Origin of the sequence: Nocardioides sp., from assembly GCF_035503875.1 — a bacterium.
GTDB lineage: Bacteria > Actinomycetota > Actinomycetes > Propionibacteriales > Nocardioidaceae > Nocardioides.
Genome location: NZ_DATJTA010000050.1, coordinates 54,556 through 109,709 on the forward strand (window position 1 = coordinate 54,556; position 55,154 = coordinate 109,709).

Here is a 55,154-nt window from a genome sequence, read left to right on the forward strand (position 1 = left end):
GCGCGTCGGAGTCGAGGCTGCGGCGCAGGTGCTCGGAGTCGGCCTGCTCCGAGAACAGCTTGCGCACCGCCGACCGGAGATCCTCGTGCTCGCGGCTGTAGGCGAGGGTCATGCTTCGTCTCCTCCGTGCTGAGGGTGTGGGTTCAGAAGGTCCGGGTCGCGCCAGACGACGAGGCAGTCGAGGGCCTCGGCGCCGTCGGCGTGCGACCGCAACGGGTTGATCTCGAGGGACTGGAGGGAGTCGCCCAGCGCATGCGCGACGTCCGCGAGGGCGAGCACGGCGTCGACGAGGGCCTCGACGTCGACCGGCCCGGTGCCGCGGGCGCCGCGCAGCAGCGGGGCGGCCCGCAGCTCCGCGAGCATGTCGAGCACGTCGGCGCGGCCGAGCGGCAGCGGCCGCAGGGCCACGTCGCCGAACACCTCGACGAAGACGCCGCCGAGGCCGAGCACCAGGACCGGTCCCCAGACCGCGTCGCGGTTCACGCCGACGACGAGCTCGACGCCGCCCGAGCGCATCGGGGCCAGCAGCACGCCGTCGAGCCGGGCGTCCGGCTGCGCGGCGGCCACCCCGCCGGTGATCTCCTCGTACGCCGCCGCCACGACCTCGTCGCCGGAGACGCCGAGGCGCACTCCCCCGACGTCCGACTTGTGCTGGACGTCGACGGACGAGATCTTCATGGCGACCGGACCGCCGAGGCCTGCGGCCGCGGCGACGGCCTCGTCGGCCGTCCGGGCGACCACGTGCGGCACGACCGGCACCCCGGCCCGGGCGACCAGGTCGAGGGCTTCGGCCTCGGTCAGCGCCCGGCCGACCAGGCTCTCGTCGAGCGTCACGGCCCGGGGTGCGGGCGGCTTGCGATGCATGAGCTCCGCGCTGCGTGCCACCCAGGTGGCGGCGTGGGCGACGGCCGCGAGACCGTGCTCGGTGCCGGGCACGCGGATCAGACCCTCAGTGGCCAGGATCTCCCTCGCCAGGCGGGACAGTGGCGCGGACACCGGGTCCTGCAGGACGACCGGAACGGGTACGTCGCGGACCGCGGCGGCGATCTCCGCGAACCGCTCCCGCTGCTGGGCCGCGAAGGCCGGGTCGGTCACGTCGCCCGGCAGCACGAAGGCCTGGAAGACCAGGGCGTCGAAGACGCGCTCCGCGCCGGAGGCGAGCCGGGCCAGCGCCTTCAGCGGCAGGGACGGGTCGGAGGTGGCGATGCCGGTGACGTCGAGCGGGTTCTGGGCCGACGAGATGTCGGGCAGCACCTCGGTGAGCGCGCTCCGCGCGGCCTCGTCGAGAGGTGGCAGCGTGAGCCCGACGTCGGTGGCCCGCTCGGCGAGCAGCTCGCCGGCTCCGCCGGAGGCACCGACGACGCCGAGGCGGCGCCCGGCGGGGCGGAAGCCGCGGGAGAGCAGGGCGGTGGTCGCCACCAGCTCCTCGAGCGAGCGGACCTCGATGATGCCGAGAGCGGCGAGCGCGGCGCTGGTCGCCGCCGCGTCCCCGGCCAGGGCGCCGGTGTGGGCGACGGCCGCCCGCTGGGCGACCTCGCTGCGCCCGACGGTCAGCGCCACGATCGGCTTGTCGAGGGCGACGGCGCGCGCGGCCAGCGCGCGGAACTCGTCGGGGTCGCGCACGGTCTCGAGGAACAGGCCGACGGCACCAACGCGGTCGTCCTCCAGCTGGTGGGCCGCCAGCTGGGCGGCGGTGAGGGCCGCCTCGTTCCCGGACGAGATGACGCCGGCGACCCCGACGCCCCACGCGATGCACAGGCTCAGCACGGGCTTGATCAGGCCGCCGCTGTGCAGCACGAACGCGGCCGGTCCCGCGGCGGGGAGCTCGGGGACGTGCAGGCCGAAGGCCACGACGCCGTCGTTCAGGTTGAGCAGGCCGCCGCCGTTCGGCCCGAGCAGGACGACGCCCGACTCGTGGGCCGCGTCGACCAGGGCCTGCTGGTGCGAGCCGCCGTCGGCCAGCTCGCCGAAGCCGGCGGTGAGGACGACGACCGCCTTCGCTCCGGCGGCCGCGGCGCCGCGGATCATGTCCGGCACGGTCTCGCGCGGCGTCATGACGTAGGCGAGGTCGATCGCCTCGGGCAGGTCCGCGAGCGAGACGTGGGCCTGTTGGCCGTGCACGACTCCGCCGCGCGGCGCCACGCAATGGACCCGGACGTGCGGCGAGAAGCGCCGCAGGTTGGCGTGGGCGTTGACCGACCAGGCGGACCGCTCGGTGGCGCCGACCAGGGCGACGGACCGAGGGTCGAGGAGCGCGTCGAGCCCGCCGGCACGCGGACCGGCACCGGCGAGGCGGTCGCCGGTCACGGCGGTCACGTCGCCGCCCGCTCGCGCGGAAGGCCCAGCACCCTCTCCGCGATGATGCGGCGCTGGACCTCGCTGCTGCCGGCGAAGATGGTCTCGGCGCGGCTGGAGAGGAACGCCTTCTGCCAGCGGTCGATCGGGTAGCCGTCGCCCTCCGGGCGGATGAGTCCGGCCGCACCCTGCAGGTCCATGGCGATCTCGCCGAGCCGGCGGTGGTACTCGCTCCAGACCAGCTTGGTCAGCGACGCCTCGGGGCCGAGCTCCTCGCCGTCGGCGAGCCGGGCCAGCACGCGCCGGCCGGTCGCCTCCATGACATGCACCTGGCACTGGGCCCAGGCCAGCTCCTGGCGGACGATCGGGTCGTCGATGCGTCCGACCTCGCGCGCCCGCTCGACGAGCTCGTCCAGCTCGCGCTGGTACTGCAGGTGCTGGACGGCGGCCACCGCCCCCCGCTCCGAGCCGAGCGTGGTCATCGCGGCCTTCCACCCCCCGCCGAGGCCGCCGATGACGTTGTCCAGGGGCGCCCGGGCGCCGTCGATGTACTCCTGACAGAAGGCGTTGTCGCCCGCCATGGTGATGAGCTCGCGGATCTCGATGCCGTTGTCGGCCATCGGCACGATCACGAAGGAGATGCCCTGGTGCTTGGGGGCGTCGGGGTCGGTGCGGCAGAGCAGGAAGATCACGTTGGCGAGGTGTGCCCGCGACGTCCAGATCTTCTGGCCGGTGATCACGATCTCGTCGCCCTCGACGACGCCGCGGGTGGTCAGCGAGGCCAGGTCGGACCCCGCGCCCGGCTCGGAGAAGCCCTGGCAGTAGCGGTCCTCACCGCTGATGATCCGGGGAAGGAAGCGGGCCTTCTGCTCGGGCGTCCCGTAGCGGACGATCGACGGCCCGCAGAGCCGCTCACCCATCCCCCGGGTCAGCCGGGGCATCCCGACCGCGGCCAGCTCCTCGGCGAGGACGGCCATCTCCAGCTCACCGAACCCGCGGCCGCCGTACTCGGGCGACCAGTGCGGGCAGACCAGCCGGGCCTCCAGGGACGCCTGCTCGTAGGCGACGAACTCGTCGTGCGCCGGGTGGTGCGGGCTGCGCCAGATGTCGCGCTCCACGTCCAGATCGTCCATGCCGACCAGCCGGGGGTGGATGTTCGCCTGCGCGAACGCCCTCAGTTCCTCGCGAAGCTGGTCCAGGTCCGTTGCTGTGGCCACCCACTACTCCTGTGCTCTCACTGGTCCGGTCGACGTCCTGTGTCGCATCGCTAACATACCATCCAGTCGGTATGTTGGCTAGGACGAACTTCAGGAGGCTCCCCATGGACATCGCTCGGGTCTATCTCGTCGACGGCGTGCGCACACCCATCGGACGGTACGCCGGGTCGCTGGCGCCGGTCCGGCCGGACGACCTCGCGGCGCACGCGATCGCGCAGCTGCTGGCGCGTCACCCGGGCGTCGCGCCCGCGGAGATCGACGAGGTGCTGCTGGGCTGCGCGAACCAGGCCGGCGAGGACAACCGGAACGTGGCCCGGATGGCCACCCTGCTCGCCGGCCTGCCGGTCGGCGTGCCGGCGACGACGGTGAACCGGCTCTGCGGCTCGGGGTTGGACGCCGTCGCGATGGGCGCGCGCCAGATCGCCGTCGGCGAGGCCGACCTGGTCATCGCCGGCGGCACGGAGTCGATGAGCCGGGCGCCGTTCGTGATGCCCAAGGCCGCCTCGCCGTACGCCCGGGCCGCGGAGGTGCACGACACCACGATCGGCTGGCGCTTCGTCAACGACCGCCTCGCTACGGCGTACGGCACCGAGGGCATGCCCGAGACCGCGGAGAACGTCGCGACCCTCGACGGCATCTCCCGGGAGGACCAGGACGCCTTCGCGCTGCGCTCCCAGGCCCGCGCGGCAGCGGCCGCGGCGCGCGGTCGGCTCGCGCGCGAGATCGTGCCGGTCGAGGTGGCGGGCCGCCGGGAGGTCGTCGTGGTCGACCGGGACGAGCATCCCCGCGAGACCACGATGGAACGGCTCTCCTCGCTGCCCACCCCGTTCCGGAGCGGCGGCAGCGTCACGGCGGGGAACGCCAGCGGCGTCAACGACGGCGCGGCCGCCGTACTCCTGGCCGGGGAGGCCGCCGTCGAGCGCCTGGGCCTCACGCCGCTGGCGCGCGTCGTCGGCACCGCGACGGCCGGGGTGGAGCCCGGGACGATGGGTCTGGGCCCCGTCCCGGCGACCGAGAGGCTGCTCGGCAGACACGGCCTCGCCGTCGGCGACCTCGACCTGGTCGAGCTCAACGAGGCCTTCGCGGCGCAGGCGCTGGCCTGCTTGCGGCGGCTCGGGCTGCCCGACGACGCGGAGCACGTGAACCCGAACGGCGGCGCCATCGCGCTCGGTCACCCCTTGGGCATGAGCGGCGCCCGGCTGGCGCTGACCGCGGGGGTCGAGCTCGCCGACCGCAGCGCCGGGCGCGCCCTGGTGACGATGTGCGTGGGCGTCGGCCAGGGCATCTCGATGCTCCTCGAGCGGCCCTGACCCGCGGCGCGGGCCGGCCGATCAGCTCGGCCGGCCCCGCCACTCCACCAGGAGGTCGAGCGCCTCCACCCGGTCGCCGATGCCGGAGAACGGGTTCACCTCGATGGCCACCGCCTCGTCCGCGACGAGCTCCCAGAGCCGGACGACGGAGAGTACGGCCTCCACGCAGGCGGTCCGCTCGACGCCGGGCATCCCGCGGTAGCCGTCGAGCAGCGGCGCCGTCCGGAGTCCCGCCAACATCTCCCCGACATCGCGCGCGTCCACCGGGAGCGACCGGGTCGCCACGTCGGCGTGCAGCTCGGACAGCACTCCCCCGGCGCCGACGGTGAGCATCGGACCCCAGACCGGGTCGGCCACCACGGCCGCCAGCAGCTCGACACCGGGCTCGCGCATCGCGACGACCTCGTAGCCCGTCACCGCCGCGTCCGGGCGCCGCTGCGCCACGGTCGACGCCATCGTCCGCGCGGCGTCCGCGGCCATCTCGGGCGTGGGCAGGCCGAGGGCCACCCCGCCCGCCTCGGTCTTGTGCGCGATCTCCTCGCTCACCACCTTGACCACGACCGGGCAGCCGACCCGGGACGCCGCACCGGCCACCTCGTCCGGGGTCGCGACCACCTCGCGCGGCGGCGCCGGTACGCCGGCCTGCCGCATCAGGTCGGGAAGTGCCGTGGGCCCCGGGGCGAGCCGGGTGACCTGGTCGACCGACTCCGCGTGCCGCTGCGCCCGGGCGCGCAGCTCGCGCGAGCGCACGGACGCCGACACCGCTCGGAGCCCGATGTTGACGCCGGGCAGCAGGACGATCCCGACCTCCGCGACGAGAGCAGCCTGGGCGGGGGTCAGGGCGTACGTGGCCGCGGTCTGCAGCAGGACCGGCGCCCGCCCGTCGGCCTGGAGCCGGGCCAGGGCGCGGAAGCGCTCGACGACCTCGGGGAGGCGGGCCGCCTCGTCGGTCGGCAGCGTGACGGACTGGAAGATCAGCGCGTCGAGCGCCTCGGGCACCGCGTCCAGGAACGCGTCGGCCGCGGTGAACACCAGGCTCCCGTCCTTGACGACGAACCCGGTCACGTCGAGCGGGTTGGTCGCCGCACCGCCGGCCGGGAGCTGCGCGGACAGGGCCTGTACGACGGCCGCGGGCAGCTCGGGGAGCTCGAGTCCGAGGTCCGCCGAGAGGTCGGCGATGAGCTCGCAGGCCCCGCCCGACGCGGCGACCACGCCGAGCCGGCGGCCCGGAAGCCCCTCGGGGAAGCGCGCCAGCAGGCCGGCCGACGCGATCAGCTCCTCGAGCGTGTCGACGCAGACGACGCCCAGCCCCTCGAGTCCCGCGACGCTCGCCGCGTGGTCCCCGACGAGGGCACCCGTGTGCGCCAGCGCGGAGGAGCGACCGATCTCCGAGCGCCCGGCCTGCAGCGCGACCACCGGCTTGCCGAGCTGCCGTGCACGGGTGGCCGCGTCCGCGAACAGCGCGGGGTCGCGGACCGACTCCAGGAAGATCGCGATCGCGGTGGTCGACGGGTCCTCGACGAGGTCGGCGAAGACGTCGGAGGCGGTGATGGCGGCCTCGTTGCCGGTGGTCACCATCCGGCTGATCCCGATGCCCCACTGGGCCGAGAGGCTCAGCGCATGGGTGGCGAGACCGCCGGACTGCATGACCAGGCCGACCCCGCCGGCCCGCAGCTGGGCCGGCAGCGGCAGGCCGAACAGGTTGATCCCCTCGGCGGGGTTCACGAACCCGCTCACGTTCGGGCCGAGGAGCCGGCCTCCCCGGTCGGCCATCAGCTCGGCGAGGCGGGCCTCGGCGAGCTTGCCCGCCTCACCGGTCTCCCCGAGGCCGGAGGAGAGGACGACGAAGTCCCGGACGCCGGCGTCCAGCGCCTCCTCGACCGAGGCGAGGACCCGGTCCGGCGCCACCTGGACGAACGCGACGTCGACCGGGCCGGGAGCGTCGGCGACGCGCGCCACGCACGGGTGGCCGTGGACGCTGTCGCGCCGCGGGTTCACCATGATGACCTCCACCGGCTTCGCGGCGGCCTCGATCCCGTCCAGCAGCATCCGCGTCCAGCCCGAGCTCTCGCTGGCTCCGACGATGGCGAGCCGGTCCGGGCTGAAGAACTCCTTGAGTGCGCTCATGACCTCTCCTTCACGATGTCCTTGATGTCAGTCGCCGGCGCCCGACCGGGGCGGCGGCACGTGCACGAGCGGGTGACCAGAACGCCAGCAGCAGTCCGCCGGCCACCGCGCAGACCAGCGCCGAGACGGCGAGCATCGGCCGCGGGCCGACCGCTCCCGCGGCGAGACCGAAGAACGGCGTACCGAGGCCGGCCCAGACGAAGTAGGCGACGACGTACAGGCCCATGACCCGGCCGTGCTGCCCGAGCGGGGACGCCTCCTGCAGGCCCGTGAGCGCGTTGGTGTTGTAGAGCTGCATGACCAGGCCGCAGACGAACAGGACGAGCCCCATCGAGGCGACCCCCGGCATCGCGGCGACGACCAGCGTGGCCAGCGCGAAGACGACCAGGAACAGGTTGAGCGAGCGCGGCCCCTGTCCCCCGCGTACGGCGGAGGCGGTCAGCGCGCCGCAGGCTCCCCCCAGCCCGATGGTCGCGATCAGCAGGCCGAACCCACCGGCGCCGGCGCTCGGTATCCGGTCCAGGATCAGCGGCAGGGCGACCTGGAGGTTCGACAGGCAGGCGCCCACCAGCACGGCGCCGACCAGCGGGCTCAGCAGCTCGGGATCCCGCCGGACCGCGCGCAGTGTGGTCCGCCACGGGACGACCGCGCCCTCCTCCGGCGTACCCGTGCGCCGGGGGGAGATCGTCGCGAGGAAGACCAGCGCGACGATCCCGCACCCGGCGGCGACGAGGAAGCCGACGCTCTCGCCCCCGTGGACGATCAGCAGGCCGGCCACCGCCGGACCGACGACGCGGGCCGACTGGAAGACGATGCCGTTGAGGCCGATCGCGCTCTTGAGCACCTGCTGCTCGACGATCTCGCGCGGGAAGGCCAGCCGCACCGGCGCGTCGATCGCGGCGGTCGATCCGAGCACGACCGCGAGCAGGCACAGGAGCGGGAGGGTCACGGTCCCGGTCAGCGACACCGTCGCCAGCACCAGGCATCCGGCGACGGCGACCACCTGGCTGGCCAGCAGCACGCGCCGCTTGCTCCACCGGTCGCCCAGTCCCCCGCCGGAGGCGCTGAGCATCATCGGCAGGAACTGCAGGGCGGTCACCAGACCCACGCCGAACGGGTCGCTGCCGGTGACCACGACCGTCAGCCAGACGTGGGCGGTGCGGTGCGTCCACAGGCACAGGTTGTTGAAGACCTGGGACAGCATGAACCGCCGGAACGCGGGCTCCCGGAGCACCGCGAGCGACGAGAGCCGCTCCGCGCGCTCACTCCGGTGGCGTCGAGCCCATCGTCTCGGCACGGAAGGCCTTCACCTCCTCGTACGTCGGCAACGCGATCACCTCGACGTCGTTGCCGTCGGGGTCGACGGCGAAGAAGAGCGTGACGGGTCCGTAGTTGGTGAGGATGTTCGTGGTCGGCTCGGTGTAGCACTCCACGCCCATGCCGATCAGCCGGTCGTACACCTCCTGGATCTCGGCGTGGGCGACACCGAAGGAGAGCGAGCAGATCCCGGGGTTGCCGGGCCGCTTGGGTCCGCTGTCGGCGGGGACCGGCAGGTTCCACTGGATCAGCTCGATCTGGCCGACCCGCGTCGGCCCCTGGAGGAAGACCGAGCGCCCCGTGGTGCCCTCGGGCAGCCTCAGCGTCTTCCACGTCGTGGGGTTGCCGACCGGCATGTCGAGCGTCTTGCGGAGCCCGAGACCGTCCCGGTAGAAGACGATCGACTTCTCCAGGTCCCGCACGGACAGTGCCACGTGGTGGATCTCGCCGACTGCAGCCATTCTCGTACTCCTCGTGTTGGTCGGAATCGGGGTCACAGGTTCCCGCCCATGGCGGGCAGCGGGGTCGCCTCGGCCAGCAGCCGGGTCGCGATCCTCCCGGCCTCCTCGACGCCGAGCGGCACCGGCGGCACCTCCTCGGGCGCCCGACGCCACGGGTCGACGACGGCGATGCGGCGGCCGGAGACCTCGAAGACCCGGCCGGTCACGTCGCCCGCGTCCGCGCCGGCCAGCCAGACGACCAGCGGCGAGACACGCTCGGGGGCCAGCTCCGTGGCGGCCTCCGGGTCGGTGACCAGGTCCTCGGTCATCCGGGTGAAGGCCACGGGCGCGACGGCGTTGACGCGGACGCCGTACTGCTCGAGCTCGGCGGCCGCGATCATCGTCAGCGTGGCGATGCCGGCCTTGGCCGCGCCGTAGTTGGCCTGCCCCGGCTTGCCGTAGAGGCCGGAGGGCGAGGTGGTGTTCACGATGCTGGCGGCGACCGGCGTACCGGCCTTGGCCAGGAGGCGCCAGTGGCGGGCCGCCGCCTGCAGGACGGCGAAGGTCCCGCGCAGGTGCACCCGGATCACGTCGTCCCACTCCTGCGGGGTGGTGTTGACGATCATCCGGTCGCGCAGGATGCCTGCGTTGTTGACCACCACGTCGATCCGGCCGAAGGACTCGAGGGCGAGGTCGACGAGGGCCGTGGCCTGGTCGAAGTCGGCCACGTCGTGGCCGCTGGCCACGGCTCGACCACCCGTCGCGCAGATCACCGCAGCGGTCTCCTCGGCGACCGAGCGCTCCGCACCGGTGCCGTCCCGGGCCACCCCGAGGTCGTTGACGACGACCGCGTAGCCCGCGGCGACGAGGGCGTCGACATGGCACCGGCCGAGGCCCCGGCCGCCGCCGGTGACGATCGCGACGGGCTGGCTGCTGTTCACGGGTGGCTTCCTTCGGTCGGGGTGGAGGACCAGTCGAACCGGCCGTCGAGCAGGGCGCGGGCGATGATCGTGCGCTGGATCTCGGAGGTGCCCTCGACCACGGTCAGCTGGCGGGCGTCGCGCACCATCCGGTCGGCGGGATGGCCGGCGAGGCAGCCCTCGGCGCCGTGCAGCTGGGCCGCGAGCATCGCTGCCTCGACGGCGACCTGGCTGGCCGAGAGCTTGGTGACCGCGAGCTTCCCCATCAGGGCGGGCCCGCTCTCCCCCGCGTCGATCATCGCGGCGGCGCGGTGCGTGAGCTGGAAGGCGCCCTCGAGACGGGCGGCGACGTCGGCGAGCTGCCACTGGAGCCCCTGGAGCTCGGCCAGGGGACGGCCGCCGACCGTCCGGACCTGGAGCCGATCGACGGCCAGGCCCAGCGCCGCGGCGGCGAGGCCGGTGCCGCGGGCGGAGATGATCGGGCGCATCGAGGCCAGCGAGCCCAGCAGGGGTCCCGCGCTGCGGATCCCGGGGAGCCGGCGGCTGTCAGGGACCTCGACTCCGTCGAGCACGATGTCGACGAGGCTGACGCCGCGCCCACCCGGCCGCTCGTGGCGTACGGCGATGCTCAGCCCCGGTGTGCTTGCGTCGACGATGAACGCCCGGATTCCCGAGCCGCTCCGTTCGGGCGTCCCGCTCTCCCGGGCGACGACCACGAACCAGTCGGCCTCGGCGCCACCGGAGATCCAGGCCTTGGTGCCGGTGATCCGCCACGTGTCGCCGTCGCGCTCCGCCTCGGCGGCGATGCCCATCAGGTCGCTGCCCGCCTGGGGCTCGGACATCGCGAAGGCGCCACGCCGGCTGCCCGCCCCGAGCGGTCGGACGAACTCCTCGTGCTGCTCCGGCGTACCGCCGAGCAGGATCGGGGCGACGGGCAGGCGGGAGAGCAGCAGGAGCAGACCCCCGGCCGTCGAGTTCCGCGCCGCCTCCTCGGTGAGGACGGTGAGGGCGGCGACGCCGTGGGGTACGCCGCCGAGCTCGACCGGCAGGGACAGGCTGAGCCAGCCCCGCTCGGCGAACGCGGCGTGGACGTCGGCGGGACAGTCGCCGGTCCGGTCGATCTCCGCGGCGCGGTCGGCGAGCAGCTCGCGCAGCTGGGGCGCCACCTGACGACGGAACGCCTCGCGCTCGAATCCTCGGTCCTGCATCACACCTCCATTTAATACCGACCAGATGGTATGTTCGCCGTCGAGTCCCGTCAATGGATCGGAGCACCCCATGGCCGAGTCACGCCCCACCGAGTCCGCCCCCGCACCCGGGCTGCTGCGCAGCATCGCCGTCGCGTGCTCCCCCGACACGCGCCGTGCCGGTGAGGTCCTCGACCTCGCCGCCGCACCGGAGGTGACGGTGCGCGACGGCGACCGTTGGACGGCGTACGCGGCCCCCGACCTGACCGTGGCCCTGGCCTCCCCCGCCGAGATGCCCTCCCGGGCCACGGTCAGCCTCAACGTGAAGGTCCCGGACCTGCACGCCGCCCTCGCCGTACTCACGGGCGCGGGGGCCGAGCCGGCGGGCGGTGTCGTCGAGGGCGACCACGAGCTGCGGGCCGCGGTGTGGCTGAGCCCGGGGGTGGCGCTCTCGCTGTACCAGCCCCGATGACCACGCCTCCGGGGGCGGGCGGCCTCCAGATGATGGTGACCCTGGCGCCCACCGACCTGCCGCTCCTGCGTCGGCACGCCGCCCTGGCGGACGAGGCGGGGATCGACGCCCTCGGCCTGGGCGACTCGCCGCTGTACCACGACCCCTTCGTCTCCGCGGCCGTCGTCGCCGGCGTGACCCGCCGGATCCGGATCGGCCCGATGGTCACCAACCTGGTCAGCCGGGCGCCGTTCACCATCGCGCGAGCGCTGGCCTCCGTCGAGGACCTGGCCGGACCCCACCGGACGTTCGCGGGCGTGGGCGCCGGCGACAGCGCGTTGGCGGCGATCCGCCGACGGCCCCTGCGCGTCGACGAGTTCCGCGCGAGCCTGGTCGACCTGCACGACGCCACGGTCCGGCTCGGCTCCTCCACCGCGATCGTGGTCGCCGCGAACGGGCCGCGCACCCTGGCCATGGCCGACGAGGTCGCCGACGTCGTGGTGTCCGGCAACGGCACGGACCCGGCCGGTCTCGAGGCCCTCGTAGCACGCAGCACGCGGGCCGAGCCATGGGTGGTCAGCCGGACCAGCATCGGCCCCGATCCCGATCGCGCCCTCGACGAGCTGCTCCCCCTGCTGGCCTCCGGGGCGAACCACGTCTTCGCCGCCGCGCGCAACCGCGCCGCCCTCTCGCCCGCCGAGCTCGCCGGCGTCGAGCAGCTGCGGGCGCGCTACGACTACGGCGCGCACGGCCGCCCCGCCGCCGAGAACCCCAACGCCCGCCTGGTCGACCAGCTCGGCCTGCGCGAGCTGCTGGCGGGGCGCTTCGCCACCGTCGGGGACGCACGGACGGTCGCCGGGCGGTTCCGCGAGCTCGCCGCCGCCGGCGTGCGCGGCGTGGTGGTCCCCGCCGTCGGCGTGGACGTCGAGCCGCTGCTCACCGGCCTCGGCGAGGTCGTCGCGCTGCTCCGCGGGTAGGACACGCCCCAGCCGCTCAGGCGTGCTTGCGGAGCCCGCCGTCGACGTGGACGACCTCGCCGGAGACGTACGAGGCCAGCGGCGAGGCGAGGAACGCGATCACCGCGGCCACCTCCTCGGGCTCCCCGAACCGGCCCGCGGGGATCTCGCGCCGCGAGAACCTCTCCCGCGCCTCGTCGCTGTAGTGCCGGCGGATCTGGGCGCTGTCCACCCGACCGGGCGAGATGCAGTTGACCGTGATCCCGTCGGCACCCACGTCGCGCGAGAGTCCCTTCGACCACATCCGGGCCGCCGCCACCGCGGTGAAGGCGGGCGACGCGGCGCGCGGCTCGGCCGACCCGACCAGGTTGACGATGCGACCGGAGCCGGACTCCCGGAGCAGTGGGAGGAGCGCCTCGGCGAGGCGCCGCTTGGCGTGGAAGTTCACCGCCATCGAGGCGTCCCACGCCGCGTCGTCGAGCTCCTGACCGGGCGCGTCGGAGCCGCCGGCGTTGTTGACCAGGATCTCCAGGCCACCCCAGGCCCGCTCCACCTCCGCCCGGATCCGGGCGGGCGCGTCGGCGTCGGTGACGTCCAGCGGTACGACGACGCCCGCCGCTCCCCCGTCGGCCGCGATCTCCGCGGCCAGCGTCTCGAGCGGTCCGGGCCGCCGGCCGACGAGCAGGACCCGCGCCCCCTCGGCCGCGAGCAGGCGGGCCGTCGCCCGGCCGATGCCGTCGCCGGCGCCGGTCACGACCGCGCGGGCTCCGTCGATCCTCAGGTCCATCGGCTCGCCTTCCTCATCGGTGGTCCCCGGCGCGCTGGGGCGGCGGGACCGTCCCCTCCGGGATCGGGGTGCGGTAGGGGTCGGTCCGGGTGCGCTCGGCGAACTCCGCTCGCGCCGCCGCGAGCAGGTCCGGCTCCGTGGCCAGCCGCAGCCCGGTGCCCGCGAGGACGGCGGCGGCGAAGCCCATGCCCTTGTGAGCGGCGGGCAGCGTGCCCTGGGCGACGTGCTGCCACGAGTGCGCCGGGGTCCCGAGCGCCGACGTCGCGACCATGATCTGCACGGTCGGTGTCACCTGGCTGACGTCTCCGACGTCGGTCGACCCCGTCGTCTGGGTGCGCGGCTTGTCCCGGCAGAACGGCGCCAGGCCGTCGTGGAGCACGGCGTCGCCGTCTCCGTCGAGGCCGGCGCGCGCCCGGTCCAAGCGCAGCGCACGCGGCTCGGCCACCGCGGCGAAGGGCGCCGCGGTGGCGCGGTCGGCGTCGTCGAAGGGCACCCCGCCCAGCTCCTCGGCGACGCCATGCAGCGCGAGCTCGAGGACGTCGTTGGGCAGCAGCTCGGCCGACGCGCCCTCGTGGTCGACGACCAGCTCCGTGCCGGTCATCAGCGCCGCGCCGCGCGCGATGTCGACGACGCGGTCCAGCAGCTCCGCCATCAGCTCGACCGTCTCGGCGCGGACCAGGTAGTAGGCCTCCGCCCGGGCCTGGACGACGTTGGGCGACTCCCCGCCGGCGTCGGTGATCGCGTAGTGCACCCGCGCGGTGGACGGCATGTGCTCGCGGAGGAAGTTCACCCCGACGTTCATCAGCTCGACCGCGTCGAGGGCGCTGCGGCCGCGTTCCGGTGAGACACCGGCGTGCGCCGGCACCCCGACGAAGCGGAACCGCGTCTGCGCGTAGGCCAGGCTGAGGATCTGCCGGGTCGTGGTCACGGGGTGCGGGTGCCAGCTCAGCGCCACGTCGACGTCGTCGAACACGCCCGCGCGCACCATGAACGACTTGCCGGCCGCGGCCTCCTCCGCCGGGCACCCGTAGTAGCGGACCCGCCCCGGGAGGCCTCGCTCCCGGAGCCGGTCGGCGAGGACGATCGCCGCCAGCAGGGAGCCGGAGCCCAGCAGGTTGTGCCCGCAGCCGTGCCCCGGACCGGCCTCACCGCCCCGCGGGCGGGGCTCGGCCACCCCGGCCTGCTGGTCGAGGCCGGCGAGGGCGTCGTACTCGCCGAGGAACGCGATCACCGGGCCACCGGTGCCGCGCTCGGCGACGAACGCGGTCGGCAGGTCGGCGATCCCCTCGGCGATCTCGAAGCCGTGCCGCCGCGCGACCTCGACCTGACGCCGCAGGGACGCGTGCTCCTCCCAGCGCAGCTCGGGCTCGGCCCAGATCGCGTCGCTCAGCTCGGCGAGCTCCGGCAGGAGCACGTCGACGGCGCCGGCGATCTCACGTGCGTGACTCACCGGGGCCACCTCAGTCCAGCGACATGGCGTAGTAGTCCGGCACCGAGGTGCGCGGCACCTCGAAGCCCTCCAACCGGTCGGACATGCCGTAGGAGAAGACGGTCCGGGTGATCGGCACGTAGCAGTAGTCCTCGGTGAGCACCTGCTTCTCGAGCTGCCGGTACGTCGCCTCGCTCTCCGCCGCGGTCTGCGCGCTGAGAGCGGCGTGGTTGAACGCGTCGTACTCGGCGTCGTTCGTGCAGGACTTCAGCGCGGACCTCGCGCCGAGGAAGTAGCCGACGTAGCTATCGGGATGGGTGAAGGTCGGCGTGATCTCCTGCATGAAGATGTCGAAGGCGCCCTGGGTCCGCATCTCGCGGTAGGTGCCGAGCTCCTCGGCCCGCTGACGGACCGTGAAGCCCGCGTCCTGGAGCATGCCGGTGACCGCGTCGCCGACGAAGGTGTCGTACTGGTACCGCCCGGAGGTGTAGCCGAAGACGAGCGACGCGGCACCGGCCTCCGCCACGAGCCGCTTCGCCTCGTCGGGGTCGGGGGCGAGGTCGACCTCGAAGGGCTCGTCCAGCAGGTCGCCGATGAAGGTCGTCGAGGCCAGGGCGCCCGAGCCCTGGAAGATCGACTTCACGATGGCGTCGCGGTCGATCGCCTTGGCGACCGCCTCCCGCAGCCGGACGTCGGCCATCGGACCCTTGGTCGTGTCGAGGAAGACCGTGAGCCCCATCGTGCTCGGACCGGTCTCGACCTCCAGGTCGTCGGACCTCTCGATGCTCTCGACGTCCTGCGGCTGGATGCTCAGCGCGAGGTCGACGTCACCGCCGGCGAGCAGTGCGTAGCGCGACGACGCCTCGTTGGCCCAGCTGTAGCTGATGCCGTCGAGCTCCGCCGGGCCGCGCCAGTAGTCGTCGTAGCGCGCGACCTCGAGGCCCTGCCCGCTGGTGTACGAGACGAGCTCGAAGGGGCCGGTGCCGACCGGCTTCTGCGCGAAGTCGTCCGCGCCGACCTCGGTGTAGTACTCGGGCGGCATCGCGAACGCCGTGGTCAGCATCTGCGGCAGAGCGCCGTACGCCTCGGTGGTCGTGATCCTCAGCCGGTCGCCCTCCGGGGCGGCCTCGGCGATCACGTCGTAGTAGGTGCGCAGGATGCTGGCCGGGTCGTCGCGCAGCTCGTCGATCGTGAAGGCGGCCGCGGCGGCGTCGAACGGCTCGCCGTTGTGGAAGGTCACGTCCTCGCGCACGTCGAACAGCCACTCGGTCGGGCCGGTCTGCTCCCAGCTCGGCAGCAGTCCCTCGTCGTTGACGGCGAGCGTCTGCCGGTCGTACCCGACGAGGGTGTCGAAGATCCCGCCCCAGACGCGGGCGTCGCCGAAGAAGCTGTACGTCGGGCTGAGGCTGGTCGGCTCGGCCTGGACCACGACGCGCAGCGTCGAGTCGCCCGCCGCCTCCGTCGTCGATCCGATGCCGCAGGCACTGGTCAGCAGCACGGCGAGGGCACCGCCTGCCGCCGCCGTCGTCCTGGCGCAGTCGCGAAGTCGCATGACACTCCTTTGTTCACGCAGATCTGTTCGGGCAGGGTCGCGCTCGTGCGCGGCGTCTGGGGACGCCGCGCACGAGCCGGGGGAAGGGAGGAGGGGTCAGTCGAGGCTGAGCTTCCAGTACTCCGGCGACGCGTTGCGCGGAGCCTCGAAGCCCTCGACCCGGTCGGACATGCCGTAGCTGTAGACGGTCTTGGTGAGCGGCACGTAGCAGTAGTCCTCGCCGATGACCTGGTCCTCCAGCTGGCGGTAGACCTCCTCGGCGGCCTCGGGAGTCGAGGCGCCGAGCGCCTCCTTGCTGTACGCGTCGTACTCCGCCTCGTTGGTGCAGCTCTTCACGGAGGCGTCGGCGCCCAGCCAGTAGCGGACGTAGGTGTCCGGGTGGGCGTAGGTCGGCGTGATCTCCTGCATGAACAGGTCGTAGGCGTTCTCGTCGCGCTGCTCGCGGTAGGCGCCGTACTCCTCCGCACGCTGGGTGACCGTGAAGCCGGCCTCCTCGAGCGAGCCGGAGACGGCGGCGCCGACGACGGAGTCCTTGGGGAACTTCCCCGAGGTGTAGCCGAAGACGATCTGCGGGTTGCCGGCGGCCGCGACGAGCGCGCTGGCGGCGTCGACGTCACGCTCGACCTTGACCTCGTACTCCTCGGTCAGGATGTCGCCGATCAGCGCGTGCGAGACCTCCGCGCCCGTGCCCTCGAAGAGCGACTTCACGATGCCCTCGCGGTCGACGGTCTTGGCGATGGCCTCGCGGAGCTCGACGTCGCGGAGCGGACCCTTGGTCGTGTTGAGGAAGAGCGTGAGGCCGTACGTCGTCGCGCCCGACGTCTCCTTCAGGTTGTCGGCGCTCTTGATCTTCTCCACGTCCTGCGGGAGCAGGTCGATGGCGAAGTCGACGTCGCCGCTGGCGAGCAGGGCGTAGCGCGAGGAGGCCTCGGCGGACCAGGTGAACTCGATGTCGTCGAGCTTCGGCTCGCCGCGCCAGTAGTCGTCGTACTTCACGACGGTGATCTCGCTGCCGCTGGTGTAGGACTTCAGCTCGTAGGGGCCGGTCCCGACGGGCTTTTTGGCGAAGCCCTCCGCCGTGACCTCCGCGTAGTACTCCGGCGGGAGGGCGTAGGCGTTGGTGAGCAGGGTCGGCATCGCGAGGTAGGGCTCGACGGTGGTGATCTGGAGCTTGCCGTCGACCGCCTGCGCGTCCTCGACGATGGAGTAGTAGCCGCGCAGGATGCTGGCCTGGTTGTCGCGGAGCTCCTTGATCGTGAAGGCCGCGGCGTCGGCGTCGAACGCCTCGCCGTTCTGGAAGGTGACGTCCTCCCGCACGTCGAAGGTCCACTCGGTGGGGCCGGTCTGCTCCCAGCCGGTGAGCAGCCCGTCCTCGTTGGGCTGCAGCGTCTGGCGGTCGAAGCCGACCAGGCTGTCGAAGATCGACCCCCAGGCACGCGAGTCGCTGAACGGGCTGAACGTGGGGTTCAGGCTCGTCGGCTCGGCCTGGAGGACGACGCGGAGCGTGGCGGAGTCGCTCTCGCTCCCGCTCGATCCCATCCCGCATGAGGTCAACGCCAACAGAGTGAGCGCACCCGAGATTGCGGTCACTGCCCTGCCCCGGTTTCGAGGTCGCATAGCACTCCTTCAGTAGATACCAACCGGTTTGAATGTAGGGCGGTCGAGCGGAACGTGTCAACGGTCACATCGAGGGAAACTCGACCGATTCGCCACGGGCCGCGGCGCCCTCCGGGCACGCCTCGGCGTCGCGGCGCCTCAGCGCCGCGACCAGTCTCGTCGCCCGGTGTCGGGGTGCCGGATCAGCCCCTCACGGCCACCGGTTCCAGCGCGGCGAGCCGGTGCTCGATCTCGTCCCGCTTGACCTTGCCGGCCTCGCTGCGGGGCAGCTCGTCGAGCACGTAGACGGCCCGGACGGCCTTGAAGTGCGCGAGCCGCTCCCGGCACCGCTCGATCACCGCCTGCCCGATCGCGGGCGGATCCCCGGCCTCCGGTCGCAGGACCACCGCGGCGGCAGGGACCTCCCCGAGGCGCGCGTCCGGCAGGCCGACCACGGCCGCATCGTCGATCGCCGGGATCGATCGCACCACCTGCTCCAGCTCCGCCGGCCAGACCTGGAACCCGCCGGTCTTGATCAGCTCGCGACGGCGACCCACCAGATAGAGCGTGCGGTCCTCGTCCAGCCGGCCCATGTCACCCGACCGGATCCAGCCGTCGACCATCAGGTCACCCGCCTCGGTGCCGCCGTCCGCGACGTAGCCGCGGGTACGCCGCGACCTCACCCAGAGCTCGCCGACCTCCCCCGGAGGCATCGCGCCACCGGCGTCGTCGCGGATCTCGACCTCGACGCCGTCGTAGACCCGGCCCACGGCGCCCGCCCTCCAGTGGCCCGCCTTCAGGTCGGGTCCGGTCCAGCCCGCGACGTGACCGAGCTCGGTCGACCCGTAGTTTGAGAGCACCATGACCCCGAAGCGGGTCTCGAACTCGGCCTGCAGGACCGGGTCGAGGCGCTGCCCGGCGACCAGCACGCGGCGTACCGAGGCGAGGTCGGGCGGTACGTCGGCGCGCGTCAGGTCGTAGATCATCGTCGGGAGCAGGAAGAGGTTGTCGACGCCGTACTCGGGGACGAGCCGGGCGATCCGGTCGACCGAGAAGCGCTCGAGCAGCAGCACGCTGCGCCCGAGGTGCACCGCCACGAGGAGCGACTGCAGCCCCCCACTGTGGAAGAGCGGCAGCGCCAGCAGGTTCGGCGGCAGCTCGGGCGGGCACGTGGGCAGCGGCCCGGGCCGGCCCTTCTGCGCCCGGACCAGGTTGGCCATCGAGCGGTAGGTCCCCACGTGGGTCAGCGACACCGGCTTCGGCGTCCCGGTGGTGCCGCCCGTGAAGAGCACGACCCCCTCGTCCTCGTCCCCGGGCTCGGGCGAGGGCCGGACGACGTGCGGCGGGTGGCTCTCGCCCTCGTGCGCGGCGAGCACCGCCGTGACCCGGGCGGGCTCGACGAGCACGTGCGCGCCGGGTGCCCGGTGCGCGGGGTCGGCGACCAGCACCGCGGGGGTGACCTGGTCGACGCACTTGGCGAGCTCGGCACGGTTGTAGAGGCCACTCACCGCGACCGGCACCATGCCGGCCTTCCAGCTGCCCAGCATGGCGACGACGAGCTCGGGCGAGTTCGCCAGGTGGACCGCGACCCGGCCGCCGCCCGGGGCGGCGGCACGCAGGAGGTCGGCGACGTCGGCGGCCGCCGCGTCGAGCCCGGCCCACGTCCACGTCCGGCCGTCCTCGTGGACCAGGCCGCGAGCGGTCGGGTCCGACAGTGCTCGGCGCTCGAAGTCCGAGGCGAGATGGGGGTTCATGCTTCCTCCTCCGGTCCCGCGCGGTCGGGTGAGGTCAGGCGGTCGTCCACCGTTCCACGCTCGTCGCGAGGTCCATGGTGCGGTTCAGGGTCTGGTTGCGCTCCAGCCGCACGAGGTGCGCCTGGGTCTCGGTCAGCGCCAGGCGTCGACCGGGCGGCGTGATCGCGGCCAGCGGTCGCGACCAGGTCAGGCGACTCGCGACCTGCCAGGTGGTCAGCCCGGGGTCGCGCTCGACGCAGGCGACGATCTCCTCGAGCCGTCGTCGGTGATGGGTCCGCAGCTCCGCGACCCGGGCCGCCACGTCGGCGAACGGGGTCTCGTGCCCCGGCAGGGCCTGGGCGACGTCGAGGCGCGCGACCTTGTCGAGCGAGGCGAGGAAGTCGGCGAGGGGGTCGCCCGGGTCCGCGGGGTGTACGCCGACCCCCGGGGTGATCCGCGACAGCACGTGGTCGCCGGTGAAGAGCAGCCGGTGCTCCTCGTCGTACAGGCACAGGTGGCCCGGCGAGTGGCCGGGCGTCCAGACCGCGCGGAGGCGCCAGCCGGGGAGGTCGAGCAGCTGGCCGTCGACGACCGGGGTGGTCTCGACATCCCACGACCTCGCCAGGACGCCGGCCCGGGCACCGATCCACTCCTCGAGCTCACCGGGGTCGATGCCCCAGCGGGGAAACGCCTCGCGGGCCGCGGCGACGTAGGTGCGCGGGCCGGCCGCGTTCCGACCGAGCCGGACGTGCTCCTCCTGGTGGAGCAGGACCCGCGCACCGGAGACGTCCCGGACCCGCCGGGCCAGGCCCAGGTGGTCGGGGTGGGCGTGGGTCACCACCGTCACGGAGACGTCCTCGACCCGCCGTCCGAGCTCCGCCAGGCCCGCCGTCAGGCTCCGCCAGGACTCGTCGTCGTCCCACCCGGTGTCGACCAGGCCGAGGGACCCGTCCGCGAGCTCGAGGACGTAGACGTTGACGGCCCGCAGCGCGGGGATGGGGATGGCCACGCGCACCAGGGAGAGTCCGGGGACTCCCGTCGACGAGACCGCCTGGTCAATCGTCATGGTGGACGCCGCCGAGGCGGCGCTGGTGGAAGACCATCGCCGAGCGCCCCGCCCCGTCGGCCAGCGTCAGCACCCGGCCCACCACGACCAGGTGGTCACCGGTCTCGATCTCGGCCTCGACGGAACAGTCGAGGTGGGCCACGCTGCCGCGCACCCACGGCATCCCGCCGTGGCCGAGCTCCCAGTCCACCGTCGCGAACTTGTCCGGCCCCTTGGCGGAGAAGGCGGCGCAGACGTCCTGCTGCTCGGTGGAGAGCACGCTGAGGCTGAAGCGCCGCGTCGGGGCGATCCGCGGCCAGCTCTCGGAGGTCCTCGCCACGCACACGGACACCAGCGCGGGCTCGAGGGAGACGGAGACGAAGGTGCCCACCGTCAACCCGACCGGGTGCGATCCGTCCATCCCCGCGACCACGGCGACGCTGGTGGGCACCTGGGACATCAGCGCGCGGAACTCCGCGGCGTCGATGCGGTCCGCCGGCTGCAGCACCTCGGTCAGGCTCATCCCGTGCCGCCCTGGCGGTAGCGCGGCAGGACTTCCTTGGCGAGCAGGCTGAGCGAGCGGTGCGCCATCTCGGCCGGCATCTTGGTCCAGAACGGCCGGAAGACGATGTGGTTGAAGCCGATCGCCTCGAGGGCGTCCACCTTCGCCGCGATGTGGTCCGGGTCGCCGATCAGGAACACGTTGTCCCACAGGTAGTCGAAGGCCGTGCGCTGCCAGGACAGCTGCGAGTACTCCGAGTAGGCGAAGTAGGAGTCCTGGACGTACTCCTTGACCTGCTCGCGTGCCTCCTCGGTCGTCTCCGCGCAGTAGAGCTGCAGGACGATCGGGTACTCCCGGCCGTCACGCGACCGGCCGTTCGCGGCGAGCTCGGCGTCGTGCCAGCCCATGGCGGTCTGGAGCCAGTTCGGCTTCGGCGAGTTGCCAGGCGCGAACCACGCGTCCCCGATCCGGGCGGCCCGCTGCACGGACTTCTCCGCACCGGCGCCGATCCAGATCGGCGGGCCGCCGTCCTGATAGGGACGGATGCCGATGTGCTCGCCCTCGAGCTGGAAGTGCTTGCCCTGGAAGTTGACCTCCTCGCCGGTCCACAGCCGGCGCATCAGCTCGATGCTCTCCGTGAGCCGGCTCGTCCGCCGCTTCTTGTCGAGCCCGAACGCGCGGTACTCGTTGTCGCGGTAGCCGGCTCCGACGCCGAGGACCAGACGCCCCCGGGAGAGGTGGTCCAGCGTCGCGAACTCCTCCGCGATGTGGACGGGGTGGAAGAGCGGGAGCAGGAGGACGCCCGTCCCGACCGTCATGTCGCCGGAGTGCTGGATCAGCTTCGCGACCATGGAGATGCTCTGCGGCGTCTGCAGGTTCCCCATGAAGTGGCTGATCATGAAGATCGAGTCGTAGTCCAGCTCGGCGGCGTGCTCGGTCAGCTCCCAGAGCTCACCCAGCCGGGTCTGCAGGTCCTCCTCGAACGGGTACTGCGCCGAGGCGAGGATGCCGAACTTCATGCGTCGTCCTCCCCCAGGCGGCCGCCCAGCCGGAAGAACGGCGCCACGGCGGCGTCGCGGTCGCGCAGGGCCTGGGAGAGGCCCTTGTCCCGGCGCTCCTTGACGAAGTTGAACTCGCCCTCCTCCAGGCGGAGGTTCGACGCCCAGCCGTGACCCACCCACGCGGTCATCTCGCCGACGCCCTTGCCGCGGGCCTCCTGGACCATGCGCATCATGGACTTGCCGATCATCAGGCCGTCCATGGGCATGTAGCTGATCGCCTGGCAGTAGTCGCGGACCCAGGAGTCCAGCTCGTCGTGGGGCACGATCTTGTTGACCAGGCCGGCCTGCTCGGCCTCCTCGGCCCCCAGGGGGCGCATGGTCAGCATGATCTCCTTCATCTTCTTGATGCCGAGGTTCTCGATCCAGACGTACATGTCCTGGGGAGCGGCGCCGAGGTAGCGGAAGGCGGGGTGGGTGAACTGGGCGTCGGGGGTCGCGATGACCATGTCGGCGTTCAGCGCGATCTTCACGTGGCCGCCGTAGCAGTATCCCTGGACCGCGCAGATCGTGGCCTTCATGGAGTTGCTGATCGCCTCGGCGAAGGCGCCGGAGAGGAGCTGCTTGTCCGGCAGGATGCGCTGGCGCTGGGAGGGCGCACGCTTCCGCTCGCCCGGCGCCTGCTTCTTGTAGCCGATGTAGTGGCCGAGCTCGGACGCGTCGGCGCCGGTGCCGAACGCCTTGCCGTTGCCCCGGATGACGATGGTCTTGACCTCGTCGTCGTAGTCGGCCTCGCGGACCAGGTCGCCCACCCGCTCCAGGGCGGCGATCGGTACGGCGTTCAGCAGCTCGGGGGCGTTGAAGGTGATGAAGGCGGCCGAGATCGACGGGTCCTTCTCGTAGAGGACGACCTTCTCCATCAGCTCCTGGTCGGTCTTCATCCCCTCGGCGTTCCAGACGTTCGCCAGCAGCTCGACAACGGACTTCTTCATGTGGGCCGACCCTTCAGATCGCGCTGGTGGAGACCAGCGGGGACTCGTCTCGTAGTTGCGGGATGACCTCGGACGCGAACCGCTCCATCGAGTCCCGGGCGATGCCCGGGTCGAGGGCGGGGATCCGGAACCACCCGATGTAGTGCGTGATGCCGAGCTGCTCCCCCAGGGTGCCGATGGTGTCGACGATCTGGTCGGTGGAGCCGAAGTTGCCGCCGTGCGTCAGCGTGCGCTCCAGGTCCAGCAGCTCGATGTTGCGCTGGACGGCCTCGTAGTACTTCCGCTCCGCCTCGACCGCCTCGGCCGAGCCGGGGATGATCTGCCCGACGGACTTGTAGTAGGCCAGGGCGGCCTCGCTGGCCGCGCGCAGCCGGTTCGGGTCGTCGCCGCACCAGATCTGCTGCATGTAGGGCAGGTCGAAGTCCGTGGCCGAGTGACCGGCCTCCACGAGCGCCGAGCGGTAGTTGTCGTAGTTCTTCTGCATCAGGCTCAGCGGGGTGAACTGGGGCGACACGATCACCGGCTCACCGCGCAGGCCGCGCATCCGGAACGAGTCGCGCGACGAGCAGGCGTGCACCAGCGGCGGTCCGCCGGGGGTGAACGGCCGCGGATAGACCGTGATGTTCTCGTACTGGTAGTGCTTGCCCTCGTAGGACCAGTTCTGCTCGTTCCAGGCGAGGTTCAGGATGTCGACCGTCTCCTGGTACAGCTCCTTGTTGTCCTGCGCCTCCTTGCGGAAGCCCTTGAACTCCTGGGGCTGGTAGCCGCGGCCGATGCCGATCCGGACCCGCCCGCCGGTGAGCTGGTCGAGCAGCGCCGCGTCCTCGGCGAGCCGGATCGGGTCGTGGAAGGGCAGCACGAGGACGGCGGTCCCGAGCGTGATGCGCTTCGTCCGCTCGGCGAGCAGCATGCCCAGCATGAGCGGGTTGCCGAGGATGCCGTAGCGGGAGAAATGGTGCTCGGCCAGCCAGGCCGAGTCGAAGCCCAGCTCGTCCGCGAAGGCGATGTCGTCGACGGTCTTGAGCAGGACCTCCCGCTCGTCCCCGTCCGCAGGGAAGAGGTGCATCACACCGAACTTCATCTGACTCATTCCTTCCGACCAGTTGGTATGTCATGGACCCGCCGAGAGCGATCGGCCCATGCCCTTGATGAGGACGGAACTCCGACCAACTTCATTCCGACTGGTATGTATGTTAGTTACGGCGCTAGGCCGTGTCAACGACGGGGCTGACCCGGCCCGGACCGCGGTCAGTCCGTGTGGACCAGGGCCCCGCTCAGCACGAGCATCGACATCTGGTCCGCGACGTCGCGGATCGACAGCTGGCCGCCGGGGCGGAACCAGGACAGCGCCCAGGCCGCCATGCCGAGGATCGAGAAGCTCACGATCCGGGGGTTCAGGTCCGGCGAGAAGACGCCCTCGTCGATGCCCTGCTGGATCACCGACTCGTAGAAGGCGTTGACCTTGTCGCGCTTGGCCTTGATGGGGGCGAAGTCGGGACCGGTCAGGAACCGGCGCTCCGCGTTGAAGATCGAGACCTGGGCGCGGTACTTCTCGATGCCGACCAGCGCCTCGTAGATCAGCTCCCGCAACCGCTCCTGGGGATCGGTCACCGACTCCATGACCTGCTCGCAGTTGCGCAGCCGGCTGTCGATGTAGTCCTCCTGGATCTGCAGGAGGACGTCCTGCTTGCCACCGAAGTGGTGGTAGAACGCACCCTTGGTGACCCCGGCGGCGGAGACGATCGACTCCACCGAGGTCGCGTGGTAGCCGCGCTCCTCGAAGAGCGCGGTCGCCGCTTCGAGCAGAACCCGACGTGTGTGCTCCGGCGCGTAGGCGCCCCCGCGCGACCCGGGTCCTTGGCTCTTGACGGCCATCGCTACTCCTGAACTCGACTTTCGTGCGAAGCGCACACTATCTCTCAGTCCCCGCTCTCATGCGTCAACCGAATCCTTACGCAGGCGCGTCTTGAGCACCTTCCCCGACGGGTTGCGGGGCAGCGAGTCGAGGAACGCGACGTGCTTGGGGGTCTTGAACGACGCCAGCCGGCTGCGGCAGTGGTCGATCAGCTCCTGCTCGGTCAGCGCGGCGCCCGGCTTCGGGACGACGTACGCCTTCGGCACCTCCTGCCACGTGGGGTCCGGTACGCCGATCACCGCGACCTCCTGGACGCCCCCCAGCTCGTAGATCACCCGCTCGATCTCGGAGCTGGCGACGTTCTCGCCGCCGCTGCGGATCATGTCCTTGAGCCGGTCGGTGATGGACAGGAAGCCGTCCTCGTCGACGACGCCGACGTCGCCGGTGTGGAACCAGCCGCCGCGCATCGCCTCCGCGGTCCGCTGGTCGTCGCCCCAGTAGCCGGGCGTGATCTTGGGTCCGCGCAGCAGCACCTCGCCGGCCTGTCCCCGGGGGACCTCCTCGTCCCGCCAGTCCACGACCTTGTACTCGACGTACGGCACGGCCGTTCCGACGGTGCCGTACTTCGACTCCGCCATCGCCTCGGAGATGCAGGCGATCATGCTGCAGGCCTCGGTCATGCCGTAGGACTGGATCAGCCGGGTGGTCGGGAAGCGGCGCCGGATGTCGGCGTACAGCTCCCCCGACGCCGCGCCGAACATCATCCAGCGCACCGACGACAGGTCGCTGCCCTGGTCGGCGTCGCGGATCGCGTGCAGGATCGACTGGACGAAGATGCCGCCGGTCACCCGGTTCTCGACCATCATCTCGATCGCGAGCCGGGCGTCGAACTTGCGCATCAGGACCAGCGTGCCGCCCACGAAGAGCGTGTTCAGCCCGGGCGCGTCCATGGCCGCCACGTGGTAGAGCGGCGAGGTGATCATGATGGTGTCGTCGGCGTGGAGGGCGAGCTCGCTGGCCGAGACCGCGACGTTGAGCAGGCTCATCCCGTGCGTCACCATCACGCCCTTGGGCCGGCTGGTCGTGCCGGAGGTGTACATGATCCGCTGCACGCTGTCGTGCCCGAGCGCGGTCAGGGGCACCGTGCGCCCGGCCTCCTCCTCGACGACGGAGGCGAAGGGACTCCAGCCCTCGGGGCCATCGCCGTCGAGGCAGATCCGGGTCCGGAACGCGCCGGTCGCGGTCGCCGCCTCGAGGTCCCCGACCAGGTCCCGGTCGACGAGGGCGGCGCACGCACCCGAGTCGGCGACCAGGTGCCGCAGCTCGTCGCGCTGCAGCCGGTAGTTGATCGGCACCGCGATCGCGCCGAGCCGGTAGACGGCCAGGAGCGCGGCGACGTACTCCTTGGAGTTGTAGCCGAGGAGCGCCACGCGGTCCCCCTGCCCGACGCCGTCGTCGGCCAGCCGCGCCGCCAGGGCGTGCACGGCCTCGTGCAGCCGACGGTAGGTCCAGGTCCCCTCGCGGGTGACGATCGCCGCCTTCTCGGGGCGCCGCGTGACCTGGACGTCGACCAGGCCGCCGAAGTTGATGCTGCTCACGGTGCGTGACTCACCTTTCCTGGGACTCGCTGCGCAACTGCTCCCGCACGGCGGGGATGACCTCGGTGCCCAGCAGCCGGATGGAGCGGAGCACCTCCTCCTGGGGCATGCCGGTCCACTGCAACCGGAGCACCACGTCGGTGTACCCGAGCCGCGCGTAGTCGACGAGCCGGGCCGTCACGGTCTCGGGGTCGCCGATCACCGCCTGCCCGGACAGGAGGTCGTCGATGGAGGCGCCGTGGTCCCAGCCGCGGTAGGACTCGTACTGCTCGGCCAGGTACGGCGCCGCGCTGTCGACGGCCTGCTGGGTGGTGGGGGCGACACAGCCCTCGCGCAGCAGCGGGTAGTCGCGGGTGAGGTCGCGCCCGTGCGCGACCAGCTGCTCGCGGAAGGCCTCGATCCGCTCCCCGACCTCGGCCAGGGTCCCGTTCGGGGCGACCGCCCACGACGCGTCGAGCCGGGCGACCCGCTTCATGCCGATCGGGCCGAAGGCCCCCAGCCAGACCGGGGGTCCGTCCTTCTGCGCCGGGCGGAGCAGCGTGCGGGCGCCGTCCAGCTCGCCGAAGCGGCCGGAGAGGGTGACCTCCTCGCCGCGCCAGAGAGCGCGCACGACGCCGACGTACTCCTCGAAGCGCTTGAACCGCTCGTCGTACGGGACGCCCATGGCGCGGTACTCGGTCGAGCGGTAGCCGGTCCCGAAGCCCGCGATCAGCCGGCCGCCGGTGAGCACGTCGAGGGTGGCCAGCTCCTCGGCCAGGGCGACCGGGTGGGCGAGCGGCAGCAGGAAGACGCCGAAGCCGAGCCGGATCCGCTCGGTCCGGGCGGCGAGGTTGGCGATCAGCGAGATCGGCTGGAGGAACTGGGAGCGGGTCAGGTAGTGATGGCCGATCAGGATCTCGTCGAGACCGACCTCCTCGGCCAGGTCGACCTGCTCGTAGACGTCGCACAGCCCCGCACTCGGGTCGGCGCCCGGCTCGAAGTGGGCCGAGAGCGACATGCCGATCCGCAGCGTGCGCGGCACCGGGCGCTCGGTCATCGGGTTGCTCCGTTCGGTCGGCAGAAGTGGTCCACGGCCGCGGCCACGCCGCGCGCCCGCCGCTGCGGCAGCGGCATCGCCCGCTGCTCGTGGAGCAGCGCCTTGGTCGTCCGCAGGACCGCGGGCTCGGCCTCGGCGAGGCCCTCGACGATGTCGGTGAGTACGGCGGGCAGCGTGCCGGACGGCGCGATGCGGTGGACCAGCCCGGCAGCGCCGGCCCGGTGTACGTCGTGGCGCGCGCCCGTCAGCGCCCAGGCCCGGACCTCGCGCGCGTCCATCGCCTCGAGGAGCTCGGGCATCACGGTCGCGGGCGCGAAGCCCCGACGGACCTCGGGGAGTCCGAACTGCGCGTCGGCGTCGGCGACCACCAGGTCGGCGTGGGCGAGGAGCGAGCATCCGAACCCGAGCGCGACCCCGCTGACGGCGGCGACGACGGGGACCGGGCAGGCCTCGACCGCACGCAGCAGCTCGCGCCCGGCCTCGAAGTAGCGGGTCACGTCGTCGGGGTCGGAGACGTCGAGCCCGGCGAGGTCGCGCAGGTCCCAGCCGCTGCAGAAGGGCGACTGCTCCCCCGCCAGCACGACGACCCGCACCTGGGGGTCCTCGGCCAGCGCGAGGCGGTCGACGATCCGCCGGGCCGACTCCGACCCGACCGCGTTCCGGCTGGCCTCGTCGGCCCAGCCGACCGACAGGACTCCCTCGAGCGCGGTGTGGACGCTCATCCGACCGCGACCTCGACGGACTCGTCCTGCCGCTCGACCTCGGCGAGCCTGGTGCAGCGCACGACGCGGTCGTCGTGCTCGACGTTCTCGATCCGCCCCGTGCGGCACTCGTCGACGGCGTACCGGCAGCGGGGGGCGAAGCGGCACCCGCTCCACTCGGTGCCCACGATCGGCGGGGCGCCGTCGATCCCGACCAGCTCACGACCGTCCCAGGTGGGGACCGCCCGCAGCAGGGCTCGGGTGTACGGGTGCTTCGGCGAGTTCACGATCTGGTCCGCCGTCCCGACCTCGACGACCTGGCCGGCGTACATGACGGCGATCCGGTCGCAGAGCTCGTGGGCGAGCATCAGGTCGTGGGTCACGAAGAGCATGGCGGAGTCGGAGTCGTTGCTGAGCCGGCGCAGCAGCTGGACGACCTCGGTCTGGGTGGTGACGTCGAGCGCCGACGTGCACTCGTCGGCGATGACCACCCGGGGCTCGGTGATCACGGCGAGCGCGATCGCCACGCGCTGACGCATGCCGCCGGAGAGCTGGTGCGGGTAGGAGCGCAGCACCCGCTCGGTGTCCTCGAACCCCATGGCGCGCAGCGTGCGGTCGAGACGCTCCCTGACCTCGGCCTTGGACAGCGAGGGGACGTGCCGCTTGAGCACCTCGCGCAGCTGCGCCTCGCACTTCATCAGCGGGTTCAGGGAGAGCGACGCGCTCTGGAAGATCATCCCGATCTCCGAGCCGCGTACGCCGTCGAACGCGGACACGCCCGGCGCGGAGACGACCGTGTCCCCGAGCCGGAGCTCTCCCGACGTGACCGCGAGGTTGCCCTCCAGGAGGCCGATCATGGCGCGCGCGGCCGTGGTCTTCCCGCTGCCGGACTCGCCGATCAGACCGAGGACCTCGCCGGCGCGCAGCTCCAGGTCGACGTCCTCGAGGAGGATCAGCGGCCCGACCGAGGTCGTCGCCTCGATGCTCAGGCCGGAGACCGAGAAATTCACCACCATGCTCAGAACCTCTTCTTCTTCGGGTCGAACCGCGAGCGCAGGGCATCCCCGAGCAGGTTGACCAGGAGCACCACGACCGTGATCGCGAGGCCGGGGAAGGCGGCGATCCACCAGGCGGAGGTCAGCTGGTCACGACCCTCGGACAGCATCGCGCCCCAGCTGATGTCGGGTGCCGCCACGCCCAGCCCGAGGAAGCTGAGCGCGGACTCGGCCAGGATGATCGTGCCGAGCTGCAGGGTGGCCAGGACGGTGACGGTGCCCGCGACGTTGGGGAGGATGTGGGCCAGCATGATCCGGCGCGTGGGTGCGCCGGCGAAGCGCAGGCCCAGGATGAACGGCTGCTCGCGCAGCGACATCGCCTCGGCCCGGATCACGCGGGCGTACTGCGCCCAGCCCACCATGGCGAGCACGAGCACCAGGACCGGCAACGACCGGCCGCGCGCGGCGATGATGGCGATGGCCAGGAGGATGAAGGGCAGCGCGAGCTGCGCCTCGACCAGCCGGGAGACGGCGACGTCGACCCAGCCCCGGCGGTAGCCGGCCACCAGGCCGAGCGCGATGCCGGGGATCGCGCCGGCGAGCACGCCGGCGATGGCCAGGACGAAGGTGAGGACGCCGCCGCTGAGCAGCCGGGCGAGCACGTCGCGGCCGAGCTGGTCGGTGCCCAGGGGGTGGGACCAGTCGCCGCCGCTGAGCCAGGCCGGCGGGATCTGGCTGGCGTTGAGGTCCTGCGCCCGAGGGTCGGGCAGGCCGAGCCACGGCGCAAGGAGACAGGCGGCGGCGATCAGCACCAGCGGCAGGCCGAGCGCGATGATCGCGCCGTTGCCGCGGGCCTTGACGGCCTTGGTCCGGGCCGCGGGGGTGGCGGCGGTCGAGGGGGTGACGAGCTCGGTCACGCGCTGGCTCCTTCGCGGATCCGCGGGTCGACCAGGCCGTAGAGCACGTCCACGGCGAGGTTGATCAGGACGAAGATGGTGGCGCCGACGACGACGATGCCCTGGACGAGGGTGAAGTCGCGTGCCTGGACGGCCTGCAGGGCGAGGGTGCCGAGGCCCGGCCAGCCGAAGACGTACTCGACGGTGACGGCTCCCGAGAGCAGCATCCCGGCCTGGAGGCCCACGACCGTGACGACCGGGAGCGAGGCGGAGCGGAAGGCGTGGACCAGGGTGATCCGCCAGCGGGCGATGCCGCGCGCCTCGGCGGCGGTGATGAACCCCGCGCCGAGCACCTCCCCCATGCTGGATCTGGTGAGCCGGGCGATCTGGGCCGTCGGCAGGGTGGAGAGCGTCAGCGCCGGCAGGATCACCGAGCTGGGCGAGTTGAACTGGCCGGCCGGGAGCCAGCCGAGCTCGACGGAGAAGATCAGGATCAGCATCAGCCCCAGCCAGAACAGCGGCATCGACTGGCCGAGCAGCGCGCCGCCCGAGGCGATCCGGTCGATCAGGCCGCCCTCGTGGCGGGCCGCGAGGATGCCGAGCGGGATCCCGACGACGACGGCGATGAGCATGGCGACGAGGGCCAGGGTGAACGACGCGGGCATCCGCGAGGTGATCAGGTCCAGGTTGCTCGCGTGGTAGCGCAGCGAGTCGCCGAGGTCGAAGGTGACAAGGTGGCCGAGGTAGTCGACGTACTGCACCAGCAGCGGGCGGTCGAGGCCGAGGTGGCGTTCGAGGTCGGCGATCTGCTGCGGGGTGGCGCCGTCGCCCAGGATCTGCTCGGCGGGGCTTCCGGTGCCGCGGGCGAGGAAGAACGCGATGGTGATGGCGAGCAGCAGCGTCACCAGGCCGCTGACGGTGCGGCCGAGGACAACTCTGAGCATCGGTCAGACCGCCTCTTCGATCGGGCTGAGCCGTGGCGCGGCGGCCGGGACGGGCTGCGGCTCCCGGGCCGGGGAGCGGCGCTCGGCCGGGGCGGCGGGGTCGTCGCCGGCACCGTCGTCGGCACCGGCGAGGCGGCGGCCCGCACCGGGGACGGCGGCGAGGAGCTTGCGGGTGTAGGGGTGCTGCGGCCGCTCGAGGACCTCGTCGGTCGGCCCCTCCTCGACGACCTTCCCGTCCTTCATCACGAAGACGCGGTCGCAGATCGCGCGGACGACGGCGAGGTCGTGGCTGATGAAGAGGATGGTCAGGGCCTCGTCGTCGCGGATCTGCTTCAGGAGCCGGACGATCTGGGCCTGGATGGACACGTCGAGCCCGGAGGTCGGCTCGTCGGCCAGCAGCAGGGAGGGGCGCAGCAGGATCGCCCGGGCGATCGAGACCCGCTGGGCCTGACCGCCGCTGATCTGGTGCGGCAGACGGGTGAGGATGCCCTCGCCGAGGCCGACCTTCTCGAGCAGGTCCCGGTCCGTGATCCAGTCGGTGCGCTTCGGGTGCAGCTTGCGGAGCTCGCGGAGGCCCTGCCCGATGCTCTGCCGCGGGTCGAACGAGCCGTGCGGGTCCTGGAAGACCATCTGGATCGCGGCGCGCTCGTCGCGCGACATCTTCGGGCCGGGCGTGACCCCGTCGACGTCGATCGTCCCGGAGGTGACCCGACCGAGACCGCCGACCGCCATGGCGAGCGAGGTCTTGCCGGAGCCCGACTCCCCCACGACCCCGACGATCTCGCTGCGCTCGGCGAACACCGAGACGCCGTCGACGGCGGTGTTGGCCGGACGGCGACGCCGCGCCGGATGGACGATGGTCAGGTCCTCGACCGTGAGAACTCGATGGTTCATCCGCCACTCCTTCGTTGATCAGCGATCAACATTCGTTCCGGTCGGTATGTAACCTACGACACAGGTTTCGCTGCTGTCAACGGTCTCGGCGCGAGCCGGGCGGAGGAGGGGACGGGAGCGTCTCGCCATCATGACCGCGCGACACCCCCGGCCGGCAGCCGGGTCCGGGCGGCACGTCCCTACGCACCCAGCCCGGGCGGCGGCGCCTGCATCTCCGGGCCGGCCAGGAACGCGTCGAAGTGCTCCTTGTTGCGCACCAGGAGCGGCCCGAGAGCGAGGTCGCGCTGGTCGGCGACGAGACGCTTCATGGCCCGCAGCGCCCCCGGCTCCAGGGTGGCGAAGTGCTCGGCCATCGCCTGCACGTCGACCTCGAGCCGGTCCGCCTCGCTGACCGCGGAGACCAGACCGGCCTGCAGCATCTCCGCGCCCGTCCGGACCTGCGGCAGGAGGAGGGCGGCCGCGGCCCGCCACGGACCCAGCGCTCCCGTCAGCCGCGCCGCCCCACCCCAGGCGGGGATCCGCCCGTGCTTGAGGTGGAGGTCGCCGAACCGCGCACCGGGTCCCGCGACGACGAGGTCGCAGGCGAGCACGAGCTCCAGCCCGCCGGCGTACGCGACGCCGTCGACCGCGGCGACGACCGGGACCGGCACCCGGCCGAAGGAGGCGAGCAGGGCGTCGACCCGGTCGAAGAAGGCCCGGCGCTCCTCCGGTCGGCCCACCATCGCCTGGGACGCCTTGACGTCGGCGCCGGCACAGAAGGCCGTGCCGGCGGCCCCGAGGACCAGGCAGGACACCCCCGGCTCTCGTGGCGCTTCCTCGACCCAGGCCGCGAGCTCGTCGGCGATCTCGGGACCGAGGGCGTTGCCCCGTTCGGGACGATCGAGGATCGCCCAGGACGCCGGGCCGCGCCGTACGACGCGGACGAAGCTCACCGCGGATCCCCCACCGACACCGCCAGCTTGCCGAACACGTCACCCTCGAGGAGGCGCCGGAACTGCCGGTCGACCCGGTCGAGCGGCTCCACCGAGTCGACGAGCGGCGTCACGTCGTGCTCCGCCACGAACCGGGCCAGGTCGCCAAGCTCCTCGAGCGTGCCCATGGTCGAGCCGAGCAGGTTGAGCTGGCGGGAGAAGAGATGCCCGAGGTTGGTGGCCCCGACGAAGCCGGAGGTGGCACCGCAGGTGACGAGGGTGCCGCCCGGACGCAGCGAGGCGACCGAGGAGCGCCAGGTCGCCTCGCCGACGCTGTCGACGACCACGTCGACGGGGGCCGTCGTACGCTCGCCGAGCCGGATGGCCTCCTGGGCGCCGAGCTCGCGAGCGCGCTCGAGCTTGGCGTTCGACCGCGAGGTGACGACGACCTCCAGCCCGAGGGCGGCACCCAGCATCACGGCCGCGGTCGACACTGCTCCCCCGGCGCCCTGCACCAGCAGCCGCTGACCGGGCCGGACCCGGGCACGGGTGACCAGCATCCGCCAGGCGGTGAGCCACGCGGTGGGCAGGCACGCCGCCTGTTCCCAGCTCAGCGCGGCCGGCTTGGGCACGAGGTTCCTGGCCGGGACCCGGATCTCCTCGGCCAGGGTGCCGTGGCCCGCGTCGGCGAGCACGGTGCGCCGCAGGTCCAGGGTCTCGTCGCCGCCCCCACGATCGGGGTCGGCGAGCACGGCATGGACGATCACCTCGTCGCCGTCGTCGGTGACGCCCGCGGCATCCGTCCCGAGGATCGTCCGCGACGAGGGCCGGGCCAGCGCCCCGCGCATGGTCCACACGTCGTGCTGGTTGACCGTCGCCGCCCGCACCCGCACGCGCACCCACCCCTTCGGCGCCCCGTCCGGGTCCACCTCCCCCACCTGCAGCACGGACAGGGGATCATCGCGGTCGGTTCGTTCGATGTACGCGGCGAGCACAGGCCCTCCTGAAATTTAAGACCGATCGGTATGAACCGGAGGCTACCAGCGGTCCCGGACCGCGGAGCGTGACGCAGGTGACCTTTGACTTCGAGTGCTCGAAGTTCCTAGCGTCGTAGAGGTGAGCGCACGGACCACCCAGCACGAGTACTCGATCAAGGAGGCGGCCGCGCTGACCGGTCTCCCGGCCAGCACGCTGCGCTACTACGAGCAGATCGGGGTCATCACCCCGATCAGTCGTGGCGCCAGCAGCGGACACCGGGTCTACGACGAGGCCGACCTCGACCAGCTGATGTGGATCGCCTGCCTCGCCGCGACCGGGATGTCCGTCGGCGACATGAAGCAGTACGTCGCCAACGGCCGGATCGGCCCGTCCGCGGCGGCCGAGCAGATCGAGCTGCTCGGCGAGCAGCAGCGCCGGCTGGCCCAGGAGGCCGAGCAGATCGCGCTGCGGCGACGCTACGTCGCGATCAAGATCGACTACTGGAACGCCGTCCAGGCGGGCGACGAGGCCCGCGCCGAGCTGCTGTCCGGCGAGGCGAGCGCGCTCGCCGACGACCTCCGGGACACCCGCAAGCCCTGACCTCCGATCCCCGCCACGGCGCGCCGACCCCCGGCCCGCCGCGCGCTCACGCCTGCCCCCACCACCCGAGAAGGAACACACCCATGCGTGTCAACGCCTACGCCGCCCCCTCCGCCGGGGCGCCCCTCGCGCCGACCACCGTCGAGCGCCGCGACGTCGGCAGCAACGACGTCCTCATCGAGATCCGGTACGCCGGCATCTGCCACTCCGACATCCACACCGTCAACGGCGACTGGGGTCCGCAACCGTTCCCCGTCGTACCCGGTCACGAGATCGTGGGCGTCGTCGCGGAGGTCGGCGCCGGCGTCACCCGCCACCGGGTCGGCGACCGTGTCGGCGTCGGCTGCATGGTCAACTCGTGCGGCGAGTGCGTGAACTGCCGGCGCGGCGACGAGCAGTACTGCCTCGACGGCATGGTCGGCACCTACGCCGCCACCGACCGCGACGGCACGACCACCCAGGGCGGCTACTCGACCCACGTGGTCGTCGACGCCGACTACGTGCTCACGGTCCCGGACGGCATCGACGCCGCCGCCGCGGCACCGCTGCTCTGCGCGGGCATCACGACGTACGCCCCGCTGCGGCACTGGAAGGCCGGCCCCGGCACGAAGGTGGCCGTCGTCGGCCTGGGTGGCCTCGGCCACATGGCCGTCAGGATCGCCCACGCCCTCGGCGCCGAGGTCACCGTCCTCTCGCAGTCGCTGAAGAAGCAGGAGGACGGCCTCCGCCTCGGCGCCGACGACTACTTCGCGACCTCCGACCCGGCGACCTTCGAGCAGCTCGCGGACCGCTTCGACCTGATCGTCAACACGGTCAGCGCGAGCATCGACGTCAACGCCTACCTGCGCCTGCTCGCCGTCGACGGCACGCTCGTGAACGTCGGCGCCCCGGCGGAGCCGCTGCCGGTGCACGCGATGTCGCTCATCGGCGGGCGCCGCTCCTTCGCCGGCTCGATGATCGGCGGCATCGCCCTGACCCAGGAGATGCTCGACTTCTGCGCCGAGCACGGCATCGGCGCCGAGGTGGAGGTCATCGCGGCCGAGCAGGTCAACGAGGCCTACGAGCGGGTGCTCGCCTCCGACGTGCGCTACCGGTTCGTGATCGAAACGAGCACCCTCGCCTGAGCCACGCGGGTCGCGCCGTCAGCTCCGCGCCGCCACCGGCTGGCGCAGGATCGTCCGGAGCCTCGACGGCGCGACCCGACGGGCGTCGCTCAGATAGATCTCGTGGTGCTTCCCCGTCATCCGCAGTCCGGACCCGGGGATGAAGCGCTCGTGCAGCTCCGCGAGGACGCCCGCCTCGTCGTCGTACGACCCGACGTGGAGGGTCTGCACGCAGCGGCCCTCGTCGAGCGTCTCGATCCGGACCCGGTCGAGACTCGCGGGGCCGCTCTTCGCGGCGACCCGGGCGACGGCGTCGGCGTACAGCTCGTCGGTGATCCAGTCGGGGACCATGATCATCGCCGTCCAGCACCACTGCGACTTGTCGCGAGCCGAGGTGAACACGTCCATGTCGGGCGCCCACCACAGCGCCTCCAGCGGCGGTACGACGTAGTCGCGCTCGAGCTCGCGCTTGCTCGCGAACTTCACGGCGTACGCCACCGGGTAGAGCGCCTCGATCGCGGCGGCGTACTCCGGGGCGGTGTTGGGATCACCCTCGCCGTCGACCATGAGGTACCGCCGCGGCGGGACGTCGAGGACGCGGAACTCGCCGCGGCGCGCGCGGTAGCAGTCCAGTGAGTTCTTGAAGTCCGTCTTCACGTCTCTCCTCGATCGGGTCGGCGCATCCGATCCCCCAGGACGGCCGCAACCAGCCCCGGCACCTCGCCGGGAGCAACCGGGAGCCCGGTCATCAGGCGACGGTAGAAGACCGCGCCGGATAGGGCGTCCGCCATCGTCTCCGGATCTCCGGATCTGAACTCGCCCCGCGCGATCCCGTCGGCGATGACGGACACTAGGGCCTGGCGGCGCCGGAGCGAGTAGCCCTGCAGGAACTCGCGGACGCCGGCGTCCTGCTCGGCCGCGTGCACGAGAGCGGGCAGGCACCGGGAGACCGCGGAGTCGGTCAGCGCCCGCGCGAGGTGCCGGAGCAGCTTCTCCACGTGGCCCCACTCGGGCTCTTGGGCGGGTGCGTCGTCCGGAGGTCCGGGCTGGACGTTGAGCGTCTCCAACGCATCGGCGATCAGCTGCAGACGGTCGTTCCAGTGCCGGTAGAGCGTGCTGCGCCCCACGCCGGCCCGCGCCGCGACCGACTCCATCGAGAACGCGGCGTACCCGGCCGCGGCGAGCTCGTCGAGCGCAGCCTCGAGCAGAGCACCTCGAGAGCGAAGCACTCGCGGATCCGTCATCGCCGACCTCCTCAACTGTGGGACACACGTGTACCATAAATGCTCTCGACACTCTCCGGGAGACACCCATGAACGAGGTCAGAGTCCGCTACATCGTCGACGACGTCGACACCGCCGCCGCGTTCTACCGCGACGTCCTGCAGTTCGAGCTCGTGATGAGACCCGCGCCCGGCTTCGCCATGCTGCGGCACGGATCGCTGCAGCTGCTCCTCAACGCCCCGGGCGCCGGCGGCGCCGGCCAGACGCTGAGCGACGGCGCTGCCCCGTGCCCCGGCGGCTGGAACCGCTTCCAGCTCGTGGTCGAGGACCTCGACGCCACGCTCCGCGAGGTGACCCGGTCCGGCGCGACGACCCGGGACGCGGTCATCGAGGGCCGCGGCGGCCGGCAGACGCTCCTGGTCGATCCGTCCGGCAACCTGATCGAGCTGTTCGAGCCCTACGGGTCCTGAGGGCAGGGCAGCAGGCGGTCACCCACCGAGGGATATCGACCTCAGACCGAGATCACGCCGACCGAAGCGGCTGGATCGCGTCGATGGCAGCCTGGTTCCGACGCTCCATCCGGAGGTCGTAGTGGGCCTGCAGGTTCATCCAGAACTCGGGCGTCGTGCCGAAGTACCTGGCGAGCCGGAGGGCGGTGTCGGCCGTGACCCGCCGCTTGCCGTGCACGATCTCGTTGATCCGACGCGGCGGCACGCCGATGGCGACCGCCAGCTTGTTCTGGGTGATCCCGAAACCCGCGATGAAGTCCTCCATCAGGACCTCCCCGGGATGGATGGGATCAAGCAGGTCAGTGGTAGTCGGCGAGCTCGACATCGTCCGCACCTCCGTCCTTCCAAACGAAGCAGATCCGCCACTGGTCGTTGACCCGAATGCTGTGCTGACCGCGCCGATCACCCTTCAGAGCCTCCAGCCGATTGCCTGGCGGGATCCTCAGGTCATCGAGGGTCTGGGCGGCGTGGAGCTGTGCCATCTTCCGGAGCGCCGTGCGCAGGATCCGAGGGTCGAACGACCGCACGCGCTCCTCGTTCCAGAGACGCTCGGTGTCACGGTCCCCGAACGACCTGATCACGGAGGCATCGTATAACGCAACGCGCTATTAACGCTACACGTTAAACCTGAACTCCACCACGTCGCCGTCCGCCATCACGTAGTCCTTGCCCTCCATGCGGACCTTGCCGAGGTCCTTCGCCTTCGCCATGGAGCCGGCGGCCATCAGGTCGTCGAAGGAGACGATCTCGGCCTTGATGAAGCCCTTCTGGAAGTCGGTGTGGATGACACCGGCGGCCTCCGGGGCGGTCGCGCCCTTCCGGATCGTCCAGGCCCGGGTCTCCTTGGGGCCGGCGGTCAGGTACGTCTGCAGGCCGAGGGTCGCGAAGCCGACCCGGGCGAGCACCTCGAGACCGGGCTCGGTGACGCCGGCCTCGGCGAGGAACTCCGCGGCCTCCTCCTCGTCGAGCTCGATCAGCTCGGACTCGAACTTGGCGTCGAGGAAGATCGCCTCGGCGGGCGCGACCAGCTCGCGCATCTTCGCCTTCAGGTCCTCGTCCTGCAGCTCGTCGGAGTCGCAGTTGAAGACGTAGATGAACGGCTTGGCGGTGAGCAGGGACAGCTCGCGCAGCAGGTCGCGGTCGATCGAGGTGGCGATGATCGGCGTACCGGCCTCGAGGGCCTCCTTCGCCTCCTTCGCGGCCTCCAGGTTCGCGACCAGGTCCTTGACCTTGCGCGACTCCTTCTCCAGTCGGGTGATCGACTTCTCCACCGTCTCCAGGTCGGCCAGGATCAGCTCGGTCTGGATCGTGGAGATGTCGTTGCCGGGGTTGACCTCGCCGTCGACGTGGGTGACGTCGTCGTCGCGGAAGACGCGCGTCACCTGGCAGATCGCCGAGGACTCGCGGATGTGGGCGAGGAACTTGTTGCCCAGCCCCTCCCCCTGCGACGCGCCGCGGACGATGCCCGCGATGTCGACGAACTCCACCGTCGCGGGCAGGATCCGCGCGCTGCCGAACACCTCGGCGAGCCGCGGCAGCCGCTCGTCGGGCACCCCCACGACCCCGACGTTCGGCTCGATCGTGGCGAACGGGTAGTTCGCCGCGAGCACGTCGTTCTTGGTCAGGGCGTTGAAGAGGGTGGACTTGCCGGCGTTGGGCAGTCCGACGATGCCGATGGTGAGAGCCACGGGCGGCGAGTCTACGGAGCCGCCCGCCCCGCCGACCAATCCCGCCGTCGCCCTAGACCGAGGCCACCACCTCGCGCCGCGCCGACGGACGTGCCCGGAAGGTCAGCCACAGACTGACGACGACGTAGTAGGCGACGTACGCCAGCGAGAGCACCGTGAGCCAGTCGGGCGCGTCGGGCAGCAGCGCGGTGATGACGCCGAAGGCGACCAGCCACAGGGTCGCCGCGGTCATGTTGAGGTACCAGAGGTCGGCGGTCCGGGACGGGTAGACGTACTTCACCGGCACGAACACCAGCACCGCGAAGACCATCAGGAGTACGACGGTCGGCGCCGTACCGATCCCGAACACGATGACGTAGAACGCCACGACGTTCCAGTACGACGGGAAGCCCAGGAAGAAGTGGTCCTCGGTCTTCGCGTCGCTGCGGCAGAACTGGTAGCAGGACGCCACCAGCGGGATGCACGCGACGACGCCGCCGGCCGGTCCGTCGGGCAGGTAGCCGTTCGCCCAGAGCAGCACCATCGGCGCGAACGCGTAGGTGAGGTAGTCGACGATGTTGTCCAGCAGGGCGCCGTCGAACTCGGGGACGACGTCCTTCACGCGGAAGTGCCGGGCGAGGAAGCCGTCGGTCCCGTCGACGAGCATCGCGACCAGGAACAGCCAGAGGACGGTCTCGATCTCGCCCCGGTAGGAGAAGTGCACCATCAGCAGCGCGAGGACCGACCCCACGGCGGTGTAGGCGTGGACCGACCACGCGGCGGCGGCGACCCTCCCGGTGGGCTTCCGGGTGAGCGGTGCCTCCATGCTCCGGACCTCCTGGGTCGTGGCTCGAGTGGTCCGAGGACTGGCAGGACAGGCTAGCGGCATAGGCTTCCGCGGTGCGCCTCGCGACCTGGAACGTCAACTCCCTCCGCTCCCGCATCGACCGCGTCGAGGCGTTCCTCGAGCGCCATCAGGTCGACGTGCTCGCCCTCCAGGAGACCAAGGCCCGCGAGGACCAGCTCCCGCTGATGGGCCTGCAGTCGATGGGGTACGACGTCGCCGCGGCCGGCGTGAGCCAGTGGAACGGCGTCGCGATCGTCAGCCGGGTCGGGCTCGACGACGTCCACGTCGGCTTCCCCGAGATGCCCGGGTACGGCGACCCGGTCGCTCCCGAGGCGCGCGCCATCGGCGCGACCTGCGGCGGCGTACGGATCTGGAGCCTGTACGTCCCCAACGGCCGCAAGCCCGACGACCCGCACTACGTCTACAAGCTCGACTGGCTGGGCCGGCTCCGCGACGCCGCCCAGGAGTGGCTCGGCGGCGACACCGCCCTCGTGGGCGACTGGAACGTCGCCCCGCTCGACGAGGACGTCTTCGACATGAAGCAGTTCGCGAAGTCGACCCACGTGACGCCGCCCGAGCGCGCGGCCTTCCAGCGCTTCCTCGACGACGGGTACGTCGACGTCGTCCGCCCGCACGCGCCCGGCCCGGACGTCTACACCTACTGGGACTACTACCGGCAGCGGTTCGAGCGGAACCGCGGCCTGCGGATCGACTTCGTCCTCGGCTCCCCCTCACTCGCCGGACGGGTCACCGGCGCCTTCATCGACACCGACGAGCGCGACCCCGCCCAGGGCTCCGGCTCCCCCTCCGACCACGCCCCCGTGATCGTCGACCTGGCCGACTGACTCCGGTCTCTCCACCCCGTCCCCATGCCGCAATTGCAGCCATAGGACAGACCGGAGGCTCGCCACCCTGTCCAACGGCTGCAATTGCGCCAGTACGACAGCCCGCCCACCGTGACCACTCCGTATGACGTTCGCCTGCGGGTCCGCCGCGGAGGTGCTGGGATGACGGCATGCGCAAGGACCACCGCCGTGAGCTGTACAGCCCGACGTCCCCCGAGGCCGGCGAACTGCCGGACGCGATCGGCCCGGACGGGGTCCGCGTGACGCTGCGGGTCGAGCCGGCGATCGACCGCCTCCGGCGCTGGCGCTTCCTGTTCTTCACGCCGCCGGTGCTGACCGACCCGGCCCGGGCGTACGCCGGCTACCGCCTCGTCCCCGGCTTCGTGCAGCGGCGCCTGCTCGGCGACCGGTGGGCGGTCGACATCGAGGCCGACTCCGGCGAGCGCTGCCGGATCTCCGCGAAGGACCGGGACGAGGCTGTCGACCGCGCGCGCCAGGTGCACGAGGGCGTCGAGCAGCAGGGCGTCGCGTTCCTGCGGACCGTCGCGGAGTAGCCGGCCGACGCCGGGACGTCATACGTCCTGGCGCCCCGGGCGGCCGGCTCGTATGACGTCCCGCGCGCCCGTGGACCGACTGTCGGTGCCCGCCGCCATGCTGGCGCCATGGAGACCCTCACCGCCCTCCTCACCCTGCTGGTCGGGCTCGCCCTCGGCGCGCTCGTGGGGGTGCTGTGGGCGCGCTCGCGGCCGCAGCACGTGCAGGCGGTCGGCCAGGGCATGGTCGACCAGGCCGAGGTGATGCAGGGCCTCGACCGGCTCAGCGACCAGCTCGCCGACCTCGACCACCAGCGCATGACCTGGCAGGGCCAGCTCCACCAGCAGGTGCAGGACATGCGGCTGTCGACCGAGACGCTGCGGCGCGAGACCCACGCGCTCAGCACCGCCCTGCGCAAGCCGCAGGTGCGCGGGCGCTGGGGTGAGCTGCACCTGCGCCGGGCGGTCGAGCTCGCGGGCCTCGTCGACCGGTGCGACTTCGACGAGCAGGTCCGGCTCGAGGACGGCGCGCTCCGCCCCGACCTCGTCGTCCGGCTGGTCGGCGGGCGTAGCGTGGTGGTCGACGCCAAGGTCCCCCTCGACGCCTACCTCGACGCGACCTCGGCCGACGACGACGAGCGACCCGTCCACCTCGCGCGGCACGCCCGCCAGCTCCGCACCCACGTCGAGCAGCTCTCCGCGAAGACCTACTGGCGCTCCCTGCCCGAGACCCCCGAGTTCGTGGTCCTCTTCGTCCCCGCCGAGTCGTTCCTCGCCGCCGCGCTGGAGACCGACGGCTCCCTGATCGAGTACGCCGCGGCCCGCCAGGTCGTGCTGGCGACGCCGACCACCCTGATCGCGCTGCTGCGCACCGTCGCCCACGGCTGGACGCACGAGGCGCTGGCCGACCAGGCCCGCGAGATCCACCGCCTGGGCCGCGACCTGCACACCCGGCTCGGGACACTGTCCGGTCACCTCGACCTGGTCGGCCGGTCCCTCAACGCGGCGGTCGGCCACTACAACTCCGCGGTCGGCTCCCTGGAGTCTCGGGTGCTCGTCGCGGCCCGCCGGTTCGGCGATCTCGCGGTCACCGACGCCCCGCTCCCCTCCCCGCGAGCTGTGGAGCTGCGGGCGGTCGACCGGCGCGCCGCCCCCGACGAGCCCGGCGCCGGGCCTACCGTGGGCTGGGAGAAGGAGGCGCGGTGAGCGGCAAGACCCTCTGGGAGCAGGGCCACGAGCCCGGCCGGCAGCTGGTGACGCTCGGACTCGCCGCCACCCTCACCATCGTCGCGGTCGACCTGCTGATCACCGGTCGGGTCAGTGTGCTGTTCGACATCGCGTTCGTCGCGCTCTCAGTCGCACTGGCTCTGCTGGTCCGCCCCCGCGACTTCTTCACGGTCGGCGTGCTGCCGCCGCTGCTGATGGTGGCGGTCTTCACGCTGCTCGCGGCCACCCGGCCGGGTGCGGTCGCGCACCCCGACGACGGCGTCGTCCAGGCCCTGATCTCTGGTCTGTCGAGCCACTCCCTCGCCCTGGTGCTCGGCTACGCCCTGTGCCTGCTCTGCCTCGCGCTGCGCCAGCGCGCGCACGACCAGGACGGTCGCCTGGTCAGGCCTCGAAGCGCTCCGGGTCACCTGCACCCCGGCGGATGATCTCCGGGGCGCCCTCCGACCAGTCCACGACGGTGGTCGGCTCGGCCGGCGTCTCCCCCGCCTCGACGACCAGGTCGACCTGGTGGTCCAGCTCCTCCTTGACGTCCCAGCCGAGGGTGCGCGGCTCGTCCTCGCCCGGCAGGATCAGCGTGCTGCTGAGCAGCGGCTCGCCCAGCAGCTCCAGCAGCGCCTGCACGACGGCGTGATCCGGGATCCGCACCCCGACCGTCTTCTTCTTGGGGTGCAGCAGCCGACGCGGCACCTCGGGCATCCCCGGAAGGATGAAGGTGTACGGCCCCGGCGTCGCTGCCCGGATCGCCCGGAAGGCGGCGTTGTCGACGTGCACCAGCTGACCGAGCTGGGAGAAGTCCTTGCACATCAGCGTGAAGTGGTGGCGCTCGTCGAGGCCGCGGATCCGCAGGATCCGGTCCCGGCCGTCGCGGTTGCCCACCCGGCAGCCCAGGGCGTAGCCCGAGTCGGTCGGGTAGGCGATCAGCTGGTCGTCGTTGAGCGCGTCCACGATCTGGCCCAGCAGCCGGGGCTGCGGGTTGTCCGGGTGGACGTCGAGGTACCTGGCCACGCCGGTCAGGCCCGCGCCGCCGCCGCGGCGGCCTTCAGGTCGCGGCGCAGCTCCTTGGGCAGCGAGAAGATCAGCGACTCCTCGGCGCTGTGCACGGCCTTCGCGTCGGGGTAGCCCCGCTCGGCGAGGAACGCCAGCACCCCGTCGACGAGCGCCTCCGGGACGCTCGCCCCCGAGGTCACGCTGACGGTGCGCACGCCGTCGAGCCAAGCCTCGTCGATCTCGCTCGCGTCGTCCACGCGGTACGACGCCTTGGCGCCGGCCTCGAGGGCGACCTCGACCAGCCGCACGGAGTTCGAGGAGTTGCCCGAGCCGACGACGATCACCAGGTCGGCCTCCGGGGAGATCTCCTTGACCGCCAGCTGCCGGTTCTGGGTGGCGTAGCAGATGTCGTCGCTGGGCGGGTCGAGCAGCTCGGGGAAGCGCGCGCGGATCGCGGCGACGGTCTCCAGGGTCTCGTCGACCGAGAGCGTGGTCTGCGAGAGCCAGGCGACCCGCGAGGGGTCGCGCACGATGATGTTCGCGACGTCGGCCGGGCTCTCCACGAGCTGGATGTGGTCAGGCGCCTCACCGGCCGTGCCCTCGACCTCCTCGTGGCCCGCATGACCGATGAGCAGGATGTCGTAGTCGTCGTCGGCGAACCGCCGAGCCTCGTGGTGGACCTTGGTCACCAGCGGGCAGGTCGCGTCGATCGTCTTCAGGTCCCGCTCGGCGGCCTGACGGTGCACCTCGGGCGAGACACCGTGGGCGGAGAAGACGACCGTCTCCCCGGCCGGCACCTCGTCGAGCTCCTCGACGAAGATGGCGCCCCGCGACTCCAGGTCGGAGACGACGTGCTTGTTGTGGACGATCTGCTTGCGCACGTAGACGGGCGAGCCGTACAGCTCCAGCGCCTGCTCGACCGTCACGACGGCCCGGTCGACGCCGGCGCAGTAGCCCCGCGGCGCCGCCAGCAGGACGGCCTTCGCGGCGTCGTCCGGCGACAGGATCGGCGGCATACCCATGTCGGTCGTCATGGCGTCCAGTCTAGGTGTGTCCCCACGATCCCCTAATCTCCCCGCATGGCCCTGGAGACCTCCGCGCAGGCGCCGGCCCCGGTCCGGCAGATCGCCAACGCGATCGCCGGCTGGGTCGACCGGCTGGGTGCCGTGTGGGTCGAGGGCCAGGTCGCCCAGATCAACCGCCGCCCCGGCGTCGGCACGGTCTTCCTGACCCTGCGCGACACCGTCGCCGACATCTCGGTACCGCTCACCTGCTCGCGCACCTACTTCGACGGCCTCAACCCGCCGCTGGTCGAAGGGGCGAGCGTGGTCGTGCACGCGAAGCCGTCGTACTACGCCAACCGCGGGACGATGTCGCTCTACGCCCGCGAGATCCGGATGGTCGGCCTGGGCGAGCTGCTCGCCCAACTGGAGCGCCGCCGACAGCTGCTGGCCGCCGAGGGGCTGTTCGCGGCCGAGCTGAAGCGGCCGCTGCCGTTCCTGCCCCGGAGCATCGGCCTGGTCACCGCGCCCAACTCGGCGGCCGAGCGCGACGTCCTGGAGAACACCCGTCGCCGCTGGCCCGCCGTCACCTTCGAGGTGGCGTACGCCGCGATGCAGGGCACCCGCTCGGCGGCCGAGGTGATGGAGGCACTCGAGCGGCTGGACCGCCACCTTGAGGTCGACGTGATCGTGGTCGCCCGCGGCGGCGGTTCCGTCGAGGACCTGCTGCCGTTCTCCGACGAGGCGCTCATCCGCGCGGTCGCCCGCACCCGCACCCCCGTGGTCTCGGCGATCGGCCACGAGCCCGACAGCCCCCTGCTCGACCTGGTCGCCGACGTACGCGCCTCGACTCCCACCGACGCGGCGAAGCTGATCGTCCCCGACGTGCAGGAGGAGCTCCGCGGCGTGGCGTGGGCGCGCGACCAGGTCCGCGCCGGGCTGAGCCGGCTGCTCGACCGCGAGCAGGCCGGCCTCGACGCGCTGCGATCCCGCCCGGCGCTGGCGGACCCGCGCAACCTCCTCGACGTCCGGCTCGACGAGGTGCAGGCCCTACGTGCGCGTGCCCGCCGCACGCTGGGGCACGCGCTCGACCGGGCCGCCGACGACGTCGGTCACCAGCGCGCCCGGGCCCGTGCCCTGTCGCCGCTCGCCACCCTGCAGCGCGGGTACGCCGTCCTGCAGGACGCCGACGGCCACGTGCTCACCTCCGTCGCCGACGTGGCGGCGGGCGACGCGGTGAGCGTCCGGGTCGCCGACGGCCGCGTGCACGCCACGACCACCACCACCGAGCAGCTGGAGGACCCCCGTGCCTGATTCCGCAGCGTCCGAGCAGAAGCCGTCGTACGAGGACGCGCGCGAGGAGCTCGTCGAGGTGGTCCGCCGGCTCGAGGCGGGAGGCATCACCCTCGAGGAGTCCCTCGCCCTGTGGGAGCGCGGCGAGAAGCTCTCCACCTGGTGCCAGGAGTGGCTCGACGGCGCCCGCCAGCGGCTCGACGACGCGATCGCGAAGGACGACGCGTAACACTTGGGCCGTTCGCGCCCTCTAGAAGGACGTGAACACCGATCTGGCGGAACACCTCGTGACGACGCCGCCGCCGACCGCGTCCTTCGAGGACCTCGTCGCCGCGACCGGCCACCGGATGCTGCGCACCGCAGTGCTGCTCATCGGCGACCGGCACGCGGCCGAGGACCTCGTGCAGAACGCATACGCCCAGACGTTCGCGCGGTGGCGGCTGGTCGAGCGCGCGGAGAACCCGGCGGCGTACGTGCGGACGATCCTCGTCCGGCAGTTCGTCAGCGGCCGGCGGCGCCAGCGCGTCGCCGAGCTCCCGCTCCTCCCCAGCGCCGACCGTTCGGCGCCCACCGTCGACCCTGCGCTGCGCCTCTCGCTGCTCGAGGCCCTCGGCACCTTGGCCCCGATCGACCGCGCGGTCCTCGTGCTGCGGTACTTCCACGACCTGCCGGTGGCCGAGACCGCCGAGCAGGTCGGCCTCAGCCAGGCGGCCTGCCGGACCCGCGCGTCCCGCGCTCTCGCCCGGCTCCGCACCCACTTCCCCGACCTGGCCGACTGACGGCCCATCCGAAGGACACCGACATGCTACTGCGCGACTCCCTGGCCGATTCCGTCGCGGAGGTCACCGCGGACCTGCCTGCCCTCACCCGTGACGCACGTCGGCGCGGCACCACCCTGCGGCGCCGGCGCCGCGCGTACGTCGGCGTCGGATCGGTCGCCGCGGCCGCCGTGCTGGGGGCCGGCGTCTGGGCCGTGCTTCCCGGCGCCGACCCGGTGGTGGTCGAGGCCGGCACGGCGGCACCGTCCGTCGGCCCCCTGGGCGGCGAGACGGCCACCGCCACCTCGCGCGGGGTCGCCGCGGCCCTGGCCGCCGCGGTCGACGACGTCGCCGACGGCTCGTTCGGCCGGTTCCGGGGAGCGGCGTACGACCTCACGGGCTACGACCACGAGGCGTTCGCCTCGCTCCTCTTCGAGCCCGACCAGGGCACCGGCCCGGCTGGCGAGGTCTTCCTCAACCTCCAACCGATCGGCATGGCCGGCAAACGGCCCTACACGTGCCATCCCTCCTTCGCCGACTGCGCGGTCCAGCAGCTCCCGAACGGCGACACCCTGCGCACCTACCGCGAGGACGACGACACGGAGATCGGCCAGGGCTCCCGGCGTCTGGTGTCCGAGGTGATCAGCCCGGCCCGGCGCCTACGGGTGATCGTGTTCGCCATGAACACCAACCCCTGGGCCGGCGGGGAGCTCCGCGACCGTCCTGTGCTGTCCACGGCGCAGCTCACCGAGATCGCCCGGGAGCCGTGGTGGAACCGCACCGAGCTACCCGTCGAGTACATCGCCGCGGGCGCGGGTCTGTCGGACTACTCCGACGCCACCGACAGCGAGAGCTGATCAGCGCGAGGCCGGCACGGGGTCGAGCGTCAGCAGCCCGATCAGCGCCTCGAGATCCTCGGTGGGCGCGGAGCCGTAGACGAGCAGCGACTCCTCGCCGACGTCGGTGGTGATCGTGGTGGCGAACCCGTGGTCGCCGCCGTCGTCGGAGTACGTCGTCCACTCCGACGCGATCGGGCTGTCCAGCCGGACCGGGTCGCCCTCGGTCGCGTTCTCGTCGATGTGCTCCTCGACGAGGCGGTCGACGTCCTCGTCACGCTGGTGGATGCCGACGTACTTGTCGTCGTCGGTGAGCAGCGACAGGCTCCAGGCGGGGCGCTGGCCCGGCTCGACGTCGAGGCCGGTCACCATCCAGCCGTCGGGCAGCTCGGGCGGGTAGGCGACCTGGCGACCCTCGCCCTGGAGGGCGGCGACGGCGGGCAGGTAGTCGACCGACTCCGGCTCGAACTCGGGGGTGTCGCGGAACGTCTCGCGGAACACCACGACGCCCAGGACCACCACCACCGCCACGATCATCGACCCGATCAGGCCGCCGGTGGTCCGCTGGTAGCGGCCCGGCTTCTCCTGGGACTCGCTCACCGGGCCATCCTCACAGGTGCCGACGGCGGCCCCGGCGCCGGGCTGGACCGAAACCGCAGTTGCGGTGATTTCCTTTGAAATATTCCGCAGATGCGGCACGCTGACCCCGTGACGACGTACCGGATCGCCGAGGCCGCCGAGCTGCTGGGCGTCAGCGACGACACCATGCGGCGCTGGACCGAGGCCGGCCGGGTCGCGTCGACCACGGAGGCGGGGCGCACGGTCATCCCCGGAGCCGACCTCGCGGCACTCGCCGAGTCGCTCGCCGACCACCCCGACCGCGACGCCACCCGCGCGGCGGCGGTCAGCGCCCGCAACCGGCTCGCCGGCATCGTCACCAAGGTCACCAAGGACACCGTCATGGCACAGGTCGACATGATCTGCGGCCCCTACCGGATGGTCTCCCTGATGAGCACCGAGGCCGCCGAGGAACTCGGACTGGCCCCCGGCGTACGCGCCATCGCGTCCGTCAAGTCCACCAACGTCGTCGTGGAGCGTCCCTGATGAACCGTGTCCTGCTGCCCACCCTGCTCGCCCTGGCGCTGCCCGTCGTCGCCACCGCCTGCGGGGGCGACGACGACAGCGGCAGCGCCGCGGACGGCGGCACCACCACGCTCACCGTGTACGCCGCCGCCTCGCTCACCTCGACCTTCGAGCAGATCGCCGAGGACTTCGAGGCCGCGCACGACGGCGTCGAGGTGGAACTCAGCTTCGGCGGCTCCGCCGACCTGGTGACCCAGATCAGCGAGGGCGCGCAGGCGGACGTCTTCGCCTCGGCCGCCACCGCCAACATGGACGACCTGGTCGCGGAGGACCTCACCGCGGCCGAGCCGCAGGACTTCGCCACCAACGTCCTCGAGATCGCGGTGCCGCCGGGCAACCCGGCCGAGGTCACGTCCTTCCAGGACCTCGCCGGCGACCTCAACCTCGTGGTGTGCGCGCCCGAGGTGCCGTGCGGTGCGGCGGCCCAGAAGGTCGCGGAGGCCGCCGGCGTCACGCTCTCCCCGGTGAGCGAGGAGCAGTCGGTGACCGACGTGCTGGCCAAGGTCACCTCGGGCGAGGCCGACGCCGGCCTCGTCTACGTGACCGACGTCGCTGCCGCCGGCGACGACGTCGAGGGGATCGAGTTCCCCGAGTCCACCGACGCGGTCAACACCTACCCGATCGCCCCGGTGGCGGGGAGCGACGAGGCCGACCTGGCCCAGGAGTTCGTCGAGTTCGTGCTCGGCGAGTCGGGCCAGTCGGTCCTGCAGGCCGCCGGTTTCGGGCAGCCTTAAGGGGTGACGAACCAGCGGCAGGTCGGCGTACCCGCCTGGATCTACCTGCCGGCACTGCTGGGCGCCGTCCTGGTCCTGCTGCCGCTCCTCGGGATGATCAGCCGGGTCGACTGGCCGAGCTTCGTCGACCTCGTCACCTCCGACTCCGCGCTGACGGCCCTCGGGCTCAGCCTGCGCACCTCGGCGGTGAGCACCCTGTTGTGCGTCCTGCTCGGGGTTCCGATGGCCGTCGTCCTGGCCCGCACCTCGTTCCCCGGTCAGGGTGTCGCCCGGTCCCTCGTGCTGCTGCCGATGGTGCTGCCGCCGGTGGTCGGCGGGATCGCACTCCTCTACACCTTCGGCCGCCGCGGCCTGCTGGGCCAGGAGCTCGACGCCCTGGGGATCCAGGTCGCCTTCTCGACCATCGCCGTGGTGCTGGCCCAGACCTTCGTGTCGCTGCCGTTCCTGGTCGTCAGCCTGGAGGGCGCGCTGCGCAGCGCGGGCCAGCGGTACGAGGTCGTGGCCGCCACGCTGGGGGCCTCCCCCACGACGGTCTTCCGCCGGGTCACCCTGCCGCTGGTGCTGCCCGGCCTGGTCTCGGGCGCGACCCTGGCCTTCGCCCGCTCGCTGGGCGAGTTCGGCGCGACCATCACCTTCGCCGGCAGCCTCGAGGGCACCACCCGCACCCTGCCGCTGTACGTCTACCAGCTCCGGGTCACCGACGCCGACGCCGCGGTCGCCATGTCCCTGGTGCTGGTCGTCGTCGCGATCCTGGTGATCGGCGTGGCCCGCCCGGGACGGGTCGCCTCGTGAGTCTCCGGCTGGACGCCACCGTCGAGGAGCGGGGGTACGCCGTCGCGCTCGACGTCGCCGACGGTGAGACGGTCGCGATCCTCGGCCCCAACGGCGCCGGCAAGTCCACGACCCTCGACCTCGTCGCGGGGCTGCTGCGCCCCGACCGCGGCGCGGTCCACCTCGACGACCGCGAGCTCACCGGGCGCGACGCCTGGATCGCGCCGCACGAGCGCCGGGTCGCCCTGCTGGCCCAGGAACCGCTGCTCTTCCCCCACCTCGACGTGCTCGACAACGTCGCCTTCGGACCGCGCAGCACCGGCACCGCCCGGTCCGACGCCCGCGAGTCGGCGCGGCACTGGCTCGCCGAGGTCGGGGCCGAGGACCTCGCCGAGCGCACCCCGGCCCAGCTCTCGGGTGGCCAGGCCCAGCGGGTCGCGGTGGCCCGCGCGCTGGCCGCCCGTCCACGCCTGCTCCTGCTCGACGAGCCGATGGCCGCGCTCGACGTCGCCGTCGCTCCCGCGCTGCGGCAGACCCTGCGCCGGGTGCTCGCGGACCGGTCGGCGCTGATCGTCACCCACGACGCCATGGACGCCCTGATCCTGGCCGACCGGGTCGTCGTCCTCGAGGACGGCCGGGTCGCCGAGGAGGGCCCGGCCACCGAGGTGCTGACCCGGCCACGCAGCGGCTTCGCCGCCCGGATCGCCGGCCTCGACCTGCTCCGCGGCACCTGGGACGACGCCGTACGCACCGCCGACGGCACCGCGGTCCACGGCCTGGTGAGCGGTCCCGAGCCCGCGACCGGCGACCCCGTCGTCGCCGTGTTCCGTCCCGCGGCGGTCTCGGTGTTCCGCGAGCCGCCGGGCGGCAGCCCGCGCAACGCGTTCGCCGTCGAGATCACCGACCTGGAGCCGCACGGCGACCAGATCCGGGTCCGGGCGGGCGAGCTCGCGGCCGACGTGACGGCGTACGCCGCCGCCGAGCTCGACCTCGCACCCGGGATGTCGGTGACCTTCAGCGTCAAGGCCAGCGAGGTCGCGGTCTACCGCACCTGAACACGCGTCGGGAGCACCCGCCCGGACCGATAGGGTTCGGGCCATGACGGAGCCCGAAAGCCTGAGCGTCGCCCCCGAGTCCCCCGACCGCAACCTCGCGCTGGAGCTGGTCCGCGTGACCGAGGCCGCGGCCATGGCCGCCGGCCGCTGGGTCGGCAAGGGCGACAAGAACGGCGCCGACGGCGTGGCGGTCAACGCGATGCGCGTGATGATCTCGACCATCGGCATGCGCGGCACCGTCGTCATCGGCGAGGGCGAGAAGGACAACGCGCCCATGCTCTACAACGGCGAGCAGGTCGGCGACGGCACCGGCCCCGAATGCGACGTCGCGGTCGACCCGATCGACGGCACCACCCTGACCGCCAAGGGCATGAGCAACGCGGTCTCCGTGCTCGCGGTCGCGCCCCGCGGCTCGATGTACGACCCGTCCGCCGTGTTCTACATGGACAAGCTGGCCGCCGGCCCCGAGGCCGCCGACGTCGTCGACATCCGCCTGCCCGCCGCCGAGAACGTCCGCCTGATCGCCAAGGCCAAGGGCGGCAGCCCCGAGGACGTCACCGTCGTCCTGCTGGACCGCCCGCGCCACCAGAAGCTCGCCGACGAGATCCGCGCCACCGGTGCCCGCATCAAGTTCATCGCCGACGGCGACGTCGCGGGCGCCATCTCGGCGGCCCGCCCCGACAGCGGCGTCGACCTGCTGCTCGGCATCGGCGGCACGCCCGAGGCGATCATCACCGCCTGCGCCATGAAGTGCCTGGGTGGCGTCATCCAGGGCCAGCTGTGGCCCCAGGACGACGAGGAGCGCCAGCGCGCCCTGGACGCCGGCCACAACCTGGACCCCGACTTCGTGCTCGCCACCGACGACCTGGTCACCGGCGACGACTGCTTCTTCGTCGCCACGGGCATCACGGACGGCGACCTGATGCGCGGCGTCCGGTACGCCGCCGGCGGCGCGACCACCCACTCGCTGGTGATGCGCTCGCGCAGCGGCACGATCCGCTCGATCACCTCCGAGCACCGGCTCCAGAAGCTACGCGCTTACTCCTCGATCGACTTCGACCACTGACACGGGCGTCGCCTGCTCGGCGAGCGTCGCGCAGACCAGGTCGATGACCCGCGGGTCGACGGCCATGCCGACGTGGCTCGCGGTCACCTCGACAGGGACCGCGAGCGGGTCGATGCAGGCGCGCCAGTCGACGATGCCGTCGCGGCGGCTGTAGATCGCGGTGAACGCGACATCGTCGGGGAGCGGCTCGCGACACTCGGCGAAGCTCTGCCGGGCGCAGCCCCCGCCCACGCAGTCCTCCGCCATCAGGCCCGGCCAGCCGGCCCGGCTGAGCCGGACCAGGACGTCGACGCTCGCACTCAGCGCCAGGTGGTGCGCGCCGGGCGCCAGCATCGGGCTGCCCAGGGTGACGATGCCCGAGACGAGGTCGGGACGGCGTACGGCGACGCCGCGGGCGAGCATCCCGCCGAGGCTGTGGCCGACGACCTGGACCCGGCTCCCCCTGCGGAGCGCCACCGACTCGAGGCGGGCCTCCAGCTCGGCGGCGGCGTCGAGGGTGCAGCCCACGTTGGCGCGGATGTGCGAGCGGTAGGTGCGGAAGCCGCGCCGGCGCAGGGCCCTCGACATCGGGCTCAGCGACAGGTCCCCGGCGAGGAACCCGGGCACGAGGACGACGGGGTCGGCCTCCGGGTCGAAGCCGCGGACCCGGCGCTCGCCGACGCGGCGTACGACGTGGCGGCCGGCCTCCCCCACGACGCTCACCTCGCGCAGCACCGCGCCGACGCAGGGCCGGGCATAGCCCTCCGGCAACAGGAACGAGGCAGGTGTGTCGGCGCTCACATCCTCAGGCTACGGTCGCCTCATGGCGAATCCTAGGAAATCCAGGCATCTGGGTGTTTCCCGCCGCCACCCGGTTCAGCAAGACTCTTAGCCATGGCGACCGCTTCCGACGTCCCCCCGGTCTCGGCCGAGCTCTTCGCCCCCGTCGGCGGCGGGGTCGAGCTGTGCTACCAGACCTTCGGCAGCCCCGACGGCGACCCGCTGCTGCTCGTGATGGGCCTCGGCGGCCCGATGACCTGGTGGCCCGTCGACCTGTGCCGGCAGCTCGCCGAGCGCGGGTTCTTCGTGATCCGCTACGACAACCGCGACACCGGCCGCTCCACCCGGATGGAGGGCCGGGTCAGCCGCGGGACCCTGGTCCGGGCGTTCGCCGGCCTGCCGGTGCGGGCGCCGTACACGATCGCCGACCTCGCACACGACGCCGTCGGCCTACTCGACCACCTCGGCATCCCGTCCGCCCACGTCGTCGGCGTCTCGATGGGCGGCATGATCGCGCAGACCGTCGCCCTCGACTCCCCCGGGCGGGTCCGCTCGCTGACGAGCATCATGTCGACGACGGGCAAGCGCACCGTCGGCTGGCAGCACCCCTCGCTCCTCCCCTCGCTGCTCGGCCGCCGCGGCCTCGGCCGGGAGGAGTACGTCGCCGCCAGCGTGACCATGTCCCGCCTGATCGGGTCGCCGGGCTATCCCGAGCTGGAGGAGAGCCTCCGACAGCGCGGCTACGAGACCTTCGACCGCGGGCTCAACCCCGCCGGCGTCCTGCGGCAGATGGTCGCCGTACTGACCCAGCCCGACCGCGGCGGCCGGCTGCGCGGGCTGGCCGTGCCGACCCTGGTCGTGCACGGCCTCGCCGACAAGATGGTGCACGTCTCCGGCGGCCGGGCCACGTCCGCGGCGGTGCCCGGCAGCGAGCTGCTCCTCATCGACGGCATGGGCCACGACCTGCCCGTGGAGCTGTTCGAGACCCTGACCGCGGCGATCCGCCGGAACGCCGACCGGGCCTGACCCGCGCCCTCCCGCCGCCTCCCCCGGTTTCGGCGAGGTTTCCCGCATGACCTCCCGGGTTAGTGGACAAACCACATGAACAGGGACTAGACCGTGTGACCAAGGCCACACGATCCGGGGAGGGGCTGTATGTCGTCATCCGCATCGCCACCGCGACGGAGCGAGTCCCGGCCAGCGCGCCGCGGCCTCGCTGCCGCAGCCGCACTCATGACCGCCAGCGCCCTGCTCGCGGCCTGCTCGTCCGACGACGGGGACACCCCCGAGCTCGTCTGGTACACGAACCCCGACGCCGGCGGCCAGGCCAAGGTCGCCGAGAACTGCACCAAGGCCGCCGACGGCGCCTACACGATCACCACCCAGGTCCTTCCGCAGGACGCCAACCAGCAGCGGATCCAGCTGGCCCGGCGTCTCGCGGCCGAGGACCCGGACATCGACATCATGAGCATCGACCCGCCGTTCACGGCGGAGTTCGCCAACGCGGGCTACCTCGCCGAGATCCCGAGCGACCTGCAGGACTCCCTGCGCGAGCAGTCCTTCGAGGGGGCCACCGAGGCGGCCACCTGGAACGACCAGCTGGTCGTGGCGCCGTTCTGGTCCAACACCCAGGTGCTGTGGTACCGCAAGTCGTTCGCCGAGAAGGCCGGGCTCGACATGACGAAGCCGGTGACCTGGGACCAGATCATCGACGCGGCCTCCGACAACGGCGGCACCGTCGCCGTCCAGTCCAACAAGTACGAGGGCTACGTCGTCTGGATCAACGCCCTCATCGCGGGCGCGGGCGGCGACCTGGTCTCCGAGACCGAGAAGGGCGTCGACGCCAGCATCGACATCGACTCCCCGGCCGGCGAGCAGGCGGCGGCGATCATCGAGAAGCTCGCCTCCTCCCCCGCCGCGCCGGCCGACATGTCGGTCGCGCAGGAGGGGCAGGCCGGCGCCACCTTCGGCTCCGACGCCGGCGCGTTCCTCGTCAACTGGACCTACATCTGGACGAACTACGACCAGGCCCAGCCGGAGGTCAAGGAGGACCTGGGCTTCGCCCGTTACCCGCAGACGGTCGAGGGCGAGGAGTCGCGGCCGCCGTACGGCGGGATCGGGGTGGGCGTCTCGGCGTACTCCGACAACATCGACGAGTCCATGGACGCGATCGAGTGCATCACCAACGCCGAGAACCAGGGCGTGAACGCCGAGCTCACCGGCAACATGCCGGCCAGCTCGGCCGGCTACGACTACCCCCCGCTCGCCGAGATCTATCCGCAGGAGCTGCTGGACCTGTTCCAGGAGTCCCTCGACGCGGCCGCGCCCCGCAGCGTGACGCCGTACTGGTCGGACATCTCGGGCGGGATCCAGAGCGTCTGGCACCCGCCGGCGAGCGTGAACAGCGACACCCCCGCCGACTCGAAGTCCTTCATCGGCGACGTGCTGCAGGGAAGGAGCCTGCTGTGAGCACCACCGTGGCCACGCCCGCGGCCAAGGAGCCGCAGACCCGACGCCGCCGCGGCGGCCGGGCCG

General features: G+C 72.4%; 60 protein-coding genes (2 of these 60 only partly in view). 22 read left to right on the top strand and 38 right to left on the bottom strand.

The features are described from left to right. The 3 genes in view from VMF51_RS11760 to VMF51_RS11770 are tightly spaced (at most 5 nt apart) and all read right to left on the bottom strand, a layout consistent with a single transcriptional unit that may run on beyond the window. Positions 1-112, bottom strand: the 5' end (the start) of a protein-coding gene (locus VMF51_RS11760; protein ID WP_325474619.1) for an acyl-CoA dehydrogenase family protein. 992 nt of this gene lie to the left of the window's left edge; only the first 112 of its 1,104 coding nucleotides appear in the window; it begins with the start codon at positions 110-112; its stop codon lies beyond the left edge, outside the window. After that, positions 109-2,307, bottom strand: coding sequence for an acetate--CoA ligase family protein (locus VMF51_RS11765; protein WP_325474620.1), 2,199 nt, complete (start codon positions 2,305-2,307; stop codon positions 109-111). The genes VMF51_RS11760 and VMF51_RS11765 overlap by 4 nt, the downstream gene beginning before the upstream one ends. 5 nt (positions 2,308-2,312) lie before the next feature. Further along, entirely contained in the window at positions 2,313-3,512 is a 1,200-nt protein-coding gene (locus VMF51_RS11770) for an acyl-CoA dehydrogenase family protein (RefSeq protein ID WP_325474621.1), read from the bottom strand. A 110-nt stretch (positions 3,513-3,622) separates the two neighbouring features. Between VMF51_RS11770 and pcaF the strand changes: the two genes are divergently transcribed. Next, positions 3,623-4,822, top strand: coding sequence for a 3-oxoadipyl-CoA thiolase (pcaF, locus tag VMF51_RS11775; protein WP_349255731.1), 1,200 nt, complete (start codon positions 3,623-3,625; stop codon positions 4,820-4,822). A gap of 21 nt (positions 4,823-4,843) precedes the next feature. On the opposite strand, the gene VMF51_RS11780 is transcribed toward pcaF, so the two are convergent. From VMF51_RS11780 to VMF51_RS11800, 5 genes are read right to left on the bottom strand one after another with little or no spacing between them, the layout of a single operon-like run. Then, positions 4,844-6,949, bottom strand: coding sequence for an acetate--CoA ligase family protein (locus VMF51_RS11780; RefSeq protein WP_325474623.1), 2,106 nt, complete (start codon positions 6,947-6,949; stop codon positions 4,844-4,846). Positions 6,950-6,959: 10 nt separating this feature from the next. Next, positions 6,960-8,183 (bottom strand): MFS transporter, encoded by a 1,224-nt coding sequence (locus VMF51_RS11785; RefSeq protein ID WP_325474624.1) that lies wholly within the window; start codon positions 8,181-8,183, stop codon positions 6,960-6,962. A gap of 28 nt (positions 8,184-8,211) precedes the next feature. Further along, entirely contained in the window at positions 8,212-8,727 is a 516-nt protein-coding gene (locus tag VMF51_RS11790) for a VOC family protein (RefSeq protein WP_325474625.1), read from the bottom strand. 32 nt (positions 8,728-8,759) lie between these two features. After that, a complete protein-coding gene (locus VMF51_RS11795; protein ID WP_325474626.1) occupies positions 8,760-9,647 on the bottom strand; it encodes an SDR family NAD(P)-dependent oxidoreductase in 888 nt (295 codons plus the stop codon). Beyond that, on the bottom strand, positions 9,644-10,834 hold the full coding sequence (locus tag VMF51_RS11800) for an acyl-CoA dehydrogenase family protein (RefSeq protein WP_325474627.1): 1,191 nt from the start codon (positions 10,832-10,834) through the stop codon (positions 9,644-9,646). The genes VMF51_RS11795 and VMF51_RS11800 overlap by 4 nt, the downstream gene beginning before the upstream one ends. A 70-nt stretch (positions 10,835-10,904) precedes the next feature. Here VMF51_RS11800 and VMF51_RS11805 point away from each other — a divergent pair, with 70 nt between their 5' ends. Together VMF51_RS11805 and VMF51_RS11810 are read left to right on the top strand one after the other, a co-directional pair. After that, the gene (locus VMF51_RS11805; RefSeq protein ID WP_325474628.1) at positions 10,905-11,285 is read left to right on the top strand and encodes a hypothetical protein; all 381 of its coding nucleotides are present in this window, start codon (positions 10,905-10,907) and stop codon (positions 11,283-11,285) included. Then, positions 11,282-12,241 carry an LLM class flavin-dependent oxidoreductase gene (locus tag VMF51_RS11810; protein WP_325474629.1) on the top strand — a complete coding sequence of 320 codons (960 nt, stop codon included), beginning with the start codon at positions 11,282-11,284 and terminating at the stop codon, positions 12,239-12,241. The genes VMF51_RS11805 and VMF51_RS11810 overlap by 4 nt, the downstream gene beginning before the upstream one ends. Positions 12,242-12,257: 16 nt before the next feature. Here the strand turns inward: VMF51_RS11810 and VMF51_RS11815 are convergent, their stop codons facing one another. The 20 genes from VMF51_RS11815 to VMF51_RS11910 all read right to left on the bottom strand — a co-directional run bounded on the left by VMF51_RS11815 (position 12,258) and on the right by VMF51_RS11910 (position 33,631). Continuing rightward, positions 12,258-13,007, bottom strand: a complete 750-nt coding sequence (locus VMF51_RS11815; RefSeq protein WP_325474630.1) for an SDR family NAD(P)-dependent oxidoreductase — start codon at positions 13,005-13,007, stop codon at positions 12,258-12,260. A 13-nt stretch (positions 13,008-13,020) separates the two neighbouring features. Further along, positions 13,021-14,457, bottom strand: coding sequence for an amidohydrolase (locus VMF51_RS11820; RefSeq protein WP_325474631.1), 1,437 nt, complete (start codon positions 14,455-14,457; stop codon positions 13,021-13,023). A gap of 10 nt (positions 14,458-14,467) precedes the next feature. Beyond that, positions 14,468-15,988 carry an ABC transporter substrate-binding protein gene (locus VMF51_RS11825; RefSeq protein ID WP_325474632.1) on the bottom strand — a complete coding sequence of 507 codons (1,521 nt, stop codon included), beginning with the start codon at positions 15,986-15,988 and terminating at the stop codon, positions 14,468-14,470. A 96-nt stretch (positions 15,989-16,084) separates the two neighbouring features. Beyond that, positions 16,085-17,527, bottom strand: a complete 1,443-nt coding sequence (locus tag VMF51_RS11830; protein WP_325474633.1) for an ABC transporter substrate-binding protein — start codon at positions 17,525-17,527, stop codon at positions 16,085-16,087. A gap of 260 nt (positions 17,528-17,787) precedes the next feature. Beyond that, on the bottom strand, positions 17,788-19,338 hold the full coding sequence (locus tag VMF51_RS11835) for a long-chain fatty acid--CoA ligase (RefSeq protein WP_325474634.1): 1,551 nt from the start codon (positions 19,336-19,338) through the stop codon (positions 17,788-17,790). Positions 19,339-19,372: 34 nt separating this feature from the next. Next, complete coding sequence (locus tag VMF51_RS11840) at positions 19,373-20,383, bottom strand: MBL fold metallo-hydrolase (RefSeq protein WP_325474635.1); 1,011 nt, start codon at positions 20,381-20,383, stop codon at positions 19,373-19,375. Next, positions 20,373-20,885, bottom strand: a complete 513-nt coding sequence (locus VMF51_RS11845; RefSeq protein WP_325474636.1) for a flavin reductase family protein — start codon at positions 20,883-20,885, stop codon at positions 20,373-20,375. The genes VMF51_RS11840 and VMF51_RS11845 overlap by 11 nt, the downstream gene beginning before the upstream one ends. Then, the gene (locus VMF51_RS11850; protein ID WP_325474637.1) at positions 20,882-21,883 is read right to left on the bottom strand and encodes an LLM class flavin-dependent oxidoreductase; all 1,002 of its coding nucleotides are present in this window, start codon (positions 21,881-21,883) and stop codon (positions 20,882-20,884) included. Before VMF51_RS11850 ends, VMF51_RS11845 begins: the two co-directional genes overlap by 4 nt. Next, complete coding sequence (locus tag VMF51_RS11855) at positions 21,880-22,854, bottom strand: enoyl-CoA hydratase/isomerase family protein (RefSeq protein ID WP_325474638.1); 975 nt, start codon at positions 22,852-22,854, stop codon at positions 21,880-21,882. Before VMF51_RS11855 ends, VMF51_RS11850 begins: the two co-directional genes overlap by 4 nt. Before the next feature lie 13 nt (positions 22,855-22,867). Beyond that, positions 22,868-23,935 carry an LLM class flavin-dependent oxidoreductase gene (locus VMF51_RS11860; protein WP_325474639.1) on the bottom strand — a complete coding sequence of 356 codons (1,068 nt, stop codon included), beginning with the start codon at positions 23,933-23,935 and terminating at the stop codon, positions 22,868-22,870. A gap of 167 nt (positions 23,936-24,102) precedes the next feature. Continuing rightward, on the bottom strand, positions 24,103-24,729 hold the full coding sequence (locus VMF51_RS11865) for a TetR/AcrR family transcriptional regulator (protein ID WP_325474640.1): 627 nt from the start codon (positions 24,727-24,729) through the stop codon (positions 24,103-24,105). A 57-nt stretch (positions 24,730-24,786) separates the two neighbouring features. After that, a complete protein-coding gene (locus VMF51_RS11870) occupies positions 24,787-26,307 on the bottom strand; it encodes a long-chain-fatty-acid--CoA ligase (RefSeq protein WP_325474641.1) in 1,521 nt (506 codons plus the stop codon). A gap of 10 nt (positions 26,308-26,317) precedes the next feature. Then, positions 26,318-27,343 carry an LLM class flavin-dependent oxidoreductase gene (locus VMF51_RS11875; RefSeq protein WP_325474642.1) on the bottom strand — a complete coding sequence of 342 codons (1,026 nt, stop codon included), beginning with the start codon at positions 27,341-27,343 and terminating at the stop codon, positions 26,318-26,320. Next, a complete protein-coding gene (locus VMF51_RS11880) occupies positions 27,340-28,065 on the bottom strand; it encodes an enoyl-CoA hydratase/isomerase family protein (RefSeq protein WP_325474643.1) in 726 nt (241 codons plus the stop codon). Before VMF51_RS11880 ends, VMF51_RS11875 begins: the two co-directional genes overlap by 4 nt. Further along, positions 28,062-29,060, bottom strand: a complete 999-nt coding sequence (locus tag VMF51_RS11885; protein WP_325474644.1) for an ABC transporter ATP-binding protein — start codon at positions 29,058-29,060, stop codon at positions 28,062-28,064. Before VMF51_RS11885 ends, VMF51_RS11880 begins: the two co-directional genes overlap by 4 nt. 2 nt (positions 29,061-29,062) lie before the next feature. After that, complete coding sequence (locus VMF51_RS11890) at positions 29,063-29,956, bottom strand: ABC transporter permease (protein WP_325474645.1); 894 nt, start codon at positions 29,954-29,956, stop codon at positions 29,063-29,065. Beyond that, positions 29,953-30,879 carry an ABC transporter permease gene (locus VMF51_RS11895; protein WP_325474646.1) on the bottom strand — a complete coding sequence of 309 codons (927 nt, stop codon included), beginning with the start codon at positions 30,877-30,879 and terminating at the stop codon, positions 29,953-29,955. Before VMF51_RS11895 ends, VMF51_RS11890 begins: the two co-directional genes overlap by 4 nt. Before the next feature lie 3 nt (positions 30,880-30,882). Beyond that, entirely contained in the window at positions 30,883-31,773 is an 891-nt protein-coding gene (locus VMF51_RS11900) for an ABC transporter ATP-binding protein (protein WP_325474647.1), read from the bottom strand. A gap of 179 nt (positions 31,774-31,952) precedes the next feature. Further along, positions 31,953-32,705, bottom strand: coding sequence for an enoyl-CoA hydratase/isomerase family protein (locus VMF51_RS11905; RefSeq protein WP_325474648.1), 753 nt, complete (start codon positions 32,703-32,705; stop codon positions 31,953-31,955). Beyond that, a complete protein-coding gene (locus tag VMF51_RS11910) occupies positions 32,702-33,631 on the bottom strand; it encodes a zinc-binding dehydrogenase (protein WP_325474649.1) in 930 nt (309 codons plus the stop codon). The genes VMF51_RS11905 and VMF51_RS11910 overlap by 4 nt, the downstream gene beginning before the upstream one ends. 169 nt (positions 33,632-33,800) lie before the next feature. Between VMF51_RS11910 and VMF51_RS11915 the strand changes: the two genes are divergently transcribed. Together VMF51_RS11915 and VMF51_RS11920 are read left to right on the top strand one after the other, a co-directional pair. After that, a complete protein-coding gene (locus tag VMF51_RS11915) occupies positions 33,801-34,262 on the top strand; it encodes a MerR family transcriptional regulator (protein WP_325474650.1) in 462 nt (153 codons plus the stop codon). Between the two features lie 83 nt (positions 34,263-34,345). Next, positions 34,346-35,386: an NAD(P)-dependent alcohol dehydrogenase gene (locus tag VMF51_RS11920; protein ID WP_325474651.1), complete on the top strand. Its 1,041-nt coding sequence runs from the start codon at positions 34,346-34,348 to the stop codon at positions 35,384-35,386. 18 nt (positions 35,387-35,404) lie between these two features. On the opposite strand, the gene VMF51_RS11925 is transcribed toward VMF51_RS11920, so the two are convergent. Together VMF51_RS11925 and VMF51_RS11930 are read right to left on the bottom strand one after the other, a co-directional pair. Further along, entirely contained in the window at positions 35,405-36,022 is a 618-nt protein-coding gene (locus VMF51_RS11925) for a GyrI-like domain-containing protein (protein WP_325474652.1), read from the bottom strand. Further along, the gene (locus VMF51_RS11930; protein ID WP_325474653.1) at positions 36,019-36,609 is read right to left on the bottom strand and encodes a TetR/AcrR family transcriptional regulator; all 591 of its coding nucleotides are present in this window, start codon (positions 36,607-36,609) and stop codon (positions 36,019-36,021) included. Before VMF51_RS11930 ends, VMF51_RS11925 begins: the two co-directional genes overlap by 4 nt. A gap of 68 nt (positions 36,610-36,677) precedes the next feature. Between VMF51_RS11930 and VMF51_RS11935 the strand changes: the two genes are divergently transcribed. Then, on the top strand, positions 36,678-37,058 hold the full coding sequence (locus VMF51_RS11935; RefSeq protein ID WP_325474654.1) for a VOC family protein: 381 nt from the start codon (positions 36,678-36,680) through the stop codon (positions 37,056-37,058). A gap of 52 nt (positions 37,059-37,110) precedes the next feature. Here the strand turns inward: VMF51_RS11935 and VMF51_RS11940 are convergent, their stop codons facing one another. Genes VMF51_RS11940 through VMF51_RS11955 form a run of 4 tightly spaced genes read right to left on the bottom strand, consistent with a single transcriptional unit; the run spans position 37,111 to position 39,590 of the window. Then, the gene (locus VMF51_RS11940; protein WP_325474655.1) at positions 37,111-37,422 is read right to left on the bottom strand and encodes a HigA family addiction module antitoxin; all 312 of its coding nucleotides are present in this window, start codon (positions 37,420-37,422) and stop codon (positions 37,111-37,113) included. Then, complete coding sequence (locus tag VMF51_RS11945) at positions 37,397-37,678, bottom strand: type II toxin-antitoxin system RelE/ParE family toxin (protein WP_325474656.1); 282 nt, start codon at positions 37,676-37,678, stop codon at positions 37,397-37,399. The genes VMF51_RS11940 and VMF51_RS11945 overlap by 26 nt, the downstream gene beginning before the upstream one ends. A 33-nt stretch (positions 37,679-37,711) precedes the next feature. Further along, the gene (gene ychF, locus VMF51_RS11950) at positions 37,712-38,785 is read right to left on the bottom strand and encodes a redox-regulated ATPase YchF (RefSeq protein WP_325474657.1); all 1,074 of its coding nucleotides are present in this window, start codon (positions 38,783-38,785) and stop codon (positions 37,712-37,714) included. Between the two features lie 52 nt (positions 38,786-38,837). Further along, the gene (locus VMF51_RS11955; protein WP_325474658.1) at positions 38,838-39,590 is read right to left on the bottom strand and encodes a CDP-alcohol phosphatidyltransferase family protein; all 753 of its coding nucleotides are present in this window, start codon (positions 39,588-39,590) and stop codon (positions 38,838-38,840) included. Between the two features lie 74 nt (positions 39,591-39,664). Here VMF51_RS11955 and VMF51_RS11960 point away from each other — a divergent pair, with 74 nt between their 5' ends. The 4 genes from VMF51_RS11960 (at position 39,665) to VMF51_RS11975 (ending at position 42,641) form a co-directional block, all read left to right on the top strand. Then, positions 39,665-40,456 (top strand): exodeoxyribonuclease III, encoded by a 792-nt coding sequence (locus VMF51_RS11960; RefSeq protein WP_325474659.1) that lies wholly within the window; start codon positions 39,665-39,667, stop codon positions 40,454-40,456. 170 nt (positions 40,457-40,626) lie between these two features. After that, a complete protein-coding gene (locus VMF51_RS11965; RefSeq protein ID WP_325474660.1) occupies positions 40,627-41,010 on the top strand; it encodes a hypothetical protein in 384 nt (127 codons plus the stop codon). 108 nt (positions 41,011-41,118) lie between these two features. Beyond that, positions 41,119-42,195 (top strand): DNA recombination protein RmuC, encoded by a 1,077-nt coding sequence (locus VMF51_RS11970; RefSeq protein WP_325474661.1) that lies wholly within the window; start codon positions 41,119-41,121, stop codon positions 42,193-42,195. Beyond that, on the top strand, positions 42,192-42,641 hold the full coding sequence (locus VMF51_RS11975; RefSeq protein WP_325474662.1) for a DUF6542 domain-containing protein: 450 nt from the start codon (positions 42,192-42,194) through the stop codon (positions 42,639-42,641). Before VMF51_RS11970 ends, VMF51_RS11975 begins: the two co-directional genes overlap by 4 nt. Here VMF51_RS11975 and VMF51_RS11980 read toward each other — a convergent pair. Together VMF51_RS11980 and VMF51_RS11985 are read right to left on the bottom strand one after the other, a co-directional pair. Then, entirely contained in the window at positions 42,598-43,221 is a 624-nt protein-coding gene (locus VMF51_RS11980) for an L-threonylcarbamoyladenylate synthase (protein WP_325474663.1), read from the bottom strand. The genes VMF51_RS11975 and VMF51_RS11980 overlap by 44 nt on opposite strands. 5 nt (positions 43,222-43,226) lie before the next feature. Next, positions 43,227-44,237: a 4-hydroxy-3-methylbut-2-enyl diphosphate reductase gene (locus VMF51_RS11985; RefSeq protein WP_325474664.1), complete on the bottom strand. Its 1,011-nt coding sequence runs from the start codon at positions 44,235-44,237 to the stop codon at positions 43,227-43,229. Positions 44,238-44,282: 45 nt separating this feature from the next. Between VMF51_RS11985 and xseA the strand changes: the two genes are divergently transcribed. From xseA to VMF51_RS12005, 4 genes are read left to right on the top strand one after another with little or no spacing between them, the layout of a single operon-like run. Beyond that, on the top strand, positions 44,283-45,518 hold the full coding sequence (gene xseA / locus VMF51_RS11990) for an exodeoxyribonuclease VII large subunit (protein WP_325474665.1): 1,236 nt from the start codon (positions 44,283-44,285) through the stop codon (positions 45,516-45,518). Continuing rightward, positions 45,511-45,726, top strand: coding sequence for an exodeoxyribonuclease VII small subunit (locus tag VMF51_RS11995; protein WP_325474666.1), 216 nt, complete (start codon positions 45,511-45,513; stop codon positions 45,724-45,726). Before xseA ends, VMF51_RS11995 begins: the two co-directional genes overlap by 8 nt. 58 nt (positions 45,727-45,784) lie before the next feature. Beyond that, positions 45,785-46,276, top strand: coding sequence for a SigE family RNA polymerase sigma factor (locus tag VMF51_RS12000; protein ID WP_325474667.1), 492 nt, complete (start codon positions 45,785-45,787; stop codon positions 46,274-46,276). Between the two features lie 23 nt (positions 46,277-46,299). Next, on the top strand, positions 46,300-47,112 hold the full coding sequence (locus VMF51_RS12005; protein ID WP_325474668.1) for a hypothetical protein: 813 nt from the start codon (positions 46,300-46,302) through the stop codon (positions 47,110-47,112). On the opposite strand, the gene VMF51_RS12010 is transcribed toward VMF51_RS12005, so the two are convergent. After that, positions 47,113-47,691: a DUF4245 family protein gene (locus VMF51_RS12010; protein WP_325474669.1), complete on the bottom strand. Its 579-nt coding sequence runs from the start codon at positions 47,689-47,691 to the stop codon at positions 47,113-47,115. A gap of 90 nt (positions 47,692-47,781) precedes the next feature. Between VMF51_RS12010 and VMF51_RS12015 the strand changes: the two genes are divergently transcribed. From VMF51_RS12015 to glpX, 5 genes are read left to right on the top strand one after another with little or no spacing between them, the layout of a single operon-like run. Continuing rightward, positions 47,782-48,195, top strand: a complete 414-nt coding sequence (locus tag VMF51_RS12015; protein WP_414689462.1) for a TOBE domain-containing protein — start codon at positions 47,782-47,784, stop codon at positions 48,193-48,195. After that, positions 48,195-48,968 (top strand): molybdate ABC transporter substrate-binding protein, encoded by a 774-nt coding sequence (modA, locus tag VMF51_RS12020; RefSeq protein ID WP_325474670.1) that lies wholly within the window; start codon positions 48,195-48,197, stop codon positions 48,966-48,968. The genes VMF51_RS12015 and modA overlap by 1 nt, the downstream gene beginning before the upstream one ends. Before the next feature lie 3 nt (positions 48,969-48,971). Next, a complete protein-coding gene (locus VMF51_RS12025) occupies positions 48,972-49,760 on the top strand; it encodes an ABC transporter permease (protein WP_325474671.1) in 789 nt (262 codons plus the stop codon). Continuing rightward, positions 49,757-50,794, top strand: a complete 1,038-nt coding sequence (locus tag VMF51_RS12030; RefSeq protein ID WP_325474672.1) for a sulfate/molybdate ABC transporter ATP-binding protein — start codon at positions 49,757-49,759, stop codon at positions 50,792-50,794. The genes VMF51_RS12025 and VMF51_RS12030 overlap by 4 nt, the downstream gene beginning before the upstream one ends. Positions 50,795-50,837: 43 nt before the next feature. Further along, positions 50,838-51,860: a class II fructose-bisphosphatase gene (gene glpX, locus VMF51_RS12035; protein ID WP_325474673.1), complete on the top strand. Its 1,023-nt coding sequence runs from the start codon at positions 50,838-50,840 to the stop codon at positions 51,858-51,860. On the opposite strand, the gene VMF51_RS12040 is transcribed toward glpX, so the two are convergent. Next, the gene (locus VMF51_RS12040; RefSeq protein ID WP_325474674.1) at positions 51,825-52,640 is read right to left on the bottom strand and encodes a lipase family alpha/beta hydrolase; all 816 of its coding nucleotides are present in this window, start codon (positions 52,638-52,640) and stop codon (positions 51,825-51,827) included. The two genes, glpX and VMF51_RS12040, sit on opposite strands and share 36 nt — an antisense overlap. 93 nt (positions 52,641-52,733) lie before the next feature. Between VMF51_RS12040 and VMF51_RS12045 the strand changes: the two genes are divergently transcribed. The 3 genes from VMF51_RS12045 to VMF51_RS12055 form a co-directional block, all read left to right on the top strand. After that, positions 52,734-53,645 carry an alpha/beta hydrolase gene (locus VMF51_RS12045; RefSeq protein ID WP_325474675.1) on the top strand — a complete coding sequence of 304 codons (912 nt, stop codon included), beginning with the start codon at positions 52,734-52,736 and terminating at the stop codon, positions 53,643-53,645. Between the two features lie 207 nt (positions 53,646-53,852). Then, positions 53,853-55,088 carry an extracellular solute-binding protein gene (locus VMF51_RS12050; RefSeq protein WP_325474676.1) on the top strand — a complete coding sequence of 412 codons (1,236 nt, stop codon included), beginning with the start codon at positions 53,853-53,855 and terminating at the stop codon, positions 55,086-55,088. Next, on the top strand, positions 55,085-55,154 hold the beginning of the coding sequence (locus VMF51_RS12055; protein WP_325474677.1) for a sugar ABC transporter permease. Its footprint extends 899 nt past the window's final position; 70 of the gene's 969 nt are visible here — the first part of the coding sequence; the start codon lies at positions 55,085-55,087; the stop codon falls past the right edge of the window. Before VMF51_RS12050 ends, VMF51_RS12055 begins: the two co-directional genes overlap by 4 nt.

Excerpts from the sequence above, each read along its gene's own strand:
- VMF51_RS11780 (WP_325474623.1), bottom strand. The coding sequence starts at position 6,949 with ATGAGCGCACTCAAGGAGTTCTTCAGCCCGGACCGGCTCGCCATCGTC.
- VMF51_RS11790 (WP_325474625.1), bottom strand. The coding sequence starts at position 8,727 with ATGGCTGCAGTCGGCGAGATCCACCACGTGGCACTGTCCGTGCGGGAC.
- VMF51_RS11800 (WP_325474627.1), bottom strand. The coding sequence starts at position 10,834 with ATGCAGGACCGAGGATTCGAGCGCGAGGCGTTCCGTCGTCAGGTGGCG.
- VMF51_RS11805 (WP_325474628.1), top strand. The coding sequence starts at position 10,905 with ATGGCCGAGTCACGCCCCACCGAGTCCGCCCCCGCACCCGGGCTGCTG.
- VMF51_RS11810 (WP_325474629.1), top strand. The coding sequence starts at position 11,282 with ATGACCACGCCTCCGGGGGCGGGCGGCCTCCAGATGATGGTGACCCTG.
- VMF51_RS11815 (WP_325474630.1), bottom strand. The coding sequence starts at position 13,007 with ATGGACCTGAGGATCGACGGAGCCCGCGCGGTCGTGACCGGCGCCGGC.
- VMF51_RS11825 (WP_325474632.1), bottom strand. The coding sequence starts at position 15,988 with ATGCGACTTCGCGACTGCGCCAGGACGACGGCGGCGGCAGGCGGTGCC.
- VMF51_RS11830 (WP_325474633.1), bottom strand. The coding sequence starts at position 17,527 with ATGGGATCGAGCGGGAGCGAGAGCGACTCCGCCACGCTCCGCGTCGTC.
- VMF51_RS11835 (WP_325474634.1), bottom strand. The coding sequence starts at position 19,338 with ATGAACCCCCATCTCGCCTCGGACTTCGAGCGCCGAGCACTGTCGGAC.
- VMF51_RS11840 (WP_325474635.1), bottom strand. The coding sequence starts at position 20,383 with ATGACGATTGACCAGGCGGTCTCGTCGACGGGAGTCCCCGGACTCTCC.
- VMF51_RS11845 (WP_325474636.1), bottom strand. The coding sequence starts at position 20,885 with ATGAGCCTGACCGAGGTGCTGCAGCCGGCGGACCGCATCGACGCCGCG.
- VMF51_RS11850 (WP_325474637.1), bottom strand. The coding sequence starts at position 21,883 with ATGAAGTTCGGCATCCTCGCCTCGGCGCAGTACCCGTTCGAGGAGGAC.
- VMF51_RS11855 (WP_325474638.1), bottom strand. The coding sequence starts at position 22,854 with ATGAAGAAGTCCGTTGTCGAGCTGCTGGCGAACGTCTGGAACGCCGAG.
- VMF51_RS11860 (WP_325474639.1), bottom strand. The coding sequence starts at position 23,935 with ATGAAGTTCGGTGTGATGCACCTCTTCCCTGCGGACGGGGACGAGCGG.
- VMF51_RS11865 (WP_325474640.1), bottom strand. The coding sequence starts at position 24,729 with ATGGCCGTCAAGAGCCAAGGACCCGGGTCGCGCGGGGGCGCCTACGCG.
- VMF51_RS11875 (WP_325474642.1), bottom strand. The coding sequence starts at position 27,343 with ATGACCGAGCGCCCGGTGCCGCGCACGCTGCGGATCGGCATGTCGCTC.
- VMF51_RS11880 (WP_325474643.1), bottom strand. The coding sequence starts at position 28,065 with ATGAGCGTCCACACCGCGCTCGAGGGAGTCCTGTCGGTCGGCTGGGCC.
- VMF51_RS11885 (WP_325474644.1), bottom strand. The coding sequence starts at position 29,060 with ATGGTGGTGAATTTCTCGGTCTCCGGCCTGAGCATCGAGGCGACGACC.
- VMF51_RS11895 (WP_325474646.1), bottom strand. The coding sequence starts at position 30,879 with ATGCTCAGAGTTGTCCTCGGCCGCACCGTCAGCGGCCTGGTGACGCTG.
- VMF51_RS11900 (WP_325474647.1), bottom strand. The coding sequence starts at position 31,773 with ATGAACCATCGAGTTCTCACGGTCGAGGACCTGACCATCGTCCATCCG.
- VMF51_RS11920 (WP_325474651.1), top strand. The coding sequence starts at position 34,346 with ATGCGTGTCAACGCCTACGCCGCCCCCTCCGCCGGGGCGCCCCTCGCG.
- VMF51_RS11930 (WP_325474653.1), bottom strand. The coding sequence starts at position 36,609 with ATGACGGATCCGCGAGTGCTTCGCTCTCGAGGTGCTCTGCTCGAGGCT.
- VMF51_RS11935 (WP_325474654.1), top strand. The coding sequence starts at position 36,678 with ATGAACGAGGTCAGAGTCCGCTACATCGTCGACGACGTCGACACCGCC.
- VMF51_RS11940 (WP_325474655.1), bottom strand. The coding sequence starts at position 37,422 with ATGTCGAGCTCGCCGACTACCACTGACCTGCTTGATCCCATCCATCCC.
- VMF51_RS11955 (WP_325474658.1), bottom strand. The coding sequence starts at position 39,590 with ATGGAGGCACCGCTCACCCGGAAGCCCACCGGGAGGGTCGCCGCCGCC.
- VMF51_RS11965 (WP_325474660.1), top strand. The coding sequence starts at position 40,627 with ATGCGCAAGGACCACCGCCGTGAGCTGTACAGCCCGACGTCCCCCGAG.
- VMF51_RS11970 (WP_325474661.1), top strand. The coding sequence starts at position 41,119 with ATGGAGACCCTCACCGCCCTCCTCACCCTGCTGGTCGGGCTCGCCCTC.
- VMF51_RS11985 (WP_325474664.1), bottom strand. The coding sequence starts at position 44,237 with ATGACGACCGACATGGGTATGCCGCCGATCCTGTCGCCGGACGACGCC.
- xseA (WP_325474665.1), top strand. The coding sequence starts at position 44,283 with ATGGCCCTGGAGACCTCCGCGCAGGCGCCGGCCCCGGTCCGGCAGATC.
- VMF51_RS12005 (WP_325474668.1), top strand. The coding sequence starts at position 46,300 with ATGCTACTGCGCGACTCCCTGGCCGATTCCGTCGCGGAGGTCACCGCG.
- VMF51_RS12015 (WP_414689462.1), top strand. The coding sequence starts at position 47,782 with ATGCGGCACGCTGACCCCGTGACGACGTACCGGATCGCCGAGGCCGCC.
- modA (WP_325474670.1), top strand. The coding sequence starts at position 48,195 with ATGAACCGTGTCCTGCTGCCCACCCTGCTCGCCCTGGCGCTGCCCGTC.
- glpX (WP_325474673.1), top strand. The coding sequence starts at position 50,838 with ATGACGGAGCCCGAAAGCCTGAGCGTCGCCCCCGAGTCCCCCGACCGC.
- VMF51_RS12045 (WP_325474675.1), top strand. The coding sequence starts at position 52,734 with ATGGCGACCGCTTCCGACGTCCCCCCGGTCTCGGCCGAGCTCTTCGCC.
- VMF51_RS12050 (WP_325474676.1), top strand. The coding sequence starts at position 53,853 with ATGACCGCCAGCGCCCTGCTCGCGGCCTGCTCGTCCGACGACGGGGAC.